Origin of the sequence: Paenibacillus sp. GCM10027628, from assembly GCF_042676385.1 — a bacterium.
GTDB lineage: Bacteria > Bacillota > Bacilli > Paenibacillales > NBRC-103111 > Paenibacillus_E.
In genome coordinates this window covers 1-57,671 of record NZ_JBHTHA010000033.1, presented here as the reverse complement: position 1 = coordinate 57,671, position 57,671 = coordinate 1, and the positions used below count along the sequence as shown (strand labels likewise).

The 57,671-nt window shown below is 48.5% G+C and carries 41 protein-coding genes (1 of these 41 running past the window's edge); 5 read left to right on the top strand and 36 right to left on the bottom strand.

Annotated features, from left to right (window positions below):
• A protein-coding gene (gene deoC / locus ACFQZT_RS21280; protein WP_379303197.1) for a deoxyribose-phosphate aldolase crosses the window boundary here: on the bottom strand, nucleotides 1-204 show its start. 465 nt of this gene lie to the left of the window's left edge; 204 of the gene's 669 nt are visible here — the first part of the coding sequence; the start codon lies at nucleotides 202-204; its stop codon lies beyond the left edge, outside the window.
• Between the two features lie 172 nt (nucleotides 205-376).
• Nucleotides 377-1,642: an aminopeptidase P family protein gene (locus tag ACFQZT_RS21275; protein WP_379302849.1), complete on the bottom strand. Its 1,266-nt coding sequence runs from the start codon at nucleotides 1,640-1,642 to the stop codon at nucleotides 377-379.
• A gap of 169 nt (nucleotides 1,643-1,811) precedes the next feature.
• Between ACFQZT_RS21275 and ACFQZT_RS21270 the strand changes: the two genes are divergently transcribed.
• Genes ACFQZT_RS21270 through ACFQZT_RS21260 form a run of 3 tightly spaced genes read left to right on the top strand, consistent with a single transcriptional unit; the run spans nucleotide 1,812 to nucleotide 5,358 of the window.
• On the top strand, nucleotides 1,812-3,170 hold the full coding sequence (locus ACFQZT_RS21270) for a spore germination protein (protein ID WP_379302848.1): 1,359 nt from the start codon (nucleotides 1,812-1,814) through the stop codon (nucleotides 3,168-3,170).
• A gap of 32 nt (nucleotides 3,171-3,202) precedes the next feature.
• Nucleotides 3,203-4,273 (top strand): GerAB/ArcD/ProY family transporter, encoded by a 1,071-nt coding sequence (locus ACFQZT_RS21265; RefSeq protein ID WP_379302847.1) that lies wholly within the window; start codon nucleotides 3,203-3,205, stop codon nucleotides 4,271-4,273.
• On the top strand, nucleotides 4,270-5,358 hold the full coding sequence (locus tag ACFQZT_RS21260; RefSeq protein ID WP_379302846.1) for a Ger(x)C family spore germination protein: 1,089 nt from the start codon (nucleotides 4,270-4,272) through the stop codon (nucleotides 5,356-5,358). Before ACFQZT_RS21265 ends, ACFQZT_RS21260 begins: the two co-directional genes overlap by 4 nt.
• Nucleotides 5,359-5,422: 64 nt before the next feature.
• Here ACFQZT_RS21260 and ACFQZT_RS21255 read toward each other — a convergent pair whose 3' ends face one another.
• The 16 genes from ACFQZT_RS21255 to ACFQZT_RS21180 form a co-directional block, all read right to left on the bottom strand.
• Nucleotides 5,423-6,289 (bottom strand): NAD-dependent epimerase/dehydratase family protein, encoded by an 867-nt coding sequence (locus ACFQZT_RS21255; protein ID WP_379302845.1) that lies wholly within the window; start codon nucleotides 6,287-6,289, stop codon nucleotides 5,423-5,425.
• Nucleotides 6,290-6,315: 26 nt separating this feature from the next.
• Nucleotides 6,316-7,077 (bottom strand): SDR family NAD(P)-dependent oxidoreductase, encoded by a 762-nt coding sequence (locus ACFQZT_RS21250; protein WP_379302844.1) that lies wholly within the window; start codon nucleotides 7,075-7,077, stop codon nucleotides 6,316-6,318.
• Nucleotides 7,078-7,365: 288 nt separating this feature from the next.
• On the bottom strand, nucleotides 7,366-7,896 hold the full coding sequence (locus tag ACFQZT_RS21245) for a DUF2179 domain-containing protein (protein WP_379302843.1): 531 nt from the start codon (nucleotides 7,894-7,896) through the stop codon (nucleotides 7,366-7,368).
• Nucleotides 7,893-9,062, bottom strand: a complete 1,170-nt coding sequence (locus ACFQZT_RS21240; protein ID WP_379302842.1) for an iron-containing alcohol dehydrogenase — start codon at nucleotides 9,060-9,062, stop codon at nucleotides 7,893-7,895. The genes ACFQZT_RS21245 and ACFQZT_RS21240 overlap by 4 nt, the downstream gene beginning before the upstream one ends.
• The gene (locus tag ACFQZT_RS21235) at nucleotides 9,059-10,183 is read right to left on the bottom strand and encodes a Zn-dependent alcohol dehydrogenase (RefSeq protein ID WP_379302841.1); all 1,125 of its coding nucleotides are present in this window, start codon (nucleotides 10,181-10,183) and stop codon (nucleotides 9,059-9,061) included. Before ACFQZT_RS21235 ends, ACFQZT_RS21240 begins: the two co-directional genes overlap by 4 nt.
• Before the next feature lie 25 nt (nucleotides 10,184-10,208).
• The gene (locus ACFQZT_RS21230) at nucleotides 10,209-11,705 is read right to left on the bottom strand and encodes an aldehyde dehydrogenase family protein (protein ID WP_379302840.1); all 1,497 of its coding nucleotides are present in this window, start codon (nucleotides 11,703-11,705) and stop codon (nucleotides 10,209-10,211) included.
• On the bottom strand, nucleotides 11,702-12,997 hold the full coding sequence (locus ACFQZT_RS21225) for a lyase family protein (protein WP_379302839.1): 1,296 nt from the start codon (nucleotides 12,995-12,997) through the stop codon (nucleotides 11,702-11,704). Before ACFQZT_RS21225 ends, ACFQZT_RS21230 begins: the two co-directional genes overlap by 4 nt.
• Nucleotides 12,984-13,967, bottom strand: a complete 984-nt coding sequence (locus ACFQZT_RS21220) for an ABC transporter ATP-binding protein (protein ID WP_379302838.1) — start codon at nucleotides 13,965-13,967, stop codon at nucleotides 12,984-12,986. Before ACFQZT_RS21220 ends, ACFQZT_RS21225 begins: the two co-directional genes overlap by 14 nt.
• A 15-nt stretch (nucleotides 13,968-13,982) precedes the next feature.
• A complete protein-coding gene (locus tag ACFQZT_RS21215) occupies nucleotides 13,983-15,428 on the bottom strand; it encodes an NAD-dependent succinate-semialdehyde dehydrogenase (RefSeq protein ID WP_379302837.1) in 1,446 nt (481 codons plus the stop codon).
• Nucleotides 15,429-15,441: 13 nt separating this feature from the next.
• Complete coding sequence (locus ACFQZT_RS21210) at nucleotides 15,442-16,386, bottom strand: ABC transporter substrate-binding protein (RefSeq protein WP_379302836.1); 945 nt, start codon at nucleotides 16,384-16,386, stop codon at nucleotides 15,442-15,444.
• 66 nt (nucleotides 16,387-16,452) lie between these two features.
• Nucleotides 16,453-17,094, bottom strand: coding sequence for an ABC transporter permease (locus ACFQZT_RS21205; protein ID WP_379302835.1), 642 nt, complete (start codon nucleotides 17,092-17,094; stop codon nucleotides 16,453-16,455).
• Between the two features lie 46 nt (nucleotides 17,095-17,140).
• Nucleotides 17,141-17,761 (bottom strand): ABC transporter permease, encoded by a 621-nt coding sequence (locus ACFQZT_RS21200; RefSeq protein WP_379302834.1) that lies wholly within the window; start codon nucleotides 17,759-17,761, stop codon nucleotides 17,141-17,143.
• Nucleotides 17,761-18,891, bottom strand: a complete 1,131-nt coding sequence (locus ACFQZT_RS21195; RefSeq protein ID WP_379302833.1) for a mandelate racemase/muconate lactonizing enzyme family protein — start codon at nucleotides 18,889-18,891, stop codon at nucleotides 17,761-17,763. The genes ACFQZT_RS21200 and ACFQZT_RS21195 overlap by 1 nt, the downstream gene beginning before the upstream one ends.
• 504 nt (nucleotides 18,892-19,395) lie before the next feature.
• Nucleotides 19,396-20,295 carry an ABC transporter substrate-binding protein gene (locus ACFQZT_RS21190; RefSeq protein ID WP_379302832.1) on the bottom strand — a complete coding sequence of 300 codons (900 nt, stop codon included), beginning with the start codon at nucleotides 20,293-20,295 and terminating at the stop codon, nucleotides 19,396-19,398.
• A 56-nt stretch (nucleotides 20,296-20,351) separates the two neighbouring features.
• Nucleotides 20,352-21,662, bottom strand: a complete 1,311-nt coding sequence (locus tag ACFQZT_RS21185) for a sigma-54-dependent transcriptional regulator (RefSeq protein WP_379302831.1) — start codon at nucleotides 21,660-21,662, stop codon at nucleotides 20,352-20,354.
• Nucleotides 21,663-21,673: 11 nt separating this feature from the next.
• Entirely contained in the window at nucleotides 21,674-23,737 is a 2,064-nt protein-coding gene (locus ACFQZT_RS21180; RefSeq protein WP_379302830.1) for an ATP-binding protein, read from the bottom strand.
• A 276-nt stretch (nucleotides 23,738-24,013) separates the two neighbouring features.
• Between ACFQZT_RS21180 and ACFQZT_RS21175 the strand changes: the two genes are divergently transcribed.
• Nucleotides 24,014-24,994, top strand: coding sequence for an AraC family transcriptional regulator (locus tag ACFQZT_RS21175; protein WP_379302829.1), 981 nt, complete (start codon nucleotides 24,014-24,016; stop codon nucleotides 24,992-24,994).
• 79 nt (nucleotides 24,995-25,073) lie between these two features.
• On the opposite strand, the gene ACFQZT_RS21170 is transcribed toward ACFQZT_RS21175, so the two are convergent.
• The 13 genes from ACFQZT_RS21170 to ACFQZT_RS21110 form a co-directional block, all read right to left on the bottom strand.
• On the bottom strand, nucleotides 25,074-26,171 hold the full coding sequence (locus ACFQZT_RS21170; protein WP_379302828.1) for a Gfo/Idh/MocA family protein: 1,098 nt from the start codon (nucleotides 26,169-26,171) through the stop codon (nucleotides 25,074-25,076).
• Nucleotides 26,172-26,200: 29 nt separating this feature from the next.
• The gene (locus ACFQZT_RS21165) at nucleotides 26,201-27,070 is read right to left on the bottom strand and encodes a sugar phosphate isomerase/epimerase family protein (protein ID WP_379302827.1); all 870 of its coding nucleotides are present in this window, start codon (nucleotides 27,068-27,070) and stop codon (nucleotides 26,201-26,203) included.
• A 13-nt stretch (nucleotides 27,071-27,083) separates the two neighbouring features.
• Nucleotides 27,084-28,652 (bottom strand): ABC transporter substrate-binding protein, encoded by a 1,569-nt coding sequence (locus tag ACFQZT_RS21160; RefSeq protein WP_379302826.1) that lies wholly within the window; start codon nucleotides 28,650-28,652, stop codon nucleotides 27,084-27,086.
• Between the two features lie 66 nt (nucleotides 28,653-28,718).
• A complete protein-coding gene (locus ACFQZT_RS21155; RefSeq protein WP_379303195.1) occupies nucleotides 28,719-29,564 on the bottom strand; it encodes a carbohydrate ABC transporter permease in 846 nt (281 codons plus the stop codon).
• A gap of 54 nt (nucleotides 29,565-29,618) precedes the next feature.
• Entirely contained in the window at nucleotides 29,619-30,524 is a 906-nt protein-coding gene (locus ACFQZT_RS21150) for an ABC transporter permease (RefSeq protein ID WP_379303193.1), read from the bottom strand.
• Between the two features lie 195 nt (nucleotides 30,525-30,719).
• Nucleotides 30,720-32,324, bottom strand: coding sequence for a response regulator transcription factor (locus ACFQZT_RS21145; RefSeq protein ID WP_379302825.1), 1,605 nt, complete (start codon nucleotides 32,322-32,324; stop codon nucleotides 30,720-30,722).
• On the bottom strand, nucleotides 32,309-34,084 hold the full coding sequence (locus ACFQZT_RS21140) for a sensor histidine kinase (RefSeq protein WP_379302824.1): 1,776 nt from the start codon (nucleotides 34,082-34,084) through the stop codon (nucleotides 32,309-32,311). The genes ACFQZT_RS21145 and ACFQZT_RS21140 overlap by 16 nt, the downstream gene beginning before the upstream one ends.
• Before the next feature lie 291 nt (nucleotides 34,085-34,375).
• Nucleotides 34,376-34,861, bottom strand: a complete 486-nt coding sequence (locus ACFQZT_RS21135) for a hypothetical protein (protein WP_379302823.1) — start codon at nucleotides 34,859-34,861, stop codon at nucleotides 34,376-34,378.
• 174 nt (nucleotides 34,862-35,035) lie between these two features.
• Nucleotides 35,036-35,974 (bottom strand): homocysteine S-methyltransferase, encoded by a 939-nt coding sequence (gene mmuM / locus ACFQZT_RS21130; protein ID WP_379303191.1) that lies wholly within the window; start codon nucleotides 35,972-35,974, stop codon nucleotides 35,036-35,038.
• A gap of 6 nt (nucleotides 35,975-35,980) precedes the next feature.
• Nucleotides 35,981-37,396 carry an amino acid permease gene (locus ACFQZT_RS21125; protein WP_379302822.1) on the bottom strand — a complete coding sequence of 472 codons (1,416 nt, stop codon included), beginning with the start codon at nucleotides 37,394-37,396 and terminating at the stop codon, nucleotides 35,981-35,983.
• A 99-nt stretch (nucleotides 37,397-37,495) separates the two neighbouring features.
• Nucleotides 37,496-38,935, bottom strand: coding sequence for an aldehyde dehydrogenase family protein (locus ACFQZT_RS21120; RefSeq protein WP_379302821.1), 1,440 nt, complete (start codon nucleotides 38,933-38,935; stop codon nucleotides 37,496-37,498).
• Between the two features lie 47 nt (nucleotides 38,936-38,982).
• Entirely contained in the window at nucleotides 38,983-40,023 is a 1,041-nt protein-coding gene (locus ACFQZT_RS21115) for a homoserine dehydrogenase (protein ID WP_379302820.1), read from the bottom strand.
• Between the two features lie 17 nt (nucleotides 40,024-40,040).
• Entirely contained in the window at nucleotides 40,041-41,261 is a 1,221-nt protein-coding gene (locus tag ACFQZT_RS21110; protein ID WP_379302819.1) for a cystathionine gamma-synthase family protein, read from the bottom strand.
• A gap of 323 nt (nucleotides 41,262-41,584) precedes the next feature.
• On the opposite strand from ACFQZT_RS21110, the gene ACFQZT_RS21105 reads away from it, so the two are divergent.
• Nucleotides 41,585-42,292: a GntR family transcriptional regulator gene (locus ACFQZT_RS21105; protein ID WP_379303189.1), complete on the top strand. Its 708-nt coding sequence runs from the start codon at nucleotides 41,585-41,587 to the stop codon at nucleotides 42,290-42,292.
• A 325-nt stretch (nucleotides 42,293-42,617) separates the two neighbouring features.
• Here the strand turns inward: ACFQZT_RS21105 and ectB are convergent, their stop codons facing one another.
• From ectB to ACFQZT_RS21080, 5 genes are read right to left on the bottom strand one after another with little or no spacing between them, the layout of a single operon-like run.
• Complete coding sequence (gene ectB, locus ACFQZT_RS21100) at nucleotides 42,618-43,901, bottom strand: diaminobutyrate--2-oxoglutarate transaminase (protein ID WP_379302818.1); 1,284 nt, start codon at nucleotides 43,899-43,901, stop codon at nucleotides 42,618-42,620.
• Between the two features lie 51 nt (nucleotides 43,902-43,952).
• Nucleotides 43,953-45,737, bottom strand: a complete 1,785-nt coding sequence (locus ACFQZT_RS21095) for an ABC transporter ATP-binding protein (protein WP_379302817.1) — start codon at nucleotides 45,735-45,737, stop codon at nucleotides 43,953-43,955.
• A gap of 4 nt (nucleotides 45,738-45,741) precedes the next feature.
• The gene (locus ACFQZT_RS21090; RefSeq protein ID WP_379302816.1) at nucleotides 45,742-47,523 is read right to left on the bottom strand and encodes an ABC transporter ATP-binding protein; all 1,782 of its coding nucleotides are present in this window, start codon (nucleotides 47,521-47,523) and stop codon (nucleotides 45,742-45,744) included.
• A gap of 24 nt (nucleotides 47,524-47,547) precedes the next feature.
• On the bottom strand, nucleotides 47,548-54,648 hold the full coding sequence (locus ACFQZT_RS21085; RefSeq protein ID WP_379303187.1) for an amino acid adenylation domain-containing protein: 7,101 nt from the start codon (nucleotides 54,646-54,648) through the stop codon (nucleotides 47,548-47,550).
• Nucleotides 54,649-54,653: 5 nt separating this feature from the next.
• Nucleotides 54,654-57,662, bottom strand: coding sequence for a non-ribosomal peptide synthetase (locus ACFQZT_RS21080; RefSeq protein WP_460872261.1), 3,009 nt, complete (start codon nucleotides 57,660-57,662; stop codon nucleotides 54,654-54,656).
• Nucleotides 57,663-57,671 lie beyond the last annotated feature (9 nt).

The following is a 57,671-nucleotide window of genomic DNA, read 5'->3' as shown; positions in this document are numbered from 1 at the left end:
AGCCCCAAGCGGGAATCCGATTACCGTACAAACTTTTACACGACTGTCAGCCAACTGTTCTGCCGCGTAGCGTACCCAGGTTGGATTCACACAAACAGATGCAAATTCATATTTCTTCGCTTCGTCCGTTAGTTTGGTGATCTCAGCTTTTGTTGCATCCGCACGTAAAAGCGTATGATCAATCATTCCAGACAAATTTATCATGCTCATTTCACCTTCCTTAAATACGATCCTTCTTACATGCTTATGGTAACACGGAAATAAACATTTGTAAAATCAACAATGTGACTTTATTTCATATTTTGTCCAAAAAGCAAAAAACAGACCTTGTCCATGGGAGAGCTCTCCCTCAAGCAACAAGGACTGTTTATTTATCTCACAGTGACTTTGTCGTTTTTGCTTTGGCCATGAAGGCTTCGATCTCGTCGACTGTCTTTAAGATATCTTTGGAGAGTACCTCACAACCGTCTGCCGTAACGAGTACGTCATCCTCAATGCGGACGCCGATGCCTTCTTCGGAGATGTACAAGCCTGGCTCCACAGTCAGCACCATACCCGGTTGCAAATCCAGCCCTCGGTAGTCGCCGACATCGTGCGTGTCAAGGCCAAGGCTGTGGCTAACCCCATGGTAGTAGACGTTGCTCAGCTCTTCATCGTTCTCGATCACGCCAAGCTCCTTGCACCCTTCGGCCAATACTTGCTTAGTGATCTCATTCAGCTTGGTGAACGGAACACCCGGTTTGATCGCCTTGATGACTTCAAGTTCAGCCTTCAGCACGAGGTTATATATCGCTTTCTGACGCTCGCTGAACGTGCCGCCAACCGGGAACGTGCGGGTGATGTCGGCATTGTATTGATCGTATTCCGCGCCGATGTCGACAAGCACCAGTTCGCCTTCTTGAACATCGTGGTCGTTTTCTTCGTAGTGAAGAACCGTCGCACGGGCACCGCCCGCCACAATCGGCTCAAAGGCATAATGTTTCGCACCGGAAGTTCGCAAGTTGTACGTAAAGTGTGCTTCCAGCTCCGCCTCATTGACGCCTGGACGCATGTGAGACACCATTCTCTCGATGCCTTCCTTCGTGATTTCGATGGCGCGCTTCATCTTGACGATCTCATCTTGTGACTTGAACAGTCGCATGTGGGCAATGAGTCGGTACAGATTCTGCACGACAAGTGCCGGATATTGCTCCCGTATTTTGCGTGCAAACAGTTCCTCCCGGCCCGGCAGGTCATGGAACCCGCGTCGTTCGAGGTCGAAGTACACGGTTTTGCAGTCATAGTTCGTTACGGCCGTTTGGAAGAAGCGTTCAAAGGCATCGCGATCTTGCACCTTCTCGATGCCGGTAATCCCTTTAGCTTCGTCCGCGGTCATCATCTTACCGGTCCATTTTTCCAATACCGGTTCAACTTTTTCAATAAACAGCGTCTCTTCGACTTGGGTGCCGCGCTTGGTAATGACCAGGATTGAGCCCGGTTTGGTCAGTCCAGTTAGGTAATAATAATGGCGGTTCGGCTTAAACGGATAATTCGCGTCCGCTGATTTATGGGGAGCTTCCCCAGCAAACAAAACGGCAATCGAATCGTCAGCCAAACCTTGAATCAACTTTTGACGGTTATTAACAAAAAAGGTCTGTTCCATTGATTGCACTCTCCCTATTACAAATCCTATAGCTATGCTGCTCTATTTTACCATAAAGTGGTTGTAAAAGTTGTAGATGCTAAAAGCATCGTCAGTAGTCTCGCTCCACGGTTTCTTTTTTCCATATCTGGGCACGATAACCTGTAAATTGGTTTGAGGAGTTATAGCAATGAGTGAACGAATCGACAGCTTGCTCGAAGCGTTAATCGGTATTTTATCGGCTTCGGATGACAATCAGAACCTGCAGCTGCAAAAAGAGGACGGGACTCTTCACCTGCTATATAACGTTTCCCTTTGCGATCCGAGCAAATTGTACGCATTCATTCGGGTTCCTTTTGCCAAAAATAAGAATATTGCCGAATTTGCAATCTATATGAAGGATTTGGCCGAAACAGTCGAACCATCCGATACGGGAAGCCTGCTGAAAATGCTCTACGAGGGATACGCCTTAATCTTCATGGAAGAGCAGATCCTGGCGTTTAAAGCGGTGAAAGATCTTGGTAATCAGCCAGTCCCGTCCCAAGTGGAAGGAACGCTGTACGGGCCCCAGAATGCATTATGTGAAGATAATGAAACCAATATCAGCATCATCCGCCAAAGATATCCATCCGTCAATCTGATCGTTGAGAACTTTACCGCGGGAACAATGACACAAACAAAGATTGCCTTACTATATGACTCGGCTGTAGTGAACCAGTCCGCCCTTAGCCATGTGAAGGAAAGACTCAAAGAATTGGATGCCACGGTTATACAGGCCTCTAATCAGTTGTATTTACTGCTGAATCGCCAAAAGTATTCCTTGTTCCCAACCATGCTTCATACCGATAGACCGGACCGCGCCGTGTTCAACCTGTCTCAGGGAAAGATCGTATTTTTGGTTCAGGGAACCCCGTTCGCCATGATCGGTCCAGCGGTTTTTTACGATTTTGTATCGGCTATGGACGATGTTTACACGAATTATTGGATTAACCGTTGTTCCGCTTTTTTGAGATATTTGTCCGTTTTCTTCACTCTGTTTCTGCCAGCCATCTACATTGCTGCCGTATCCTTCAATCCGGAAATGTTCCGTGTACAGCTTTCTCTTTCCATTGCCGGCAGCCGGGCCGCCGTCCCGTATCCTTCTTATATGGAAGTCCTAATCATGTCATTCATGATAGAAGCCCTTACGGAAGCCAGTATACGTCTGCCTAAATATATCGGCTCCACCGCGGCAACTGTGGGAGGGTTGATTCTCGGACAAGCCGCGCAGCAGGCAGGTCTCGTTAGCAGTGTCCTGATTATCGTAGTCTCGCTTGTCGCGATTTCCAGCTTTTTGATTCCCGTGAATCCAATGTTCTATACCATTAGGGTGATCCGCTACCCCTTGATTGTTCTGGCGAGTTTATTCGGGGTGACGGGTTTGGCCGGCGGTTTTTTTGTTCTCCTCATCTGGCTTGCAAATCTGCGCAGTTTCGAGCAGCCCTATTTCCGCATATTCGCTAATGAACGCTCTTCCAGCGGGATGAAAAAGGGAGGGAAAGTGTCATAAACCGCTATTTTTACTATAACGTGGCTATGAGCATGTTGATGAACCTGTTCTTTTATGTGCCCCACTTCCTCATAGAAGACCGGTTCAACGGGGCCGTCATGGCTTTGATACTGGGAGGAGCGATTGGCTCGTTGCTTGCTTATCTGTTCTCAGCAGCGATCCGCAAGTTCCCCGGGAAGGGATTACCCGAAATTTTTCAGGAGTCGCTGCCCACGTGGATTTGGAAGCCCGTGCTGCTCTATTTCGTTCTGTTTTGGTTTAGCCTTGGAGTCGCGATCGTGAATACGATTTCGATCATTATAGCCCGCTTCTTTAATCCTGAGATCAAGATAACGTTCCTCGTCCTCTTTTATGTTCTCATTTGCGTTTGGGCCGCATCCCGTCCCACCCGCACTTTGTTATTTGGCCAAGAGATCGCCATGATACTGACTCTTCCAGTGTTGTTTTTTATGCTTGCCAAAGCATATGGCAGCAGGCTGCTGGACTGGGACGCCATTCGAACCGTCGCGAATTATGTCGGTCGCCCGCCATCTATGACGGCGCTGTCTTCCACATCAATTATATTGATGGGCTACCTCAATTTTTGCATTTTTAACCGGAATTTCAAACAAGAGGAGGAGTTTCGTTATCGATGGATTTTACCGATCATGAGTTATTTAACGCTGGCCACCACTTTCTTTATTCCGATCGGCTTCCATGGAACCGTAGGTGTGGGGGAATACCTCCATGTTTGGGTATCCACTGCGGATTCTTTACGCATGAAGTACGGTTTCTTCGAGCGGGTTGTGTATCTTTTCGTTCTGGTGTATATACTGCTTTCGTTTGTATTCGTGTCCGTTATTTGGCATGTCGGGGCAGAGGCGTTCAAAGGCTGTTTATCTTCCAAAAAGCCCAATCTCGATCGGGTGGAAACCCCGGTTTTGAGCTGGTGCCTATGCGGCATCTTCGGTTTGTTGACGGTTGTCTATCAGCTTTTAGTTAAAGAAAAAATGGAGACTATAATTGCAGGTTATTTGGAAATCATCCGGTTTTTGAGCGAGATTGGACTGGTCGGTCTCTTATGCTTTGTCGCAGCAAGAAAACGAAAGAAGGTAAGGTCATGAAGATGACTGTCGTAGCTTTGTTGGTGACGCTGCTCCTAACCGGATGCGGCTTCAAGGATATCGATAAACGGTTCTTCATTACGGCAATCGGAATTGATGATAGCGGTAATCCCGATAAAAAGTATCGGGTTACGCTCAAGCTAGCCATACCTTCCCAAACCATTGTGCCCGGTCAATCCAAATTCCAGATCGTTCAAGAAGAGGCGAGCTCGGTAACGGAAGCCGTTCGCTTGATCAAAGCCAAGGTGGACAAAGAACTGGAATTCGGTCATGCCAAAGTAAGCATATTGGGAAAATCGCTTGCCGAGCACGGCATTGCCGAGCCATTGGACTGGTTGGTGCGGCGGCGCGACATTCAAATGATCGGATATATGGCTGTCGGGGAACCTACTGCGGAGGCGGTGTTAAAAGTGAAGCCAACTTCCGAGCAATTGTCTGGCAATGCCCTCTTTCTCAGCTTTGATCAGGAAGGTTCAGAATCGTCGTATACCATAACGGAGTATTTATTCGATTTCTATCGGCGGATCAAAGAAAAAGGCAAGGATCCTTACCTTCCCGTCATTCAAGCCGAAAAGGATTCCTATATAATTAATCGGGTCATGCTTCTGGATAAAGAACGGGGGGTGCTCACCCTGACGCCTGACCAGACACGTGTCTTCATCACACTGGTGCGAACATTCAGCAAAATTGAGATGGTAACAAATTCCAGTAAGGCCAACTTCATGCTTGCCGTCAGAGACCTCAAAGTGAAATACGATATACAGGACGGAGAAGGAAATCAACCTCCTACAGTCCATATGAAACTAAAAATTGAGGGAAGTGTGGAAGAGACAAATAAAGTGTTTTTTAATGAGAACTGGAGGGACTACGAGCGGGAAGCGGAAAAACAAGGGCAGGCACGAATTCAAAAACTATTGGAGCTGATTCAGCAAAAAGGTGTCGATCCCGTCGGCTTCGGTCTACGCTACCAAGCCACCCATCAAGCAGGAGATAAGGCTTGGCAAGATTGGCAAGCCTTTTATCCAAGTGTCCGTTTCGATGTTAAGGTTCGAGTAAAAATAGCAAGTACAGGGACCATCAAGTGATGGGATGACCCCAAATTGCATCAGCAATCGTTGTCATGGTTGCGATACAGATAACTACGGTTGTTTATTGTTCCATGAAGTAATGCTGCTGTTTCCATCCGAGAACTTCTTTGATCTTGGCATTTGATAGAAAGCTGGCTCGTCCAGGCAAATGTTGGGCGAATTCAGCAAGCTCAGGCATAAATCTACGGATCAGTTCTTCACTAGCAAGATCGGATGAAGTGTCGTCAGCCGCCAAAATAAGCGATTGTGCGCCAAGCCCATCTTTCTCAACAGCCAATCTACAGGCTACAGCCATATCCCTAACATCAATATAGCTCCAAAGAATGCGAATTCGTTCTTCTGGATTAGCGAAGATCATCTTTACTCGCGGATAATCCTTCGGTTCCAAAATATTCCCAAGACGGAAGGAAATAACCTGCATGCCTGTCCTTCGATGGAAAGCTTCCCCTGTCATTTCATTAACCATCTTGGATAATCCGTAACTGTCTTCCGACAATTGAGGGTGGCTTTCATCAATAGGAAGGAAATTCGGCGCGAAAAATTGATTTGCAAACACGATACCGTATGAGGATTCGCTGGATGCGAGTACCACCTTGCTGATACCAAGATTAGCTGCAGCCTCCAAGATGTTATACGTATTCATGACATTATTCCGATATGTCACGTCATTCGGATAAATAAACGCTTCCGGTATCGCAGCGAAGTGAATGACCGCTTCCACGGGTTGTCTATCTCTGATACTGTATGGCGATAAGGCATTGTGAACCTGACCCAAATCGTTCAAATCTACAATCTGTGTCCGGCACAAAGGTTCTTCCGGCAGCTTCCAATCCAAATTCAATACCTCATACCCCTGCTCAACCAACTCTTTGATAATCCATTTACCAGCTTTTCCACTTCCGCCTGTCACGATTATTCTCTTTTTCATCTATATCTCACTCCTACTCAGTAGATTCATATCGTCGGCATTATATTGCCGCCATTCACAGGAATAAATGCTCCCGTAATAAAACTCGCCAAATCCGATGCCAGAAACGCTACCACATTGGCGATTTCCTGATCGGTGCCGCGGCGTTTCATCGGCACATTGCTTTCATATGACGCTTGGCGTTCCGTTTGGTTTTCCCGATCCCTATCGCTGATTGTCCAGCCTGGCGCCACTTGGTTGACCGTCACCTGATGTTCGCCGACTTCCTTGGCAAGCACCCGATACAACCCGTCCATCCCTCGTTTCCCGCTCACATAAGCGGACTGGGAAGGGAAGTTTTGCATGGAGCATTCCGTATTTATACCTATAATCCTGCCCTTTTTTCGTTTGACCATGTCCGGTACAAATGCTTTTGCGAGCAGTACACTTTGTATCACGCACGATTCAAACTGGCTGATATAGTCTTCCGTCGGCTGATCGAGCACCGATGTCCAATTGTATTGAACAACGGCATTTGCAACGACAATATCTACAGCCCCCGTAAGTCCGAACGCTCGCTCCTTCATCGCCGTGACCTCATCCGCTTTGGTCACATCAGCTTGAACAGTCACAGCACGGCGCCCGATACCCTCGATCTCAGCCTGTAACTCGGCCGCCTTCAGCTCATTCTGAATGTAGTGAATGACAACATCCGCTCCACATTGAGCCAGAGTTCGAGCCATGACGCGGCCAAGCTGTCCCGAAGCCCCGGTAATAAGCGCTGTTTGACCTCTCAAATCAATGTTCATAAGGACTCTCCCCTTTTTTCCTCCATCATCTCGCATTTTCAATTATAGGTAATCACACGTGTCATGAGAAGAAGTGAATAAATTTAAACTAAGTTACTTGAAGTTAACTGTAGCTTGGAATGCGGACATTTCACCTTCTCTTACCCGCTACATATTTTATATTACAGAATAGAGGCATCAAGGAGGACCCTACTCAAAACCTGATTTAATATCCAAATGGAGTATGGAACAGCCTTTGTTCCACGGAGGAAAAGCCGGCGTTCCACGGAGGAACACCGGCTCTATTTTTTACATATGTCGATTGCGGCGCCAAGCCGACCTTTTCATTAAAAAACCGCCATGATATAAATTTGGCTCATACGAAACAACGAAAGCTTGTGGATCCAGATACAAAATTTCATGATAAAGCTGCTGCTGCTCTTTGCGATGAATGACAATGGACATGACCCAGCTTGATCCTTCTTTGCCTTCGGCCGGCCATACGGTCACTCCGAAACCTTTTGCCCTCAGTACTTCGGCCATATGACCGTATTCAGCTTTCGTTACCGCCTGTACCGTCACATACCCAAGCGCCAAACGTTCCTCAATTTTCGTCCCCATCAATACGCCAAGTCCATAACTTAAACAATAAACGATCAGATTGAGAGGCTCGTCTAGATGATCAAGTACGATTTTGAAGCCAATGACATAAATACCGATTTCGAACGCACTCATCAGAGCCGCAATGTAACGAAAGCCTTTAACCATGAGGATAAAGCGGGTTGTAAGCATCGAAACATAGACGACCTGCAAAGCGAGAATCACCAAGAGCGTTGTCATCGCGATAAAATCGTTAAAGCAAACTGCTGCAATTCTCCGATCGAGGAGCTGCGGCAGTTGTTATTCCGCATCGGCGCATTCTCTTCAGCCTGCATGATCTCAGCGAACCTCTCAGCATCCGCCGTGCTTAGGCCTTCGCCGCTCAGTGACAGCTTGATACCGCTTGCTTCCACAAGCTCCCGGAACTTGACAGCGCCGGCCTGAGCCAAGGCGAGGTCGCCCTGCCCTTGATCGATAACGCCGAGTGCTCGGGCAATGTCGGCATGGATAAGAACATTAGCTTCGATGTTCCATTCATATACGTCATACTGGGCGATGGCAACTGCCCGCCCATGGTGCACCCGGCCCAGCGTACCGAGCGCGTGGCCGATACAATGTGCAATGCCGGTGCCGCCTTGCTCGATCGCCATGCCGGCAAGCATCGCGCCCAGGCTGAGATCCCCACGGGCTTTCAAATCGCCCGGCTCCCTCACTGCGGCAAGAAGCGATTGGGCCGCCAAACGAATAGCTTCCAGGCTGAGCGCCCTGATCATTGCATTGCTGCGCTTGCCCGCCACCGCTTCTATCGCATGCACGATCGCATCGAGACCGGTAGCAGCCGTTAAGTGCGGCGGCAGCATGGCGGTCAGCATCGGGTCGAGCACAGCCAGATCAGGTGCCATATCGGCATCCCAGCCCCATACTTTACGCTTTTCCTTCGTAGAGAACACGACCGTGCTGGTCACTTCCGCCCCTGTGCCGGACGTTGTCGGAATCATGATCGACGCGATCCGCTTTGGCTGGAACGGATTCGCCATCAGTGCGTAGTGCTCGGCTGGATGCCCGGCGCCAGCGACAAGCGCAGCCATCTTAGCAACGTCCATAGCGGAGCCGCCGCCTAAGCCGACAACGCAGTCGGCTCCGGTTTCTCGGATTAACGCTGCCGCTTGATCGATGGAGATACTGGATGGGTCGCTCTGAACTTCACTAAACAGGTGAGCCTCAACTCCGCCGCTGCGCAATGTCTGCAGAATCGGTTCCGCTACCCCCAGCTGCACCAGTCCCGGGTCTGTAATGAGCACCGCCTTCGTAGCGCTGCACAATGCTTTCACATCTTCCGCGATTTGCCTGGAACGGTCAATGCCAAACACGACTTTTGTCTTCGCTTGAAATTCAAATCCACTCATGTTGATTTCCCTCCAAACTCAATGACGGTCCGCCCAACGTTAACGCAAGAATGATCATGGAAGCTGTCGAAAGCTTGATTAATTTCTTGCAATTGAATGCGTGATAGAACCAGTTCATCCAATTGGAATTTCCCTTCCAGATAGAGCTGCGCGATAATCGGGAAGTCACGGAACGGATGCACATCCCCGTAGAAGCTCCCTTTCAAAATTTTACCGACCCGATGGAACCCGCCTGCCGGCAGTGTCAGCTCCTTCTTCGGATTGAACGCACCGATCACAACCGTTACCCCGCCTTTACGGGTACCTTGCCACGCGGAAGATGCGGCATTCGTATTGCCGGTGCAATCAATGGCATAGTGAACACCGAAGCCGCCAGTCAGTTCCTTCAGTGCATCTGCAGCGTTAACCTGACCTACGTTGACAGTATGGGTGGCGCCAAATTTTTTGGCGATTTCTAGATTCTGATCTTTTAAGTCACACGCGATAATTTTGGAAGCGCCGGCTATGCGTGCTCCCTGAATCGCATTCACGCCAACGCCACCAATACCAAATACGGCAACCGTAGAGCCCGGCGTTACTTCCGCAGCGCGGACGGCAGCTCCATAACCCGTCGCTACACCGCAGCCGATCAAGGAAGCTTGTGCGAAGGGCATGTCATCGGGAAGCTTGATACAGCTCATTTCGGGAACAACGGCATATTCCGCAAAGGTAGATAAAAGCGAATTGTGATAAACCTTATTGCCATTCATGCTAAGACGCGTCGAGCCGTCCAGCAGCGTACCTGCGAACATGGGGCCGAAGGCGGACTCGCACAAATTCACCTTGCCCGTTTGGCAAAATTCACAGGTGCCGCAAAATGGAACCCAGCTCAAAGCTACTTTATCGCCGGGCTTCACCGTTTTAACATTCGGCCCTACGTCTACAACGATCCCCGCGCCTTCATGTCCCAGAATCGTCGGTATCGGTGTCGTTTCGTCGAAAAGCGCATTGTAATCGCTATGGCATACGCCTGTTGCTTCGATCTTGACCAGCACTTCATTCGCTTGAGGCGCGGCAAGATCGACTTCCCTAATGGCAAGCGGTTGGCCGATTTCGGTCATGACGGCTGCTTTCATTTTCATGATGCGTTGTCCTCCTAAGACTTTTTTAATGAGCGATCCAGATCGCTTTCGTTTTGGTATAAGAGCTTAAAGAATGAATGGCATACTCCTTGCCCCAACCGCTTTGTTTAAAGCCTCCGAAAGGGCTGGCGTAATCATAACAACCGTACCGATTAACAAATACTTGACCGGCTTCCAGCTTCTTAGCGACCCGATGGGCTCTGGCAACATCGTTCGTCCACAAACCGGCGGCCAAACCGTAAATCGAATCATTGGCAAGCCGTACGGCTTCTTCTTCCGTATCAAATGGAATGACAACGAGCACCGGTCCGAATATTTCCTCCTGTGCAACGATCATGTCATTCGTAACATCAGCCAGTATCGTGGGTCTTACGAAATAGCCTTCTTGATTGCTGCCTTCAACATCGCGATAGCCGCCTGCAGCAACGCGCGCACCCTGTTCGATACCTTTTTGAATGTAATCCAGAATGCTTTCCATATGCGCTTTGGATACTTGTGGACCTTGATTCACATCCGGATCGAACGGGTCACCGAGGCGGTAATCGTTCGCATATTCGGCTAGCCTGGAAACAACCTTTTCGTAAACCGGACGTTCTACGAACAGCCGGGTCGGCGCCGAGCACTTTTCCCCTTTATGCGTAAATAATCCATAGAAAGAACGCTCGATTGCCGCATCCATATTCGGCGCGTCGGCGAACAATATATTTGGCGATTTCCCGCCAAGCTCAAGTGTCACCGGCTTCAGATTTGAATCCGCCGAATCGTGAACGAGCTGCTTGCCAACTCCCGTACTGCCGGTGAATGAAACTTTGTCCACGCCCATATGGCGGGTGATATAGGATCCGATCCGGCCTTCACCGAGGATGAGATTGATCGTTCCCTTCGGCAACAGACCGGAATCGTGAATGATTTCGAATAAACGAATGATCGAGTAGCTCGTCGCGCTCGAAGGCTTGAAAACTACCGTATTCCCCATAGCAAGTGCAGGCGCCAGCTTCCAGACGCCCATGACGATTGGGAAATTCCAAGGAACGATTTGACCGCACACCCCGATCGGATCTTTCGTCGTAAAGCTCGTAAAATTGCCTTCCACCGGGTTCACTTCGCCGTAAAACTTATCTACCCAGCCCCCGTAATACTCAAAAAGCTCAGCTGCTTCGGTCACGTCATCCAAATAGGCTTCCTTGTAAAGCTTGCCGTTGTCCAAAGATTCTAGCGTCGCTAGCTCTGCTTGATGCTGGCGGATCAGTGCGGCAATTTGCCACATGGTGCGGCCTCGTTCTTTGCGGGACATCGACTTCCATTCGCCCTGTTCAAACGCTTGACGAGCGGCTGCAACCGCCTCATTCACATCTTCCTCATTCGCGCCCCGGAAATTACCAAGCGCCTGTCCGTTCGCCGGATTGATCGAGCTGATCAGCGAACCTCTGCCGGTTACCCATTCCCCGCCGATGTAAAGGGATTTCGTCGTCTCTAACCAATCTTGTGCCCATTCCAGTTGGGCAGGTTGAATGTTACTCATGCGTCTCTCTCCTCCCGAAACTTCTCTCTGATTTTTTCCGGTCCCCATTGCTTCAACCACTCTGAGACCTGTTGATACCCATATGTTTCCTTCAAATCAACAATCATCGGAATGAAACTGTCCGCATAGCGCCTGCACATTTCCTCGTTTATCGTGATGCCGGATAAGCATCGCGATTCAAATATCGCAACCGTCCGTGAAAGCATCTGCATATTATCCAGCAGCAGCGTGCCCATCAAACCGTCGGCCAAATTCAAATGCACCTCGCCCAGCTCTACGGCCGATTGGATGGTGTGGTCATTTCCATTGATCAATAATCCGCAATGAATAACGGTTTCGGGAATGACCGGATTCACTTTGCCTGGGAAAAAAGAAGAACCCGCCTGCACGGCAGGAAGCACCAGCTCCGTGAGTCCGCTTTCCGGTCCGGAGGAGAGCAGCCGCAAATCCTTGGCCAGCTTAACCAGCACGGCTGAGGTAAGGCGAATCTCCGAAGACAACCGCCCCAGATCGTCCGGATATTGCGCTGCATCAAAGAGGTCCGGCCTCGGCTGCAATGGAAGTCCGGCGATTTCCGCCAAAATGGGGACGATCGCTTCACGGTACACCGGGTTTGCTCCGACCCCGGAGCCGATTACTGTGCCGCCCAGATTGATCCGGTGTATGCTGTCCACAGCTTGATTCACTGCAACAAGACGACGCGACAGCGCAGATGCGGAAGCTTGAAACAATATACCGGCGGATACGCGCATACCGTCCTGCCAACATGTACGGGCGATTGTTAGTACGGGCTCAAACTCCGCAGCTTTGCGATTCAGCGTATCTATGACATGCGCGAGATTTTCCGCCAGTGGCCGGAACGACTGAATAAGCGCTATGCGGATCGCTGTATGGCAGACATCGGCTGTCGACTGGGATGCATTTACATGATCCGTCGGGTTCACATTCCCGCCAGCCAAGGCGGCAATTACCTCGTTCACGTTCATGTTGATGCCAATGCTGCCTCCTCCATGGAAGGCATCCACAGGAAACTGATGAAGATGTTTGCCTTCGATCAGTTGATTGCAGGCTTCGATGATCGCATCCCGGGTCGGTTCATCGATCTCGCCGGCACGAGCGTTTGCAACAGCTGCAGCTTTTTTTACCATCGCTAATGATCGAACGTATGACTGATATTGCGAAAGGCTGTGGCCGGAAAAGCTCATATTGTTTACGGTCCGTGCCGTCTGTACCCCGTATAACGCATCGTCTGGTATCGTCAGTCGCCCGAAAGTATCTTCAACTATTCGCATAAGTGCGTCCATGCGCTTCCATTTGGTCCAAAATCGTATCGATATCGATCGTTCCAACGCGGCAGTTCATGTGATTGACAACGGTTAATTCCTTAACTCTCGTCTCCACCAGACGGGTAAATACGTCCTTGACGCATTCCTCCAGTTGAACGACACCGTTCGTGCTTACGACCGGCCCTTTATCTTCTTCTTTCAATTTCAGGATGTCGCTTATTTTCAATAGATTCATCCGGCGGTAAATATCCCTGTCACCGACTAACTTTTTCACAAAATCGTTCGCCGGATTTGTAATGATGGCATAGGGAGTGTCAAATTGGACGATTTTCCCGCTTTGCATGACCACGATGCGGTCTGCCAATCGGAACGCTTCATCCACGTCATGCGTTACGAAAAGTATCGTCTTCTTGGTCCTGCGTTGAATTCGCCGCAATTCATCCTGTAAACTCAACCGTGTGATGGCATCAATGGCGCCGAACGGTTCATCCATAAGCAAAATATTCGGATCAGCTGCCATCGCGCGGGCTATGCCGACTCTTTGCTGCTGCCCCCCTGAGAGCTGGCTGGGAAGTCGTCTACGGAAAACTTTCGGATCCAGATGAACCATTTCCAGCAATTCGTCAATTCGCTCTGAAATAACCCTCTCATTCCAATTCAAGAGCCTTGGAACGACAGCAATGTTATCTTCAATCCGCATATGCGGAAAAAGACCGTTCTGCTGAATGACATAGCCGATCCGGCGGCGCAGCGTCTCCGGCTGCATCGTGCAAATATCCGTCCCGTCGATCTCAATCGTCCCTGAGGTTGGCTCATATAATCGGTTCGTCATCTTCAGCAGTGTGGTTTTCCCGCAGCCCGAAGGACCCAGGAAGACGATAAACTCGCCTTCCTGGACGGCTAAGTTCACATGGTCAACAGCTGGAGCCGGAGCACCAGAGTACTGTTTATGCACTTGCTTGTATGCTATGCTCATCAGCTTCTCACCTCATCAGAAATTCAGATTTACATATTTGTATTCCAGAAAATCGTCGACACCGTGTTGACCGCCCTCACGCCCCATCCCGCTTTGCTTGATGCCGCCGAATGGCGCTTGCACGTAACCAAGCGCAGATTCATTCACACCGATCATGCCATATTCCAGCGCATCACTGACGCGCATCGTCCGGGCGAGATTCGTGGAGTAAAAATAGGAGGCCAGGCCATACGGTGTATGATTGGCGAGACGAATCGCTTCCTCTTCCGTCTCGAACGTGATGAACGGCGCTACTGGACCGAACGTTTCTTCGTTGAAAATCTTCATTTCCGGTGTAACATCCGCCAGTATAGTCGGGGCAAAAAAGCTTCCTTCCGCATATTCCCCTTCTGTGAGCGCATGACCGCCGCAAACGAGTGTCGCTCCTTTATCCATCGCGTCTTGCACTTGTTCCTGCACTTTGACGACAGCCTGGGCATGAATAAGCGGTCCCATTTGCACGCCGGGCTTCATGCCATTGCCGACCCGCAGCTGTTTAATTTTAGAAAAGAACTTCTCGATAAAAGCTTCCTGCACCGATGCCTGGACAAGTATGCGGTTTGCACAAATACAGGTCTGTCCGCCATTTTGAAATTTGTTGTACATCAGCCCCTCAACTGCCGCATCCAGATCCGCATCTTCAAAAACAATGAACGGCGCATGGCCGCCGAGTTCAAGCGAAACCTTTTTGACCTGCTTGGCGGATTGCTCAAGCAAATATTTTCCCACCTGCGTAGAGCCGGTAAAGCTGATTTTACGGACTTTCTCGTTATCCAAAAACTCGCGACCGATCTGCTCCGCATCACCGAGAACCAAGTTGACAATGCCTTTTGGCAAACCGATTTGGTCAAAAATTTCAAATAAAGCGATTGCCGACAGCGGCGTGTCCGGAGCCGGTTTAATAACGGTTGTGCAGCCTGCGGCCAATGCCGGAGCAAGCTTGCGGGTAATCATCGATGTCGGGAAATTCCAAGGCGTGATCGCCGCTACAACACCGATCGGTTGCCGCTGCACCAGGATCTTCTGCGTTGTGCGCGACGGAGGGATGATTTCACCATTAATCCGTTTGGCTTCCTCGGAGTACCAGAGAAGGAATTCCGCGCCCCAAAGCACCTCACCCTTGGCTTCTTCCAGCGGTTTCCCTTGCTCCAAAGTCATGATTTCCGCTAACCGGTCGGCGCCATCGACGATGGCGTCGTACATCTTGCGCAGCCAAACGGATCGTTCTTCCGCCGCCGTGCCGGACCAGACCGGAAAGGCCCGGTGGGCAGCTTCAACGGCGAGTCGCGCCGCTTCTTTGCCTCCAGAAACGATCTCAGTAATCAGCTCCCCCGTTGCCGGGTTATTGACGGAAGAGCGAAGGCTGGATCCAGCCTCCGTCCACTCCCCATCAATGTAAAGTTTCGTTTGTATCGTCAGCATAAGAACCTCCGCGTTATTTGATGAGTTTGTTTTCCTTCAAGAATGCTTTGGCAACCGCTTCAATTTCTTTCTTCTCCGGTCCGTCGACCTGCCAGTTCAATTTTTGAATGGCTTTATCGTCAAGAAGCTTAGACAATTGATTCAATCGATCCTTGATCGCAGGCTCCGCATCCAGCTTCTCTTTGCGAATCAACGGCGCAACATGGTAAGCAGGGAAAAAGCCGACATCATCCTTTAATTGGCTCAAGCCAAGACCAGCGATCTGCCCATCCGTTCCGACAGATACGGTCACATCCGATTGACCGTCTTTCAGCGGGTTATAACGGAGACTGTAATCAATTTGGAATTGTTTCTTGAACTTGAATCCGCCTTTATCCTTAAATACTTTTTGCAAGCCCGGGAGCGCATCATCACGCACATCAAATTCCTGCGGATAGGACAGCGTCAATTCGCTGCTATGAGCGGCCAAATCGGATATCGTGAGGAGCTTGTATTTGTCAGCTGTCTCTTTCTTCACAGCAAAACCATACGTGGCATTTTCCTGCGCGGACTCCAGCCATTCGAGATTCCATTGTTTAAAGCCCTCGCTAAGCATCTGCTCCACTTTCTTCTGATCCTTCTCTACCGGTTGTTTGAGCATCACGGTCAGGCCTGTTCCCGTATACTCCGGGTAAATGTCCAGATCGCCTTTTTTCAATGCTTCGAAAGTCGGGGCTGTACCACCCAAGCTCAACTTTCTTGACACCTTAATACCCATGTCCTCGAAAATTTCAGCATACATTTCACCGATCAGATGGTTTTCCGTATTATCTTTGGAGCCGACCGTCAGCGCAATCGTCAATTTCTTCGCAGTAGATCCGCCGGCAGAGGCTTCTTTCGATCCTCCGTTGCCACAGCCTGCCAGAGCTGCAGCTGCAGCGAGCGTTAATACGGATAACACCATAATGCGTTTTTTCATGTGATAGGTCCCCTTTTCGTTAGATTCAAATTTATCAATCGCCATTAAGGCCGTATTGATCATTCATTAGTAATAACTTAAACGTTTTTGAATGTAAGCGAATACAAATTCACTAATAATGGCTAACAATGCAACAGGAACGGCTCCTATGAGCAAAAAACTTTTGGACATCATACTGACGCCATTGATTATGTAGCTGCCAAGCCCGTTTCCGCCGATCAGCACTGCGAGCGTAGCGCTGGCAATCACCTCTACAGATGCTGTTCGTACTCCTGCCAACATAACGGGGAGAGCCAGCGGAAACTCCACCTTGAGTACCGTCTGCAGAGCTGTCATTCCCATGCCTTTCGCCGCTTCCTTGATACCGGCATCGATCTCCCGAAATGCCACATAAGTGTTTATGATAATCGGTGGACAGGCCAGTACAGTTAAAGCAAGCAGAGCAGGAATAAATCCAACCCCAAGCAGAGGCATGGCCAATGCCAGGATGGCCAGGCTCGGTACAACACGAAACATGTTGATGCCATTGATGATGTAATCAGCGATTGAAAGCTTTCTGGAGATCCATATGCCGAGCGGCACGCATAGAATTAATGCGGCGCCGATGGCCGCGAGACTAAGCTGAATGTGGCTGAATAAGTTGCCCCAAAAAACGGATGCGTTTTCATGAAAATACGTTTGAATCTCTTCCCAAACCAATACGTTCACCTCCCCTAAACACTTTCCACAAGATGCATGCATTCATGAGCATCGACTATGCCATTTTCGGACGAAGCAGACGCTCAATCCAACGGAACAAAACATCCGCCGTGATGGCTAAAAAGGTGATCGCAATGGTGCCCGCAATGATCTTGCCGGTATGCTGATGGTTCAAGCCCTGAAAAATTAGCGTACCGAGTCCGCCGCCGCCGATCCATGCCGCAATCGTGCCGATCGAGATAATGGATACCGTTGCAATTCGAATGCCTGCCAGGATCACCGGAACGGATAACGGCAGCTCGATTTTCCAAACAATCTGCCATTTGCTCATCCCCATGCCCTTGGCAGCCTCCAGCATCAACGGATCGATGCCTTTAATGGCGGATACAATATTCCGCACCAAAATCATCTGTGCGTAAGCAACAAGACCGATCGTAGCCGTCTTGACGCCTAGCCCCGTATATGGAATCAGCGTCGCATAGAGCGCCATGCTGGGAATCGTATAGATAATTCCCAGCACACCTGTCACCGGTGTATACAGCTTCCGGTACTTGGCGACCAGAAATCCGATCGGCACTGCGAAAAGCAGGGCAATTCCGAGTGATGTAAACGTCAATAGCACGTGTTCTCCAAATAGCGCCCCTACCTTATCCAGATTGCTAAGCAAGTAGCTCATCAGCTTTCACCTACATACACGTGTTTATAAGCGTATCGCTCCAGCGCTTCTTCATCGAGCTCGATGCCGAGACCCGGTGCATCAGAGAGAGTCAGATACCCCTCGCTATCAACTTGCAGTTTATTCGCCATGACGAAGTCTCTGCGTTCGGCCGTCCAAGCTGGAGGGTCATACGGAAATTCGAAATACGGACACAGACTAACGGCAGCGGCCAAATGCAGATTGGCCAGTACGCCGATTCCGTTCGTCCACGTATGCGGAGTGAACCATGCGCCATCCGCCTGTACAAGATCGGCAATTTTCTTTGTGTACGTTATGCCTCCGGATAAAGCGACGTCCGGTTGATAAACATCAAGCGAACCCAAGCGATTCAGCTCGACGTAATCGTGCATGCGCCTGTTCATTTCTCCGCCCGCAATGCGGATTCCAGTCATCTCACGAAGCTTGGCGAGTCCGCGAAAGTCATAATGCGGCAGAGGCTCCTCCAGCCAAAATACGTTTAACTGCTCCAATTCTTTCGCCACTTGATACGCCTTTTTTAAATCCCACGTTGGCTCCGTATCCCACGGCATTTTCCATCCTTGGTTTGCATCAATCATGATTTCAATCCGATTGCCTACGGCTTTGCGCACTTCTTCAACGACCTTAATATCATCGCGAACGTCTGCATGGTGAAACCGAATCTTCATCGCCTTATAGCCTTGTTCGATAAACCTCTTCGCCCGTTCAGCCCGCTCGCTCGGTTCGACGATCTCTCCGTTGGAAGCGTATGCAAGAAGTTTATTGCTACGCCCGCCAAGCAGCTTGTAAACGGGTTGCCCGGAAGCTTTACCCATTAAATCCCATAGGGCAAGATCGAGGCTCCAACAACGTCCATAATGAAAATCGATATTGTATATGACTTGGGCATGCCGTTCAATTTCGAACGGGTCTTTGCCGATAAATAGATGCTCGTGTCCTTCAAAACCGGTCATTAAGTCTCCGGAACCGATTCCCGTAATCCCTGCGTCGGTATGAACCTTTACAATTGTGGAAGCAAATTTCTTTCTCGGATTCGGATCCCAAGCCGCTTTGAAAGGCGGGTCTAGCGGAAGCAGATAGTGTTTGATATCAATCGCTGTAATTTTCATCTCTTCACCTCATTTAGTCTTATGTCCTTAATACATAGCAAGAAGCGTGCCAATTGATAAAACCGTTACAAAATCCATAAAAGAAACGCGGAAGACACCAGGAATGTAAGCGATTGCACAAAAGTTTTACATCAAACTGTAAATATATTGCGCAATTTTGACTGTTCACAAGATGCGAAAAACCTGGTCTATGACCAGGTCCTTGTCTAAAGTCGTACGTATGGCAGCGAACTTGGCTTTGTCAATCCTCCATCCTCTCGTCTGTAAAGATGAAAAATATTGTTTCAGACACGATTGCAACATCGCCACATGTCTAGAACAATGAAAAACACTTTTCTAGCTTCGCTCAGCGTACACTACTGCTTTTTTTCTCGTCTGTAAGCATTCAAAACATCGTTAGAGACACGAAATCATCCCCCGATCGCCTCTGTAACGATGAAAGACACCTCTGCAGCCGTGCACTAAACCGACAAAAAAAAGAACACGGTTATCATCCGTGTTCTATCATGGCTTAAGAATATGATTTTGCAATAAAAATTCACGAGCGGTTTGCGTCACATCTTTGTGCAAAATATCGACTTGATACATCAATTCCATCATATTGTCATTATTGACGACTTTTGCAATCGGTTCAATGATTTCGCTAATCTCCGGATTTAGTTCGAGCGTCTTTCTAATGATGACCGGAGCCGCATGGTAGGGCGGAAATAAATGGCGGTCATCCTCAATGATCAACAGATGATGCTCTTTAATTCGGGGATCTGACGCAAGTCCCACCGCGACTTCTACACGCGATTCTTTTACAGCCTGAGGCAGCAGGCTTGTATCCATCGCAACGCTTTGACTTTTCGGAATGACCCAGTCATAGATCTCCTGAAGCCGTTTCATGCCGTCTTCCCTTTGTTGATATTCATCATTGGTGGCGAATTTCATAGACGGGCGTTTTTCCTTGAACACGCGTGCCAAATCCGAAATGGTGTGAATATCGAGCTGCTTAGCTACATCATCCCGCATGAACAGAGCCCAACTGCTATTAAAATTGCTTTTTGGAAGCCAGACAATACCCTTGCCAGCGTCTGCTTCCGAGACCGCCCGGTAAACTTCATCAGGAACATACAATGGCGGCTGTTTTTGATAATATTGCCTTGCCGTTGTTGTATATTCCCAATACAAGTCAATAACCCCGGCTTCCATTGCGGAGCGAACCGCATCGCTATCCAGCGTAACCATCTCATTCACCGGATAGCCGTGCTCCCGCAATACAAGCGATGTCATTTTCATCAATAAATATTGCTCCGTCATCGATTTGGATCCGACCGTTATTTTCGTTTTGTTCAGCGGAAGCGGTTTATTGAGCTCACTTGGCTTTTCCAAACTTCCCTGGTTGTAACAAGCTGATAACAAAAGTAGACAACCTATCGATATAAGCGATATCCAGGAAAAGGACCGATCTCGTCTCATCATCGTTTGATCTTCTTCATCTTGTGAATTAACGTATTGCGGGAGATACCAAGGAGGTCTGCAGCTTTTGTCTGGTTGCCCTTGGCGCGAAGCAGCGCATCCTCGATCATTTTCTCCTCAACCTCCTCAAGCACATCTTGCAGCTTGCCTGCTGGCGATTCGTTCAATTTGCTTTCCGATTGTACGGACAAATTCGCCGGGAGTTCTCCGAGATGCAGCTGTCCGCTAGCTTTGAGGATATGCATCCGCTCGAGGACATTGAACAATTCCCGAACGTTCCCGGACCACGTCAGGGATTCGAACGCTTTCCTGAGCTCTTCAGTGATTGTGACGGATTTACCGTATTTCGTATTCAATTCATGCAGCTTTTGCTGGACAAGCACTGCGATGTCCTCTTTGCGTTCGCGCAGCGGGGGAATTGTTATTTCCACCAAATTTAAGCGGTAGTATAAGTCCTCGCGAAACTTTCCGTCACGGACGAATTCTTGTATATTCCGGTTAGTTGCAGCAATGATGCGAACATCCACTTGACGTTCCTGGTGGCTTCCGAGCCGTATAATTCGTTTTTCTTCAATCACATGCAGCAGTTTCGCCTGTGTGGCAAGTGACATTTCACCGATTTCATCAAGAAAAATGGTTCCTTGGTTCGCTGCTTCGAATTTGCCGATGCGCATATCTACGGCACCGGTAAAAGCGCCCTTTTCATAACCAAACAATTCGCTTTCCAGCAGATTATCCGGGATGGCGGCACAATTCAGCGAGATGAATGGATGATTATGCCGCCGGCTTTCCTGATGAATCCACTTTGCGAGCGCCGTTTTGCCGACGCCGCTTTCCCCAAGCAGCAAGATGCTTGCATCCGTTTGGTTCACCCGCTCCAGCATCTCGCGGATCCGCTTCATAGGTTCGCTGGCAAAAGCCATTGCGCCCGCCATCTCTTCGGCACCGTTCAAAGGCAGCACGGCCTCGATTTTCGAAGCCAGCAGCTTCAGTTCAATCGGCTTATTGAAGTAGTCTGTCGCTCCAAGCTTCATAACCATCACAGCATTCTCCACATTCCCGTAAGCCGTAAGCATGAATACAAGGAGGTAAGGATGCTTCTGCTTAATTGCCTGAAGCACATCCAACCCGGTCATATCCGTCAGCATATAGTCCAAAATGACCGCGCCATAGGTAAACCGTTCAATCAAACCGATGGCTGTTTTCCCATCGTAGACAGTATCTACTTGATAGCCGATGCGCTCTAATTTTATCGCAATGTTGCGACATAACTTCACCTCATCGTCTACGACTAAGATTCGATGTGTCATACTGTTACCTCCTATCTATGGATTGGAAATTTACAAATTACGCTTGTCCCCTCATGAAGCACGCTTTCGATCTGGATTTCTCCCCCGTGCTCCCGAATAATTTCACTAGCGATCGTCAAACCGATCCCCGTTCCCTGCTCTTTGGTAGAAAAGAACGGATTAAACAACCACTGCATATCGCTCTGGGAAATTCCTTCTCCGGAATCTTCAATTTTCACTTCAAGGTAAGGATCGCTTGTTTGAATGCTAAGCATCAATGTACCGCCGTTCGGCATGGCATCAATACTGTTCAAAAACAGATTGAGAAAGAGTTGGATCAACTTATTGTACCTCCCTGCTATCGGAGGCAGTTCCAACGCATATCTCTTGTTCACAATGACCTGCGATTCGTTAAATTTGATTCGCAGCAAGTGTAGAACACGATCGACGAGTTGGTCGATTTCGATCAAGCTTTCATGCTCGTTCTTCGTTTTGGCAAACGATAGAAATTGATTAACGATGCCGCTCATACGCGTAATCACTTCGTCGATATCCATCACAAGCGTACGGATCAATTCAGGATCTTGACGTTCTTCCATCATTTCATCTTTTAATAATTCGGAGCTGCTGGCCAGTACGGCAAGCGGATTTTTAAGCTCGTGTGCCACCCCGGCCGTTATTTGGCCCATCTGAGCCAGCTTTTCGCTCTGATTGACCTGCTCTTCCAACAGCTTGATTTGCGTAATATCCTGAAGTACGGCAAGCACGCCATTTTGGAAAGGCGCCGTAACAATACGTACAATAATCCGTTCCCCCCGCGATCCCGGAATCGCCAATTCCCTTTCTCCATGAAGCGAAGGGATGATCGACAACTCCGGAATAACCGACAGATGCCGTTTGGCCGGATCCGGCCATTGGATTTGAAACAATTGGGAAAATTTTTCGTTGGCATGTGTGACTATGCCCTCATGATTTACGGTTACAACCGCGTATGGAATGCCCTCGATAATATCTCGAAGAAAACGCTCCTTAAAATCAAGCTCTCTTGTCAGTGCTTTCATCGTTCCGGTCAACTCGCTCAGCTCGTCCTTCGCATCCACCCGACCTGATTGCAGCGTGTCCAACGCATGTTCTTGTCTGTATTTTTTTGCAAACCGGGTCAAATGAATGATCGGATAGAGCAACTGTCTCATGCCGAGCAAAATATGAAAGAGCGAAAGCACAATAATTGCGAAAAAACTGACCGTTAACGCCTGGGCTAATGTCTTTACTGGTTGAAATGCGATATCCTTCGGTATACCGAGCGCAAGCCCCCAGTTATCGCGGATTTGCTGAAAAGCGACAATACTTTCTTTGCCTTGATATAAGCTTGAAACGAGGCCCGAATCGCCTACCATCAATCGCTCTCCGATCGGATCGTGCCCGAAGTCCATTCCAAGTATCGCTTCATCCGAAGATGCAATGACACGGCCATTCAGATCGAGCAAATAGCTGAATCCCTCCCGGCTCGCGCTCATTGTACGTAGCATCTCGGACAAGTAGTCCCGGCTCAGCTCTGCAACGAGCGCACCGTGAAACGTCCGGTCTTTATAATAGACAGGAACAGCAATCGTGACTGCTGTTTCATTTCGATAGTTCGGGATAAGACCGGATACCATATAGGTGTAGCTCCATCGAACATGCTCAAGTCCAGGATAGGCATAAGAAACCGCTTGCATAACTGGAGAAAAAGGTGCTTCGAAGCGCAGCTGCGATTCGTTGTCGACATAGTAGATCGAATGTATCATTGAACTTTTAGCAATCGTTTGCTTTGCATTCTCGTACATGGTTTGTTCATCTGAATGAACCGCGAGATTCTGGCCTGCAATAAGCTGCAGTTGCAGCACGACATCCGTAATTTCAGCATTCAATCGCTTGACGATCGCATCAGCACCGATCAAATTATCGCGGGAGATATGCTCTTCCATGACATGATGCGCGTAGCTTACAATAACCCGGTAAATAACGATCGTCGGTATGATCAATACGAACGAAAAGATCAATAAGTATTTCCGGGTCAGCCGGCTAGCAAAGGCTTGAAGGAAAAATGCCATCATCGCTCTCCCCTCATCTTTTGACAGACCCATCATATTCTAAGCACGATGAATCAGTCAACATTGTCTTGAATTGTTCTAACCCTGAGATGACACCATTATGGTACGATATGAATATGGATGCATCTTTTTTAAAGGGGCGGAAAATTCATGGAATGTAGGGACTGGATCGGCCTAGAAAAAATAGAGTCTGTTTGTCAATTGATGCACGACAATTTCAAACTCCCAGTTTGTTACATCGATTGTAAAAGCGAAATTGTCTTCGCGTGCAGTCCAAATATGCCGAGTCGTTGGTTTAACGATCTTTCTCTCTCTGAGCTGCCTGGTGATTTTCCGGTCCTGATTGCGATTACTGAATTCGAACATTATGTAGCCATTCAATTATTACATGGAAACCAATATGATGGGAGCATCCTATTAGGGCCCTATGCTTATTGCGACAATAAATTACTTCATATGAGCGCATTGCTTTACTTCATGATTTACGAAAAAAAACTCGACATAACGGAGATTTCTCAAAAAAACGGCATACAACAGACGTCGTCCGAAGCTCCGATCGAGAATATCGATTTAAATCTATCCAATCGCAGATTGAACGTCGCTTTTCACCATACGCCCATAGAAGAGAAACGGATTTTTCAATGCATTAGAGAAGGGCGCACGGAAGATTTGCTCCGACTTATCGACAAAGTCCCTGAAGAGCAGGTTGGCATCCTGTCCAAGAAAAGCCGATTAAGGAGCAAAAAAAATTTAGCCATCGCCTCCATCACACTTGCAACGCGTGCAGCCATGGATGGCGGGCTGTTTCCGGAAGTTGCCTATACGATGAGCGATCTTTATATTCAGCACATTGAAGAGCTAGCGGATGTCAAAGACGTCATACGAGTTAGAACGGAGGCCCTTTGCGATTTCGCAAACCGGGTGCTGCTAGGTAAGGAGCGGCACTATTCCAAGCCGATTGCACTCTGCATCAACACGGTTTTCAACCATCTTTACGAGGAATTGACATTGAATCGAATATCTCAAATCGTGGGTTTGAGCGCAGGCTACCTCTCCCAATTATTTCGTAAAGAAGTTGGCATGACGATTAGCGAATACATCCAAGGAGAAAAAATAGAAGAAGCCAAAAAGTTATTGGCGCTGACCAACTATTCAATATCGGAGATCTGTACGCGATTAAATTTTCATGATCAAAGCTACTTCACCAAAGTTTTCAAAAAGAAAACTGGGGTTACTCCCAGGCAATATCGGATTCATTGAGAAAAAGGCCTCAAAAAGTGAAAAACGCTGTCCGGTCACATGTTTCGTGATCCGAACAACGTTGATTCGCAGAGTGATTTTAGAATACGACTTCTTTGCCGGTTTCGGCCGACTGATAAATGGCTTCAAGGATTTGCGTGACAACAAACGCCTGTTCCGGCTTAACAAGAGGTTCCGTATCATGAAGGATGCTCTCCAGCCATTGCCGTGCTTCTTTGATGCCCGGATCCGAAGAATTCGGTCCGAAATAGGCTATGCCCGGGCCGGACATCGGTTTGCTTTCGACAAGTTTACCAAACTGCACATGGTTAAAAACAAGCTCGCCTTTGAAATCGCTCGTTTGCTTCATCTCTGCGCCGCCATCCGTCCCGAACAACGACGCTTTCGCTTCCTTGACATCGGTTGTGTTCAGCGCCCAGGAGCTCTCGAGGAATATGGTCGCTCCATTTTCCATTTTGATAAGCCCAAAGGCCGAATCTTCGACGTTAAATGTCTCAGGATTCCAAGGACCCAATAGATTCCCTTCCGGCTTATCCTTCAATTTGTAGAAGACGGAGCCTGTCACCGATACAGGTTTATAGTTATCCATAAACCACAACGCCAAGTCCAGCGCATGCGTGCCAATGTCGATCAAACAACCGCCGCCTTGCTGCTCTTTATCTGCGAATACTCCCCAAGTAGGTACCATACGGCGACGAACAGCATGCGCTTTTGCCATATAAATTTCTCCCAGGGCGCCTTCACGGCATGCCCGGTACAGCGTTTGGGAATCGTCATTCCAACGATTTTGATAGCCGATCGTCAGTTTCTTGCCGGTTCTCTTTGCCGCATCCAGCATTTTCCTTGCCTCTGCGGAATTGATCGCCATCGGCTTCTCGCACATGACATGTTTACCTGCTTCCAGTGCATCAACCGTGATGAACGAGTGCTGCAAGTTAGGGGTCAGCACATGGACGACATCAATCGAGTCATCCTTCAACAACTCTCTGTAATCCGTAAACACTCGCGCATGACCGTCGCCAAACTCTTTCGCCGCTTTCTCCGCTTTCTCTTGGACGATATCGCAAAAGGCGACCATCTCCGCCAAATCCCCGGTTTTGGCCAAAGAAGGCATATGCTTTTGGAAGGCAATCCCTCCGCATCCGATAATTCCGACCTTTAGTTTCTTATTGGACATCTTCTACCACTCCTCTGATCTGATTCTTATCACAAGTACGGCTTCAGCACGTTCAAATCGTTCCGGATACTCAGAAATTTGTCGGCTGATTCGCCCTCATTCTCAACAAGCGCGTAGCGAACATGACCCATTTCTTTGATCTGCGCATAGATGGACGGAAGATCGACTCTGCCGGTGCCAAGATCTACGAAATCGCTGGGACTTACGTATTTTCTATAGACTTGCATTAAATCTTGCTCTTCAGCTCCACCCTGCTTAATAGCTTCGAATAAGTTGACGGGATGAGCGAGATTTTTGCTCAAGTCCTTTTGATGGATGATGTCGCAACGATCTCCCAATTTCGTCAATACATCTACCGGATCAAGACCCGCGCGAATGACCCAAACCAAGTCCAGCTCGAATTTGACATAAGACGGATCGGTATTCTCCATGAACAGATCGAACAGCGTCCGGTCCCCGTCTTGTTTAAATTCGTGCGCGTGGTTGTGCAGATAAAAGCGAAACCCGTTTTCCTTCAACTTTTTCCCGACTTCATTCATTTGCTCCGCTGTTTTCAACGTTTCCTCACGGGTTTGGATCCAAACGGACGGCAGCACAATATTCTCGCATTCGAGCCCTCCATAATAGGCCATGACCTGATCCCAATCATGCGCGATCAGCTCTTGTCCGGGCATCGTGCCCTCATGGGCCGCAATCGCCTTTAGTCCTAATTCCTTAAATTTCGATCTGACGGATTCCACAGGAAATTCATCCATCAGCCGTGTCCGTTTCTGCATATTAAAGCCGATCATCTCGATGTTTTCGTACCCTGCGGATGCCACCTTCTCTAATGTGCCATAGTAATCTTCACCCAATTCTTTAGCTACGGAGAAAATATTAATACCTGCAAAAATGCTCATTGGATTACCACCTTTACTTATTAGTTTTAGCCCATTCATCCAGCTGCTTCTGTTTCTCGGCAATGATCTTGTCGATGCCCGCCGCCTTCAGTTGTTTGTTGAATTCCGGCAATTTCGTCACAGGGTCCACGGTACCTGTTTCAAGTGCTTTCTGATATTGATCCACCACGTTTCTCACCGCTGCAACTTCTGTTTTTACCGGTTCCGCGCTGTAGGTAAAGCCTAGTGCCTTGCTTTTCTTTGAATTTTTATTGAAGTCAGCCAGTTCTTTCCAGAGCGTCGGGCTATCTCCTTTGAAAATGTAGGATAAGAACTGATTTCCGAACATCCAGCCCATATTCAGGTTATAGCCGTGGGTTTTCGGATCGACGCCTTGCGGGTACTCGATGATGTTGTCTGTTGATGTTTTCACATAATGCTTGCCTTCAATTCCCCAGTCAAACAGATTCACCAGATCTTTGTCGGTGTATAACAGATTGAGCAGCATCATTGCTCTTTCCGGATTTTTGGAGTTCTTGGTAATGCTCCACATAATGGATGTAATATTGCCGGTTGCCGTTGTAGCAGGCACGAAATGGGCAGAAACCATTTCAACGCCTGAAATTCTGGATTCCTGTTCCGCAATGCCCGGCTTCATATGAGACATGAAGGAGAACGCTTTGCCGGCCTTGACCATGTTATATTGGGTTTCCGTGCTGGTTGCGGCATCCTTGGCAATGTACCCGGCCACAAACCATCTTCTGACCATATCCAGCATTTTGGCGTATTCGGGAGTTTCGTACCAGTTCACGACTTTCAGCCCGTTATCCAGACCCGGCAGTACGCCAAAGCCATCCGACAGCGAATCCATATAGGCATTGAAATGTGTATCGATAATGGAATTGGTTGAATATTTGACCGTCGGAATCATATTCGGTTCATTTTCTTTCACGATTTTGAAAATCGGATCGAGATCGTCATACGATTTGATTTTGCTGATGTCAATCTTGTATTTGTCCACGATATCTTTGCGCATAGTGATCCCATAATCGGCAGCCAAATCTCGGATGCTAGGTACCGCATAGATTTTGCCTTTAATTTTGGTGGCATTCAGGAAAGCGGGATCCAAATCATCCAGTGCTTTCTTGACGCCTTGCCCCTGCTTGGCCAGCAAATCATCGAGTGCTATATATTGTCCCCTTGCAACCGTCTGACTGTAGGTGCCGAGTCCGCTTAGCATCAAATCAACTTTCTCGTTGCCCGAAAGCATGAGCGTAGATTGCTGCTGCCAGGCTGCCCAGCCGATCATCGTCAGTTTGACGGTCGCATTGATTTTTTCTTTGGTTACTTTGTTGATGGCTTCTTGCACAACCTGCATATCTTTAGGTTCTCCCGGCCCTGCGTAAACCATCACGAGTTCTACAGGATCGAGCTTCGCGCCGCTGCTCCCGGCGTCTTTCGTCGTGCTTTGGCCGGTAGCCTTAGGGGTCTCCGCTGCTTTGTCACCACCGGAACTGCTGGGGCTGCTGCAGCCCGCGAACACCATCGTCATGGCCGTAACAAGCGCTAACGTTGCAGTTACCCTTTTCTTCTCCTTCTTCATTTAACAACCTCCCCTTCAATGATTGTGGTTTTTTATATCGCTAACCGGTTGTTGCCGGAGGTAGCCTTAGCCTTTGACTGCGCCGATCGTCAGACCTTTCACGAAATACTTTTGGAAAAACGGATACGCGCAGAGCAGCGGTATGATGCCGATGACGGCCATCGCCATGCGCATCGCATCCAGCGGTAATTTGGCCACCAATTCAGCGCCTTTTCCTACTTGTTGCGTGTTGGACTGTAGAAATTGGAGATCAAGCAAGATGCGGTTCAACAGATTTTGAATGCTGAAAAATTTCTTGTCCGTCACATAAATCAATCCGTTAAACCAATCATTCCAGTACAATATGGCATAAAATAAACCAACAGTAGCCAGAACAGGGGTAGATAGCGGCAAAATAATGTTGGTAAATATTTTCCAATCCTTGGCCCCGTCGATATAAGCGGATTCAATAATGGCCGCCGGGATGGTGGTGGCAAAAAAAGTGCGCATCAGAATAACGAAGAATCCGTTCAATAACAGCCCTGGCAGGATCAAGGCTAAGATCGTATTTTTGAAATCGAAGAAGTTGGTGTAAAGCAGATAAGTCGGCACCAATCCGCCATTAAACAGCATGGTAAAAAATACATAGAAAGCCAGGAAATTACGAAACGGCAATTCTTGCCGGGATAGCGGATAAGCAATCATGGCGCAAATGCTAAGTCCTACAGTCGTTCCGACCAATGTAATTAAAATCGTGATGCCATAGGACCGAATAATATCGGCCGAATTGTCCCAAAGATACTGGTAAGCCGCTGTGCTAAACTGTTCGGGGAATAGCTTGTAGCCGCTCCTGACAATTTCCATATCGTCGGTGAATGAGGCTGAAACGAGCAGCACGAACGGAAATATGCAGAAAATCGTAAATACAAGCATGATCGTATTTAAGGAAAACTGGTACAGCCTGCTTGTTTTCACTCCGTATCCCCCCTAGAATAAGGCGTTATCTTTGTTTATTTTTTTAACCACAAAGTTGGAAACGATGACCAGAATAAACCCGAGTGTCGCTTGGTATAAGCCGGCGGCGGAAGACATCCCGATATCCCCAAGATTGATCAATGCGCGATATACATAGGTATCTATGGTATTGGTGACAGGCATCAACAGCCCGGTGTTGAGAGGTACTTGATAAAACAAGCCGAAGTCGGAGTAGAAAATACGGCCGATTGCCAGTAAGGTCATCATCGTAATGACAGGCGTAATTAATGGAATCGTGATACGTGTTATTTGCTGCCATTTGCTGGCTCCGTCAATCGTTGCGGCCTCGTAATATTCATGGTCGATACCGATGATAGAGGCCAAATAGACGATACATAGGTTTCCAACGCCTTTCCAGACGCTCACGATGGTCAAGATATAAGGCCAATATTTCGTCTCGCTGTACCAGGGGATTTCCCCCAATCCGAGAAAGGGAAGAACCGTTTTGTTCATATATCCTTTCTCGACATCCAGCATGGCAAGCACCAAATACCCGACAATGACCATAGAGATTAGGTAAGGAAGGAGAATTAGACTCTGATAGGTGCGGGAGAGAATCCGATTTTTAATTTCGTTTAACATAATGGCAAGCGCGATGGCGATAACCGTGTTCAATACGATAAAGACGATGTTGTACAATAGCGTGTTTCGGGTGATGATAAAAGCGTCTTGCGTCTTAAACAGATACTCGAAGTTTTTGAATCCGATCCATTCGCTTCCCCAGATGCCGTCTGTGAAATTAATGTTTTTGAAAGCGATAACAACACCGAACATGGGAACATAATTGTTAATCAGAAAATACAATACGCCGGGCAATGTCATAAGCAAAAGCACTTTGTACTTCTTCACCCTCTTCATGACCAAGCGAAGTTTGGCAGAAGATTCCGTTACCGCCCGCGTTTGCGTCTGCACTTGCGTTTGTACGCCAGCCTCCGTACTCAATTTCATCCCCCCAATAACTGTCTCGTGCAAATATGTTTGGCTTGTTTTGATCATAGAAGAAATTGAATTCCTTCACTACCGCGAAACCGTCATTTCATTATCGAATTTCCGCTATTGAGCATATCTCCGGTAATCTTGGGGGGTCATCGACGTTTCTTTCTTGAATAGCGATGAAAAATAGGAGAAATTCGAATAGCCGACGGATAAGGCGATATAGCTGATCGGTATTTCCGATTTCACGAGCAAATCTTTTGCCATCCGGATTCGCTCTTGAACGATGTAATCGGAAACGGACTGCCCCGTTTCTTTTTTGAATAATTTCACCGTGTAGTCCGGACTTAAACCAATATGATCCGCAATGCATTGTCTGGATAAAGGCTCATCCAAGTGCTGAGCGATGTATCGTTTGATTTTTTCGGTCATGTTCTGACTGGAATCAACAGCTTGCATATGCGCGAACGCTTTCTCCAGCACATCTTTCGCCCATTTCTGAAGGTCACGGACGTTGCGGGTAACTGAAAACAGCTGCTCCGGCGATAAATGATCCGAAAAAATTTGGTCCGCCTGAAGCCCTTTCTGCTGAATCGCATAGAGAATCATTTGCAAGAAGTTCTGATAAAATTTCTGCAGCAGCTTGGAATCAAGTCCATCCTCCTTTTTCCATGATTCCAAAGTAGCGCAAACCTCTTCAAGCAGCTTGCTTTTGTCCCCCCATTTCAGCATCTCCGACCATCCCTTCATTGACGGCAGCTGTGCATGGCATTTGCACTTCTTTTGCTCATTGTGAACAAACACCTTATTAATCAGGGCGACATTACTGCTTTGCAACTTGAGTAACGCTTCATACATATCAAGCACCTCGTGTATATAAACAGGCTTACCGATATAGCAAGAAAGCTGGCAATAAAAATACCGGTTGCAAGCTTCGATAAATGAATAACAATAGGTCCTCATTTCCTCCTCATTCACGGCTTTCGGGACTTCGATGGGAACAACAAGCAACAAACTGCCCTTTTTTTCCTGAACGATTTGCGCCTTGCCGACATAGGAAATAACGAGCTCCTCCAGCACATTCCGAAGCGCATATTCCATGATCTTCTCGTCCCGGACCGTCAGTTCTTTGTCCCAATGCTGAACGCTGACCAAGATCGGCAGAAACTGCGACGTTTCCTTGTATGGAAGATTTTGCTTTGCGACGCTATCCATTATTTTTGTTAATTGAGAGGGGATCGTTTGATTGAGCAAATCGAGCCAGAAACGTTCGATGACGAGCGGTTGATGAGTCTCCCAAAGACTTTGGTAATGCTTGTAAATGTCATTAAATGCCGCAGCTTCTCTTTCCTTGCGGATTCTCTCGATCGCCTTCGAGACGATGCCTACTAATTCCTCATGGGAAACAGGCTTTAGTAGATAGTCTAAGCTTCCGAGCTGCATCGCTTTCTTGGCGTATGTAAAATCTACATGACACGTGACAATAACAGACTCCGTTTGTGGATAGTTCACCCTTACCCATGCGAGAAGTTCTAGGCCGCTGCCTTGCGGCATCTCGATATCGCAAATCATCATATCCACATGGTGATTGGCGAATACGTCCATCGCCTGACGAATGCTGTAAGCGACATGAACTTCGGAAATACCGAAAAGGTCCCACTCTACACTCGACTTAATTCCATTGGCGATAATCACTTCATCATCAATGATTAGCAGTTGATACATTCTACAGTCCCCCTATCCCGACTATTAGGAATTCGAATCTCGACAACAGCGCCATGATCGTTGATAAACGTAAGGTTCGCTTGTTCCCGATATAACAAACGCAATCTGCGTTTTACATTCCAAATTCCTACATGTTCTCCCGCATCATTTAAAGGATTTATCTCTTCTTGCAGCTGGTGTAGGATGTGGTCGGAAAAACCTTTTCCGGTATCCTGTATGCGGATTTTTATCCCTTCTCCCCGATTCGAATCCTCGTTTTCGATCAAAATATCAATATGAACATGAGCGTCCATGCTTACTGCATGTTTGATAGCGTTTTCAACAAACGTTTGAATACATAATGGCGGGATCAGGCAAGCCTGCAGTGAATCCACAGCTGTGATCTTATAGCTTAAATGACCGGGAAATCTAAACTCCTGGATACGCAAATAATTTTGGATATGCTTGAGCTCGTCTTGAAGGAGCACGAAATCCGAATGGCTTCGGAACATAAACCGGAAATAACGAATAAGGGAAAGGGAGAGTTCTTGAATCAAAGCAAAATTTCGGTCTTGCGCGAGGTAGTAGACCATATTCAAGGAATTCAAAAAGAAATGAGGATTGATCTGGAGCTGTAGTTGTTTAAGTTCGGCTTTCTGATGATTTAATTGTTCTTCATAGATATCGATTTTTAGCTGTTGAATTTGGGAAGCCATTGAATTAAAGGTTTCATTCATCAGCTCAAACTCGTTCGAGGCGGGTTGGCCCGCGATTCTGGCCTCCAGGTAACCCTCTTTAATTTTTCTCATCGCAAATACAATGCGATTGATGGGCAGCAAAACGACCCTTCGTAACATGTATACCGCCACGGCCAGATATAAGAGTAAACCGCAGGCAATGAACAAAATGATCCGCTGAAGGTAAGGAAGCTTTTCCAGTATATGACCGTCCGGTATGAGAGCAATTAGGCTAAAGTTCCCTTTGCTGGATTTTTCACCAACCACCAAATATTGTTGAGCGGTGCCCGTGAGCATATAAGTCGTACCTTTATATTGAAGATTGATCCGATTTTCCTTAATAAAAGCGAGATCATTCATAGGTTCATAGTTTTCGTTAGCAAGCAGCGATTTTCCGCTCGTACCCATATCCATAAAGTTTAAGGGAACCATGATATTCTCTTCTTTCACGATCGCCCCTAAATAAACCTTGCCGATCCTTACGATTCGAACGAGGTAATATTGATCGTTAATAGAAAAACTCGACCATATCTCGTTGGGGTAGTCTTGCAGCTTCGCCTCATCTTGCAGAAGCTCGTTCATATAACCTTTTATGAGCTGTGTTTCCTTAAAATCCGAATAGGCTGCGTCCACACTGCGAGGGACAAGTAATAGGTCTTGGTTGGTCGCCGAGTATAAAAAGAAATCTTGCAGCGATTTAAAACGAATGCTATCTGCTAACAACTTCTTAAATAGCCCGACCTTTACCATCGTGTAGTAGTCGGGATCCTGCTGATTGGAGCGCTCCATCGTAAGCAATCCGGGTTCCTGCGCGATGAGTTCGAACAAATAATTATCGATGTCCTCCAAACTTCGGTCGATCTGCCCCATATACAGACTTAACAAATGGCTGTTCGATTGGGCCACCTGATTGCGTACTACGCTCATCGAGTAAAAATTACTATAAATGAGCAAAGAAATAATCGGCACCATCACGACCAACAAACCAAACATTAACTTGAAACGAATGGAATGAAACATACTCGATTTGCTCAGCCGCACCATATTGGGTTCCTCCTTTTGGTAAAACCCATTATATTACAATTGCTATTTTAATTATGGTATTATTGTTATGAAAATTGTATTTTTTTTATCTCCAGGACATGGGTTAACCATGTATGAAGAAAAGCCTGGCCCGATGGCCAGGTCCCTTGTCTAGAGCCGTACGTTTGGGAACGAACTTGTCTTTGTCAATCCGTCATCATCTCGAATGTAAAGATGAAAAATAACGTTAGAGACACGACTGAAACCTCCCCACACGTCTGAAACGATGAAAAACACCTCTACGGCTGCGCATTAAATCATGCTGGCAGAGAGGGGAACTTGTTTATTGATTTTTATAAAGTGGATCTGTAGCGAACCAAAAAATAATTTTCCTTGGTTGTATTGTAGTTCACATTTATACCCATACGAACATGATATGGATTGCAGCGCTTTATAACCTGGTAGAACTCTGACCAAAGATGTAATCTGTTGAATGACATGGTTTGGCAATTTAGAAAACGTCTTCGCATTAATGCCATCGACGACGGATATAAAATTGGGTAACGAAGATTTATTGAAATGTGAAAGATCGGCAAAGTCTTGGGCAATTTCTAATATCTCTTTGTTCAGACGGTTTAAATTAATGGTGATATTTTTGTAAAAGTAAATACCAAATCCGATTTTGTTCGTGAATGGATTTAACCGTTTTTTCCATTTCAACACTTTTGCTTCCAAATAAGTTTCCAACTGCTCGCTAAACTTGTTCCAGTGAAATACTGATCTGAAATTTTTTTTCATGATATTGCTCCTTCGTATAACTTAGTTAACCTAAATTCGACGTTGAAACAATGATCATTGTTCATCGAAAAAATTGGTATTATAAGGAAGCGTCGTCTTCAACACAGAATAGCAGTAAAGGAGCTTGCCGCGGCAAGCTCCTTCGTAATTTTTCGTTTAAATATGAACGCGGCTTTATGTGTTTCTGGCCCAAGCTTCTACGGATTTGATATCGGCTGGGTTAGTACGACAGCAACCGCCTACGAGCCGGGCACCAAGCTCATACCAGCCTCGGGCACTGCATCCAAAGCTTTCCTCTGATGAATTCCCCCGCCAGCTGCGTGTAGCTGCTTCATATTGCTCGCCGGAATTCGGATAGACGACAATAGGTTTCTTCGTCTGTCTGCGAATTTCACCAATCAACGATGGAATATGCTGCGGAGGCGTGCAATTAACACCAACAGCCGCCACCTGATCATGCGTGTCCAACCATTTGGCACAGTCGGAGATGAGATCCCCGTTGCTAATATGCAGGTCATCTTTTGCACTGAAACTCATCCATGCATAGCACCCGGGAAATTCCTCCAGCAACCGGACGATTGCTCTAGCTTCCATTAGACACGGTATGGTTTCGCAGGCAAGCAGATCTGCACCGGCTTCGATCAGAGCTTTCATCCTTGGTCGATGAAAATCAATGAGCTCGTCTTCAGTTAGCTTATAGTCGCCGCGGTATTCAGACCCGTTAGCCAGATAAGCTCCATATGGGCCGACAGAAGCGGCAACAAGGGGATGCGGTCTTTTGGTTTTATCCGCCAATTGATTCCAAAATAGATCTCTGGCTTTTACGGCAATTTGAACAGATGCTTGTATGAGCCTAAGTGCTTCGGTTTCGCTTAGACCTCTTTTTGCAAAGCCTCCGACGGTTGCCTGGTAACTTGCGGTAATCGCGCAATCGGCCCCGGCAGCAAAATAATCCATATGCACCTGAGCAATCAAATCAGGGTTTTCCATCAGCATTTTGGCGGACCAAAGTGAGTCGTTTATATCGCACCCACGGCGTTCCATCTCCGTTGATAAGGCGCCATCCAGAATCAGGACAGGGAAATCTTTAAGGATGTTTTCTATAGGATTCATCATAGTCTATTCTATGGGCTGAACCAAAGGTTCGGCAGCCTTGCTTTTGCTTTTATTTTTCAAATAATAGTACAAATAGCATAATGCGACAAATGGTATGCCGTAATATAGAGCTGCTCGTTGACTGGGGTCAAAATACAGCCCGATACAAGAAATCAAACATAAAATGAACGCTGCAATCGGCACAATCGGATATAGCGGCGTTCTGAATTTCAATTCTTCCATACGTCCGCCCTCTTTAAGATAATGTCTTCTGAACATGAACTGTGATGCTGCAATGGCCATCCACACAGCCACGACGGCGAATCCCGAAATCGCTATGAGCATTAAGTAAACGGTATCCGCTGCAATCACACTGGAGAGTAGAGATAAACAGGCAACCAACATACTAACGATTAACGCATTAAGCGGTACGCCTCTGGCTGTCACTTTCCCCAGTGACGGGCCGATCATATTTTCTTTCGAGAGAGCCCATAGCATACGAGTGGAAGCATATAGACCTGAATTTCCGACGGACAATAACGCAGTTAAAATAACAAAGTTCATAATATCGGCCGCATACGGAATACCAATCTTGTCAAAAACCAGGACAAACGGACTTTCAATTACGCCCGCTTCTTTCCAAGGGATTAAGCCGGCCAGGACGAATATCGCCCCGATGTAAAAGATCATCGTACGCCAAATCACGTTTTTAATGGATTTGGGGATGTCCCGATTCGGATTCTCACTTTCTCCGGCGGTCACACCGATCAATTCCGTACCGGAGAACGCGAAGTTCACCGAAATCATCACGAACAATACGGGAAGAAAACCATTTGGAAACAGGCCGCCCTGATTGAAAATATTGGTCAAGCCCGGTACGGGATCATTGCCTTGCATATGGATGCCCCCGAACATCGCTGCCCCGCCAAGAATGATGAACAAAATGATAATAATGACTTTAACACCGGCAAACCAAAATTCGGATTCCGCAAAAAAACGGGCTGAAAGTGCGTTTAAAGAGAATAACAAAACTGCAAATACCGCACTCCAAATCCAAACGGACACATCCGGAAACCACCGTTGCATCAAAAGTCCTGCCGCCGTAAATTCCGACCCTACAGTAACAACCCATGTAAGCCAATACAGCCACCCAACGGTAAAGCCGGTTGCCGGCCCGATATATTTCGTTGCATAGGATTGAAACGAACCCGTCACAGGCATGGCTACGCTCAGTTCACCCAGACAAAGCATGACAAGATACATAATAAGTCCGCCGATTAAATAGGCAAGAACAGCCCCTCCGGGTCCGGCCTGGTTAAGTGTATATCCGGTACTTAAAAAAAGCCCCGTACCAATAACCCCTCCGAGTGAAATCATAAACAAATGTCTGCTCTTCATGGAGCGTTTCAATTCAGATTGCTGGTTGCCGTCATTTCTCATTCTGATCTCTCCTTAAGAGAAGGAATTTTGCGGAAATAACCGGGATCCCGGATATTCCGTTCATTCGAGTGGCTTACTTATTGATTCCGCTGTCCCCTTCTAATTGGATAACTTTACACATACCACTTTCGGTTCGGTCATTTCTTGAATTGTGAATTTAACGCCTTCTCTCCCTAATCCCGAACCTTTCACGCCGCCGAAAGGCATAGCATCAATGCGATAGTCAGAACTGTCGTTGATCATCACACCTCCGACATCCAGTTTCCGAACAGCGATAAATGCCTGTTCTAAATCCTTTGTGAAAATGCCCGCTTGCAAGCCAAAATCCACACTGTTTGCCTGTTGGATAGCGCTTTCAAGATCAGCAACCGGATACATGCTGACTACGGGACCGAAGATTTCTTCTTTCGCTATTTTACAATCTGCCGGAACATTATCCAAGACGGTAGGCGCATAGAAGGCGCCATCGCGAATGCCTCCGCACAGCAATTTTCCGCCTTGTTCCAGCGCTTCAGTGACCCAGCTTTCGACCCGTTTGGCTTCCCTTTCATTAATAAGCGGCCCCATGTCAGTTTGCTCCGAAAGTTTATCGCCGATCCGATATTTTTGGGTTTCGTTAATAAATTCAGAGACAAATTTTTGATAAATGCCTTCCTGTACGTAAATTCGTTGTACGCCAAGACAGTTCTGGCCTGCAGCCCAGAATGCTCCGGATACTGTAGAGGCGACAGCATGAGAGATATCTGCATCATTCAGAACAATGGCCGGTGAGTTCGAACCCAGCTCCATGCTCATCTTTTTCAGACCGGCTTTTTGCATAATGGATTTGCCTGTCGCAAGCCCGCCTGTAAAGGAAATCATGCGCACATCTGGATGTGTTACCAGTACATCGCCGATTTCACGATCTTCTCCCGTAATCACCGATAACACCTTGCGAGGAAGCCCCGCCTTATCCAAAGCTTCGGCTAACAAAAAAGCGCTTAGAGGGGTTGCCAGTGATGGCTTAACGATAATGGCATTACCCGCTGCGATAGCTGGTCCTACCTTATGCGCGACCAAGTTAAGCGGATCGTTAAAAGGCGTTATCGCCGCAATTACGCCTATGGGGAATCGGTAATAGTAACCTATTCGATTTTCACTGCCTGGCATTTGGTCGAATGGAATGGTTTCTCCATGAATCCGTCTTGCCTCCTCGGCACTGATTCGGAGTGTTTCCACACAGCGCCTTACTTCTTTTCTCGCTTCTCGAATCGTCTTACTGCCTTCCCGGGCTATGGTCCTTGCATACTCTTCCATGTGTCCTTCAATCCAAGCAGCCGTCCGGTTTAAAACGGCAATTCGTTCATGCACAGGCATAGCCGATGCAAGACGAAAACCCTCTTTCGCCTGTTCAATGGCATACAGCATATCTTCCGCGGACGCAGAAGGAACCGTTGCGATCAGGGTATTATCCTGCGGATCGAACACATCAATGGTTTTCTCCCGGAACACCCATTCACCGGCCAAAAGCATTTGTTTTCTCTTTGTCAACGTTTCCATAATCATCCCAGTCACCTCAAATGGTTTATTTTGATTAAGGTCGCCTTTTAAAGCTGGTCGCGGCTGATATTGATCAAATCAATTAAAATGGAAAAGCCTGTTTCCTTACGCCCCGCGCCCGCTCCGATAAGCGTGATGGGTCCGGCCAAATCGCAATTGTACGTGACTGCATTAACCGCTCCTCCAACGGCTGCCAATGGATCACTGAGCGGAAGGGCTTCCGGACCTACTTTTGCGATGATCCGATCGCCATCTCTTCGGCAGGTAGCAATAAGTTTCCAACGTTTCCCTTGCGCCCTGGCCATTTGAATGTCCTCAGGCGTCAGATGGCTGATACCTTGACATGCCACGTCTTCCCTATTGATCGAACCGTTCATCACGATATTGGTAAGAATCGTAATTTTATACTGCGCGTCGTAACCTTCTACATCGTTAGTCGGGTCTGCCTCGGCATAACCTAATGCTTGGGCTTCAGCAAGAGCTTCCTGATAGCTCATCCCATCTTCCATCTTGGTCAACATAAAATTAGTTGTACCGTTCAATATTCCCTTGATTTCGTAAATCGTATTGCCTGCGAGTGAAACAAGCGGCAGGCGTATGGCAGGCGTTCCACTCATAACAGTCCCTTCGTAACCCCATCGAACGCCATTCTTTTCGGCCAATGCAGCTAGTTCTTGATAGGCCAGTGCGACCGGTCCTTTATTGCTCATCACCACGTTTTTGCCGCTCGCAAATGCCGCCTTGCAGTGATCAATAGCTGGTTGGCCCGTTTTCACATCCGTGTAGGTTAATTCCACAATGGTATCCGCATTGGTTTCCTGTATCGTCTTAAAACTATCCAGTCCCCTGATCAGCCCGGGTTCGTCGGGATAATCATCGAGTTTGCCCGTTTCTTTGACTACATGAAGTACTTGTGAAAGATTCAATCCTTCCGGATGGTAGATAGAACCCTTCATAAGATCCGAAACAGCAACGACTTTTGCTCGAAAACCGATATCTTGAGACAAAGTCTGTGCCTTCTCCATAAGAATTTCCGCCAGCCCTTGGCCGACTACGCCAAAACCAAGCAATGCAATTTTATGATCCATAGTAACACCTCTTATGCTTAGTTAATTTTCATACATTCGGGAAGCTTCGATTTCAAATATTCCAAGGCTTGCCGCAAGTCATCAATCAGATCTTCCGTGTCCTCGATCCCTACCGAGATCCGAAGAAGACCTTCCGATATTCCGAGCGATTTCCGTTCTTCCGGCGTACATTCCACATGACTGGTCGTTCTTGCTGGCCCGTAAATCGTTTCGACAGCCCCTAAATTCCCTGCCCGGTTTGCATATTTCAGCTTGGGTAGCAAGATCTTGATAGCTTCCATTCCATCTTTTAGGACAATACTCAGAATACCGCCATAACCTCTCATTTGCATTTTGGCAATTTCATGACCTGTATGCGCTTCCAATCCGGGATAATAAACAGCTTCCACAGGACTTTGCATTTGTAAAAATGTTGCGATCTCCATAGCGCTCTTCGCTTGCTGTTGGACTCGCAGCTTCAGCGTTTTCATACCTCTTAGAATGAGATAAGCCGACCATGGATCCATCGTAGCCCCATTGATCTCACGATAATGGTACACTTGTTCCATCCGTTCCTTGGTGCCGCAGACTACCCCGCCTAAAACATCCGCATGTCCGCTTAAAAACTTCGTAGCGCTGTGTATCACGATGTCAGCCCCCAAATTCAACGGGTTTTGATTGATCGGTGTTGCGAACGTATTATCAACCAACACCATGGCACCCACTGCTTTTGCAGCTTTAGCCAATCGCTTAATGTCCGTAATCTTAAGCGTCGGATTTGTCGGCGTTTCTAAATACAAAATCTTACAGCCTTTGGCTAATTCACGCTCTATTTCGGCATGATCGCCTGTCGTGCATAATTCAACATGCACTTGGATATTAGGCAGAAATTCAGTGAATATTTTATTCGTTCCACCGTAAGTGTCTTTAACCGATATAACGCGGTCTCCAGGTCTTAAAAATGTATACAGCGCACTGCTGATAGCTGCCATCCCCGATGAGAAACAGACAGCCGCTTCCGCATCCTCAAGAATTCTTACCTTTTCTTCCAACGCCTGTACTGTGGGATTCGTCATCCGGTTATAAATGTAACCCGGCCGATTTCCGAGCGCTGTTTCATACCATTCATCCACGTCGTCATAATCGTAAGCTACACTCAACACGACGGGCACTTGCGTCGCCCCGAAAACCCTGAATTCTTTTTCCCCTGCCCAGACCACTTTTGTGCCTACATGTGCACGATCGATATCTTGATTCATGTTTTCTCACCTTTCTTTCGATTCCATGATGCAGTAGAAAATGAAGAACGAAATTAACTTTTTCCACCGACATTTGCATATTGTATATTGTATACAATATGCTGCGTGCTTTGACCTCAAATATTTCTTCACACCTCCTATTCATTGGAATAGGGTGGATTCCGAACAAATTTGTATTTTGTATATTGTATACAATTTTATCTTAGCACCGCTAATGTTTTTTATCAATATGTATTTTTATCACATTTATTACTTGCTCCCTTCAATCGATGACAGAGGCAGAATTGCTTGAATAAGCCACTTTTCAATGATAAAATCAAAATATCCAATATATAGTATATTGTATTTTTATCTTCAAATCATTTAGGGAGAAGGTATACGTCATTATTAAAAATAAATATCAGTCACTAAAAGACCACGTCTATAATTACATTGCCGAGCGTATTCAAAATGGAACTTTACTTCCCAACCAAAAGCTAAGCGAGAACTCCATTTGCGAGAAGCTTGAAGTTAGCAGGACGCCTGTAAGAGAAGCACTTATTCAATTAGCCTCCGAAAACTATTTGGAATATTTCCCTCGCCGAGGTTTCGTTGTAAAAGAACTTGATACGAAGAAAAAACTTGATGTTTTCCAGCTCATCGGTACTTTAGACGCTATGGCAGCCACTTTATCCATCGATCATATCTCAGATGAAGATATATCGAAAATGGAGGCGATCGCCATCAAAATCGATATCTCCATCCAAGAAGAGAGCTATTCCGATTATCAATTCTACCAAAATGAATTTCATAACGTATACCAACAAAAATGCGATAATAGTACTTTAATTGATTTGCTGAAAACCCTGCAAAATAGTTTTGTCAGACAGATATATCTTAGCGACGATAAACCCAGATTGTTTTCGGTGCTTGAGCAAATGAACATCGAACATAAGCAAATCATCCAAATGTTTAAAGAAAAGGACAAAGAGGGCTTGGAACATTTCGTAAAAAATGTTCACTGGAAAATTAGTTACTTGGATATGATCTAGTTCCTTGCTTTCCAAAGAAAATACGCCTATTCAGCAGTTGCAAACTAAACTGAATAGGCTTATTTCCGTTAGAAGCGGCATGTTTCTCAGTTAATTAAATGCTTATTAACGGAGGAAAATGAAACCAACGTCCACAAGATTAAAGCGATCAATATGACTGCTAAGCTCATCATCAGGATTTCATTCGGTAAAACAATTTTGAACTTAAGACTCAGAACTGTACACAGAACCATTGCAAGTATGCCTAAACCCAAATAACCGATCAGGATGCCACTGTTCATATTTCTCATCTGAATCTCCATAGGCTGCTTCCGCAAATCGAGTGTCAGATGACAGCGTGTTCCCTTAACCCGTATTTCTCAAAGCATTCCTGAACCGCCTGTCTCAACATGCCGCAGCCCTGCTCAAGCTCCTCCATCGAAATGGTTAACGGGGGCATCAGCTTGATGACATTATCTTGACGGCCTACCCTTTCCAAAATGAGTCCAAGCTCATAACAGCGAACCGCAATTTCTTTGGAGATGTTCGCATGCTTGCATGCGGATACGTCAACCCCCCAAAGCAAACCCATTCCCCGAATCTGAATGTCCTCGCTTAACGGCGCGATTTCCTCCTGCAAAAACCGGCTGACGAATTGTCCTTTCCTGTAAACTTCTGCCTCTAAATGAATCAGTTCTCTGTACTCCAGTGCTGCTGCCGCACCTACGAACGCAAGCTGGTTTCCACGGAAAGTTCCCGTATGCTCCCCGGGGTTCCATATATCCAATTCCGGTTTTAATAAGGTGATGGCCATCGGGAGACCGTAGCCGCTGATCGATTTGGATAACACGACGATATCCGGAACGATGTCCGCCCGTTCAAAGGAGAAAAACGGTCCCGTGCGGCCGCAGCCAACTTGGATTTCATCGCAAATGAGCAGAATATCATGTCGCGTACACAGATCGCGAAGCCTTTGCATCCACTCGATCGGCGCTTCATTCAGGCCTCCCTCCGCCTGCACGGTTTCAAATATGATGGCCGCCGGCTTGTCAATGCCGGAATGATCATCGTTCAGTACGGCTTCTATATACTGGATCGTATCAAATGAATCCATGTAACCGCACGGAAACGGCATAAAGGAAACATGGTGTAAATCCGTACCGGCCGCTAATCGGTGGTACAGATTGCTGGTCACCGACAAGCTCCCAAGCGACATGCCATGAAAGGCTCCCATAAAAGAGAAAATACCTGAGCGCCCTTTGACTCTGCGGGCCAGCTTTAAAGCCGCTTCCACCGCATTCGTTCCCGTCGGACCGCAAAATTGAACCTTATAATCAAGCTCTCTCGGTTTCAAAATGAGCTCTGAAAATGTACGCAAAAACGATGCTTTGGCTGAGGTATACATATCGAGACCATGCGATAAACCGTCTGACTCCAAATACGCGATCAGCTTTTCTTTGATGTAATCGTTATTGTGCCCGTAATTCAAAGCGCCCGCTCCGGCAAAAAAGTCGATAAATGTGCTTCCGGATTCGGCATACAGCGTAGAACCTTTCGCTTTCGTGAACACATCGGGAAAAGATCTGCAGTAAGAACGTACATTCGATTCCATTTTTTCAAAAATAGACATGAATTCCACTCCTCTTATCTTTCGATTGATTTCATGAAAGCAATAATTCCGTTAAGCAGTGATCGTTTCCGTTTTTTGCTCTTTGTGCGATTGCTGCCGATACAAATTGGCATATAACCCTTGGCCGGATAAAAGCTGTTCGTGACTTCCCATTTCCTTAACGACACCTTGATCCATTACATAAATGATGTCCGCCTGTTCGACCGTAGACAGCCGGTGCGCGATCATCAGTGTCGTCCTGTCCTTCATCAATGTTTGTAAAGCCCTTTGTACCCAAAACTCGGATTCGGCATCCAGCGCGGAGGTAGCCTCATCGAGCAGGAGAATTGGCGCGTCTTTGAGCAGCGCCCGGGCAATGGCAATACGCTGACGTTGTCCTCCGGACAACGAGGAGCCCCGCTCGCCAACCATCGTTGCGTAGCCGTCCGGCAGTTCCATAATGAAATCATGGGCATATGCCGCTTTTGCCGCCTCTTGCAATTGCTGATCCGTGGCATCGGGTCGGCCGAAACGTATGTTATCGCCAATCGTGCCGTGAAACAAATACGGATCCTGAGGTACATATGCGGTTAGCTCCCTTAACTCGGAAAGCGTATAATGGCCTAGCGGCTTACCCAAGATGCGGATCGTGCCCTCTATAGGCGGATAAAAGCCGAGAAAAAGCTTCATCACCGTGCTCTTGCCGCTGCCGCTGGCGCCGACGAGGGCAGCCACCTGCCCTTTCTGCACGGTGAGATGACTTCCGTTTAATACGCCGGCTGCCGTACCGTAATTGAAGGTGACGCCCTTCATTTCCAAATCTGCGTCCGCTATCGCCTCATGATTACCGCCGCCCGAGGAGCCTGCAATCGAGTAGCGATCAGGTTCCAGTGATTCATCCAGCAGCTCGAATACGCGAGCGGCTCCGGCGAAGGAATGCTGCACAAGCGAAACCATGCTGCCAATCTGCAGAAACACCATGGAAACGCCCGTTTGCAGCTGGATGATTTGCCCCAAAACGCCGAGTTCGATCAAATGTTGCGAATACATGATGATCCCGATAACGAGCATCCCGCCAAGGCTCAAGAAATTAATGAGGAAATTAGCGGCCTCCAGCAGACCCGTCCCATGCCCCTGTTTCATCGCCGAGGCCGTGACCTCCCCGTTCTTATCATAGAAACGCTTCGTAACCGCGCGGTGCAGCGAGAACATCTTAATGACTTGCAGACCGGCAAGCAGATCGGCCAGCCGTTCGGTCAAGCCGCCGGTCTGCTCTTGAAACCGGTCGCTAATATTTCGCAAAGGCTGGGCGAACCGGGTGTTGATCAAGACGGATAGTAGACCCAAGGCGACCAAAACCAAGGCGAGCCGCCAATCCAGTATAAACATAACGGTCAGGGAGCCGACCAATGTCAAACACTCTGTCATGATTGATTTCATATGTTCGGTGTATGTTTGCTCCATCAGCTGCATATCGTTCGTCATCCGCGATACGATATCCCCTGAATGATGGGATTCATAGTAGCTCTGCGGCAGCCGTCCGAGCCGTTCGAATACACGCAGCCGGATTTCCGCCATCGTTTGCTTGACATGCCGGTGATACATGTAGCTGAATAACGGTGAGAGCACACTGAGCATGATGAACGTACCGCCGACGATCCAAATTGCCTTCATGAGGACGGCCTTATTATGGTGAACGGAATAATCGAGTAAATATTGGATGACAAAAGAGAGCAGGATGGCGATGCTGGCATTGCTGATGCTGTCTCCGATTAATCCGATGAAATACCCTTTGCGCCGCAGCTTCATGAAAGACATGAGCCGTTTGAATTCCTTATAGGACTGCCTCAGGAACATGATCTTAAGCCCCCTCTCTGTCCGCGCTGCCGGTGCCCTCTTGGAGCAGGAATTGTTTCAAATACAGCTTCTTGTACGGGCCATTGACTCGGAGTAACTGGTCGTGCGTATTGCTTTCCACAATTTTTCCTTCGCTCATAAAGATGACCCAGTCGGCTTTATCGATGGCTGCCAGACGATGGGTGATCATGAGAACTGTGCGGTCCTTCATCACCTTTTCTATCGCTTCCTGCACGATGGCTTCCGAATGCGTGTCGAGGGCGGACGTCGGCTCATCCAGCAGCAGAATCGGCGCATTTTTCAAGAGCGCGCGTGCGATGGCGATACGCTGCTTTTGACCTCCGGACAAGGAACCCCGTTCGCCGATGACGGTGTTGTACCCATCAGGCTGCTGAATGATAAATTCATGCGCATTCGCCTCTTTGGCTGCCCGCACGATATCGTCCAACGTGGCATGAAGGTTCCCGAAGCCGATATTCTCCGCAATCGTGCCGGGAAACAGATAAGTATCCTGAGAAACGAGCGATATTTGACTGCGAAGCTGCTTTAGACTCCATTCATGCAGCGGCCTGCCGAACACGTTAATACGTCCGGAACCATGCGGCAGTTCGTAAAAGCCGCATAGCAGTTTAAACAGCGTGCTTTTCCCGCAGCCGCTTGAGCCTATGAGGACGATTGTCTGCTGCTTTTGCAGCCAGAAGCTTACCCCGTCCACCACATTCGTTTGCCCGTCATAGGAGAATGTCACGTTGTCAAATTCAATCGGTACCGCTGTGAGATCCACAACCTCGGACGAACGAACTTCCGGCTCCACCGGCATATCCAGCACATCAAATAATCGCCTGGCTGCGCCGGATACTTCCTGCACTTGCGCGGACAACACGGGTATCATCGAGATAGGCTGCAAAACGAACGAAAACATGTACAAAAAAATGATGATGTTACCGGATGTCAATTCCCCTTTATCGATCAAGTAGCCGCCGACGCCGACCATCAAGATCAGCGGTGTCGATAACAGAAGAATACTGATTGGTGACATCAGCGCGCGGCGTTTTTCGAGCAGCAGGCTTTTAGACAAAACCTGCTGCATCACGTTGCTGTATTTTTCGTACATCGTACCTTGTCTGTTAAACGCTTTGACCATGGGGATTCCGCCGATCATGTCTTGGGCCACGGCATTCGCATGCCCTAATTGTTCCTGCAGCTGCTCGGAAATTTGGCTGATCGGCCTGCTCAAGACAGCGGTGACGACAATTCCGACAGGCAGCAGGATGAGACTAAAAAGGATCAGTTTCCAGCTGGTCAGCAGCAGAATCGTTAATGCGCAAACAAATACAACCGGCATATAAAATACATTGGCAAAATGGTGAATAAAAAAGTTTTGCAGCACCGTCGTGTCGTTCGTCAAACGGGATACGAGGTCGCCGGATTGCTGCTTTTCTACCGTGGAAATCGGCAGATTCTCCAGATGATGGGCGACCGAATTGCGTAAATCACGCAGCGCATAGCTGCTAAACCGGGTTGAAGCATACTTGATCAAATACTTCGAAACAACGCCGGTAAGCGCCAAAATGGCAATGAACCCGGCAGAGTACAGCAATGTTCGCGAAGAGGTGTCTATCATTTGCTCGATCAGCTTACCCATCGCGATATCGACGGCGGCGACAATAAGCGAGGCCACAATCGTTAGAAGGACCCATAGGCTGTAGGGCTTGATGTAGGCCATTAACCGAAAGAAAATCGGTTTCGGGTTGTGTGCTTGCGGCTTGCTTTTTCGACTGGCCAAAGTATCGCTCCTCTTCATCGCATGTTAAATGGACAAGATTTCCTTAACGATCTCCGCGTTGCGTACGGCAAATGGCATATCCAGCATAACTTCGTGAAGGCCTGCGCCATGATAACTGCGGTATTCCGCCGATGTCGATTGGTTCCACCATGTGCTGCGGCTTAGGATGCTGCCGCCCGGGCTGATTTCATTGTGAACCAAATGGATGTTTGCGCGAACGGTGCCGCTATTTTGCAAAGCATTCAAGTAGACCATGTAGCTTTTCATTTTTTGAATGACGCTGTTCCTGATCCGTTCGTTATGGACATACGGCTCGTATTTGGCGTCGGACGCCGCTTCTTTCAGCAAAGCATCGATCTCATCCGCGACTTGGCGGTCGGATTGCTTGATGACTTTGCTTTTCCGGGACGCATCCAGCATGATCAGCTCCGATACGACCAACCCTCTGTTCTCCATGGCTTGCGTCAGTTCGAACATCAGATTGCCCCCCGCGGAATAGCCCATAAAGATATACGGTCCTTCCTCCTGAACGCTAGTTATAAGCTCGATGTATCGTTCTAACCGGTCATCGCTTTCGATAAAATCAAGCCCATACAGGGCATGCGTATCGATCCGATCCGCGAGCTCTTTAAACACAAAGCCGAATCCGCCGACCGGCGGGAAACAGAAGACGCTGCGTTCCGCTCTACGGTTCAACAAAGCAATGGGCTTGTTGAAATCGATCCTCCGTTCTTTAGAATCGATGTATTGCGCCGTTTTTTCGATAGTCGGATGCTGGAACAAGTAGTGAAGCGGAAGCTCCGTCTGCATCGTCTCATAGATTCGCGCCGCAAGCATCGTAGCTTTCAACGAATGTCCGCCGATCTCAAAGAAGTTGTCGTGAACGCCGACTTGCTGCAGCCCAAGAATGTCTTGCCAGATGCCGGCGAGCTGCTCCTCGGTCTCGTTGCGCGGAGCGACATATGCGGCACGGGCCAATGCGCTTTCATCCGGCTTCGGCAGCGCTTTTTTATCCAGCTTGCCATTCGGCGTGAGCGGCATCTCATCCATGTGGATGAAATAGCTTGGGATCATGTAGGACGGCAGCTCGGAGGAAAGATAGGTTCTCAGCTCTGCCATATCTTGAACGCCGGCTGCGACAATGTATGCGCAAAGCGCATGATCACCGTTCGTTTGCTCCGCAGTTACAACGACAGCTTCCTGTACCTGGTCATGACGAAGCAGCACAGCCTCAATTTCTTCCAGTTCGATCCGGTAGCCCCGGATTTTCACTTGTTCATCGAGACGTCCGATGTAAGCAATCGTACCGCCCGGCAGCCATCTGCCCAGATCTCCTGTCCTGTACATCCGGTCGCTCCCGCTTTCGCTGAATGTGAACGGATTGGCAATAAATTTCTCGCGGGTCAGATCATCGCGGTTCAAATAACCTCGAGCCAAGCCGTCCCCGGCTATGCATAACTCGCCAATGATGCCGATCGGCTGCAGCTTGCGGCAGCTCTCATTCACAATGTAGACTTGCGTATTTGCAATCGGCTGCCCGATTGTAATTTCTTTATCCGGCGCCAGGCCGCGCTCGAATGTGGCAACTACGCTGCTTTCCGTTGGGCCGTACTCATTCACAAGCTCAATATGCGGGAACAGCTGCTTGCTGCGTTCGATCACGTGTTTACCCACCTTTTCACCGGCAACCGTTATGATGCGAAGCGATTCAGCTTCTTCGGCGTTCATGCATTCAAGCAGCGCTGCATATAAGCTGGGCACACTGATGAAATGTGTAATGCGATGCTGCGCGATTTGCTTTTTGATCGCAATAGGATCTTTTGCTTCTTCATCCTGCAGTAGAACGACAGTGGCTCCTGCCAGTATCGGTGTGAAAAAACTGGTCACAAAGCCATCGAATGCAAATGAGAATAGCTGCAGTACATTGTCGCTCGTGCTCAGCGCATATTCCGACTTTCTCCATGCTAGATTGCCGGCAATGCTTTGGTGCTCGATCATGACGCCTTTCGGTTTCCCCGTCGTACCTGAGGTATATATGATATAAGCCAAATCCGTCATCGCATTGACCTGCTCCAGGTTGGAGCCGTCGGCAGCAAAATTCAGATCGTCGTTCAGATCCAGCCATTCCCCGGCAAAAGCGGACTTGATTTCATCGCTCATGTCCATCAAAAGCTTCGTCTGGGTCAACACGATAGAGGTTCCGCTATCCTCCAGCATGTAGCGAATCCGCTCTTGCGGATACTGCGGATCCATCGGCACGTAAGCCCCGCCGGCCTTCAATATCGCCATAATGCCGACGATCAACTCGAGCGAGCGGTCCGCTATGATGCCGACCCGCGAATCCGGACGAACCCCCTTCTCCCTTAGCGTTCTGGCCAAACGGTTGGCCGCCGCATTCAGCTCCGAATAAGTCAGCTGCCGGTTTGCGAAGACAACCGCCGGCTGCCAAGGAGTAAGCCCCGCCTGCTCTTCAAAGAGCCCGTGCAGCGTTCGATTACGAATCACACCACGCTGCGTTGCGTTGAAAAGGGCCAATTGCGCATGCTCTTCTTCCGTCATCATATCGAGCTCGGCAAGCAGGGTATCCGGACGATCCAATAGGCTATCGATCAGGGTTAACAAATGGCGACCCATACGCTCTACAGTTGCCTTGTTAAACAATTTCGTGCTGTACGCCAGATTAAATCCGATCTCGCCCTCGGTCTCAACGGCTGTCAATGCAAGATCAAATTTGGCAATCTTATGCTCGAGCGGGAACGGTTTGAACTGCAGTTCGTTAAGTTCGATTTCCGCATCATCCGTATTTTGGAAAATAAAGATCGTATCGAACAGCGGATTTCGGCTTAAATCCCGTTGTAATCCCAAACGCTCTACCAGCAGCTCGAACGGGTAATCCTGATGCTCGTAGGCCTGCAGCGAGGTTTCCTTGACTTGCTGCAGGAAAGCCTGAAACGTCAATCCGGCTTCAGGTCGGCTCCGCAGAGCCAATGTATTAACGAACATCCCGACGACGTTGTTCACGTCCGCATGCGGTCTGCCGGCAATCGGCGTTCCGACCACAAGATCATCCTGACCGGAATACTTAGCAAGCAGCACGTTAAATGCGGCGAGCAGCACCATATACAGCGTCGTTCCTTGCGAAGCGGCGAACCGGTTCAACAGCTCCATCCTTTTGGGGCCGGAGCCGAATGTGATCGAATCCCCTTCGAAGCTTTTCACTTGCGGCCTAGGGAAATCCGTTGCGAGATTAAGCAGCGGCACTTCGCCTGCAAACTTGTTTAGCCAGTATTGCTCGTGCGTTTGCATCATTCCGCTGTTGAACTGCTCATTTTGCCATACCGCAAAATCTTTGTACTGAATGTTCAGCTTCGGCAGCTGAGCGCCGGTATACAAGGCGGCGAAATCGCTCACGATAATACCGCCTGACACGCCGTCGGAAATTATATGATGCATGTCATAGACGAATACGTGCTTATCGGCCGCTCTTCGAATTAATGCAGCACGAATCAACGGAGCTTCGCTTAGTCTGAAAGGACGAATGAAGGACTGGACGAACTGAATGGTATCCTCATCCGAACCGGACTGATAAACCTCGAATTGAACTTGTAGTTCGGCATCCGCATGCACCTTCTGTTTCGGTTCGCCGTCAACGGTATGGAATGAGGTCCGGAGCGCTTCATGCCGGCCAATGAGTGCACGGTAAGCCTGCTCAAACCGGTCCAGATCCAGCTCGCCTTCAATGAGCATCACATCCGGCATGTTATAACCGACACTTTCAGCCTCAAACTGCTGTAGAATGAACATCCGTTTTTGAGCGGATGAGAGCGGGTAGTACGGCTGCAATTCGGCAGGCTGAATCGAAACATAATTACGCGATGCAGCGTGATCGATAAATTTGCCGATCTGCTGCACGGTAGGCATCTCGAACAGCGTCCGCAGCGGCACTTCCACGCCCGTTTCACGGTGAATCTGCGCGAGAAGCATCATCGCTTTGAGGGAATGACCGCCCAACTCGAAAAAGTTGTCATGAATGCCGATCCGGCCGATTCCCAGCATTTGCTGCCAGATAACGCAAAGCGTCCGTTCTGTAGCATTTGACGGTGCCGTATAGTCGTGCGCCCCTTCACCATCCGGTTCCGGTAGCGCTTTACGGTTGATTTTACCGTTCGGTGTCAAAGGAAGCTGATCCATTTGGACAAAATAAGACGGCACCATATAGCCTGGAAGCTCCTTGCTTAAGCTGTCCTTTAGCTCCGAAGCCGGAATCGTTTCGTCAGAGGTAATGTACGCGCATAAATATTTTTGATTATGGGTATCCGTCCGATCGATAGCTACAGCTTCTTTTACATTTGCCTGCCCTAGCAAAACCGCCTCGATTTCGCCGAGCTCGATCCGGTAGCCTCTGATTTTGACCTGGTGGTCGACCCTGCCGACATACTCCAGATTGCCATCCGGCAAAAAGCGGGCCAAGTCGCCTGTTTTATACATGCGGATTCCTGCTTCGCCCCTGAACGGATCCTCCATAAACGCTTTCTGCGTCTTCTCCGGATCATTCCAATAGCCGCGTCCGACCCCGATGCCCGACACGCATAATTCTCCCTGAACGCCGACCGGAACAAGCTTCATATAAGGGTCAACGATATAAACATGCATGTTTTGCACCGGCTTGCCGATCGGCACGGTTTCCAGCTCCGGCGCCTTTTCCATGACATATAAAGTAATGTCGTCCGACGCTTCGGTCGGCCCGTATGCGTTGACCAGCTTGATGTGCGGATAGCTCTCGAACCACTTTCGCGCCAGCGGCGGTTTGATCGATTCCCCGGTTACCAGCACATACTGCAAGTCGGGAAGCGGTACGGGGTCCGGCAAATCCAGCATCGCGGCCATATAGGAAACGACCACCTCCAGCACGGTCGCCTTGTCTACCGCCACTTGTTTCATAAATTCACGCACGTTGAGCACAAGCTCATTGCTGTACATCGCCGTCCGCCCGCCAAGCACCAAGGCGGTCACCAACTGCCAGACGGAAATATCGAAGCAGTGCGGGGCATTTTGAACGATGACGCTTTGTTCGTCCAGACGGAAGGCGTTGATCATTGCATCCATATGATTCAGCATACCTGCATGCTCCAGCATGGCGCCCTTCGGCTTTCCTGTAGAACCTGAAGTATAAATGACGTAAGCAAGGTGATTGGATACAGGGATCGGAAGCTTTACATTGCTTTCCTCAACCTGACGGATGACTTCATCGTCCGCGTCGATCGGAATAATCACCCCGTTATAGCCTTCCTTGATCTCTTGCGATACATAAGGCATTTCGGTCAGGAGGCATACCGCACCGGAATCAGCGAGCAGCTCGCGTATTCTTTGCTGCGGATAGTCGGGATCAATCGGCACATAAGCGCCGCCAGCCTTCCAAATCGCAAGAATACACACAATCATTCGCGGTGAACGATGCATCAAGATGGCCGCCAAATCTTCCTGACGCAGTCCGGTTAAAAGCAAGTAACGCGCCAAGCGGTTCGCCCGCTCATTGAGCTCGCGGTAAGTCCACTGCGTTCCTTCGAAGCTGACCGCAATGCGATCAGGCGCCTGCGCAGCCATTTGTTCAAATAGCTGAGGCATCGTTACATCCAAGCTGAACGTAACATGGGTATCGTTGAAACGATCGATAATCTCGTGCCTCTCAGCAGCACTCAACATGTCGATCTCAGACAGCGGCATATCGGGGTTCTTGACAATTTGTTCAAGCGTCCGAATGTAATGGCCGGCTAACCTTTCCATCGTCTCCCGGGTAAACAACCGCGTACTGAATTCCAAATGGAAACGAATTTGTTCCTCTTCTTCCGTCGCTTCCATCGAAAGATCGAATTTGGCAATTCGGTTCTCTGTTTCATAAGGCGTAAATTGGAGCTCTTCCATTTGCGCTGCCCCGATAGATATGTTCTGCATGCTGAACATAGTGTCGAACAGCGGATTGCGGCTTAAATCGCGAGCAATTCTCAGCTTTTCGACAATAGCTTCGAAAGGATAGTCTTGGTGCTCAAATGCGCTGAGCGTCGTGTCCTTTACAGATGCCAAAAATTGCTTGAACGTTTGCACGCCCGCCGATCGGTTGCGCAGAGCCAGTGTGTTGACGAACATACCGATAACCGGATCGAGCTCCGCTCTCGGTCTGCCGGCGATTGGCGTGCCGATGACGATATCTTCCTGCCCGCTGTATTTGGACAACAGCACATGATAGGCTGCTAGCAGCACCATGTACAGCGTTGTGCCGGTTTCGGCTGCAAGCCGTTTAAGGCCGTCGGCCAGCGCTTGACCGGAGAGGGCGGTCGTATAATCTCCTTCAAAGCTTTGAATGGAAGGCCTGGAGAAGTCCGTCGGCAAATCAAGCACCGGAAGGTCCCCTTCAAATTGAGACAACCAGTAGGTCTCCTGCTCCTGCATCCGACCCGATTGGAAAAACTCGTTCTGCCAAACAGCAAAATCTTTATATTGGATCGACAATTCAGGCAGCTGCTCGCCTTGATACAAACGGACGAACTCGTCAACGAGGATCGCCATCGAAACACCGTCGGATATAATATGGTGCATATCGAAAAGGAACAAATGACGCCCGGGCTGCAAATAGATCAGGCCAACGTGAAGAAGAGGAGCCTTCGATAAATCGAACGGCCTGACGAATTGATCGACCAACCGGTCAACCTCAATTCCGTCCTGAACGAAATCTATATATTCAATCTCAAACTGCAAATTCCGGTGTACGATTTGAACCGGTTCGCCGTCTACGACAGTGAACGAAGTTCTCAGCGATTCGTGCCGTTCAACCAAACGAATGAATGATTGCTTGAATCTATCGAGGTTTAGTTCACCTTCGATAAACATGACACCGGGCATATTATAAGCCGTCCCAGAGCCTTCGAATTGCCCAAGAATAAACATCCTCTTCTGCGCGGAAGAAAGCGGGTAATTGTCCCGTGGCTCCACCGGCTTGATCGCCGCATATGCTTCCCTGCCAGCCTCTGCGATTTGCAGCGCCAGCGACTCGATCGTCGGCGACTCGAACAGCACCCGCAACGGCACGTTCACTTGAAGCTGCTGCTTGATCCGCGCCAGCAGCGTCATCGCCTTCAGCGAGTGGCCGCCGAGCAGGAAGAAGTCGTCTNGCTTGTCAGTGGCAGCTTCTCCATCTGCACCATGTACGACGGCACCATGTACGACGGCAGCTCCTGCGCCAGAAATGCCTTTACTTCCGGCGCGCTCAGCGCCTGTTCCGCTACGATGTAGGCGCACAGGAACTTCTGCCCGTTCGCATCCTCGCGGGCGATCACAACGGCATCCTTCATGGCAGGATGCTTCATCAGCTCCGCTTCGATCTCGCCCAGCTCGATCCGGTACCCCCGGATCTTCACCTGCTGATCGATGCGGCCGCGATATTCGATCGTCCCGTCCGGCAGCCATCTCGCCAGGTCGCCTGTCCGGTACATCCGTTCTCCCGGGGCGAACGGATTCGGTACGAATTTCTCGGCCGTCAGCTCCGGCCGGTTCGCGTAACCTCGCGCCACCCCGTCGCCGCCGACGCACAGCTCGCCCGGCACGCCCACCGGCTGCAGTTGGTTATACTTGTTCACGATGTACGCGGTGGAATTGCCGATCGGCCGCCCGATCGGGATGCTGCCCTCGTAATCGCGCTCGATCGGGAACGTCGTGGAGAACGTCGTGTTCTCCGTCGGTCCGTAGCCGTTGATCAGCCGCAGGCCCTGACATTTGCTACGCACGTGGTTAATGTGGCTCGGAGATAACGCATCGCCGCCGACCAGCAACTGGCGCAGACCGGCGAACATTTCCGCATGCTCCTGCGAAAGCTGGTTGAACAGCGGAGAAGTGAGCCACATGGTCGTGATGCGGTGTTCGGCAATAAACGCGCCGAGCTTTTCGCTATCCAGAATTACGCTCTTATCGGTCAGGTACAGCGTGCCTCCATTCAGCAGCGCGCCGAAGAACTCGAACGTAACGGCATCGAAGCCAAGCGCACCCGTTTGCAGGATGCGTTCATCCGCACTCCACTGCACGTAGTTCGTATCTTTAACCAGCCGCACGACGCTGCGCTGCTCTATAAGTACGCCTTTCGGCTTGCCCGTGGATCCGGACGTATAAATCACATATGCCAGATCGCGCGGTCCGCTCTGCAGCTCTAAGTCGGAACCGTTTGTATCGTTCTGATCCACAATATCTTCAAGTACGATCACTTGAGCGGAGGTCAATGTCGCTGTCTTTTGACGCAAACGCCGCTCTGTCAGCACGATACGGGCACCGCTGTCTTCGAGCATGTACTTCATGCGTTCTTCTGGAACATCGAGATCGAGCAGCAGGAAGGCTCCGCCGGCTTTCAGGATGCCGAGCAGCCCGACGATCAGTTCCATGTTACGGTCTGCCAGCAGACCGACGGCTTGGTCGGGTGCTACGCCTTGTGCGATGAGCGTCCGGGCTAGACGGTTCGCTTGTTCATTGAGCTGACGGTAGGTCAACTGCTCTCCTTGCCAAACTAAGGCAGGATGATCCGGCGTCAGCTTTGCTTGCCGCTCAAACAAAGCAGCAATGGACATTTCGCTTGGGTAGTCCGTTTTCGTATCGTTGATATGTGTCAGAATGAACTGCTTTTCTTCCTTGGAGAGCATATCGAGCTCCGCCAGCTTCCGCTCCGGTTCCTGCACGATGGACGCAAGCAGGTTGAGGTAATGGCGACCCAGCCGCTCCACAGTTTCCCGTGCGAAAAGGTTTGTACTGTATTCAAAATGAACGCTCAGCCCATCCGCCGTTTCCTTCGCTTCGAGGGACAGGTCGAACTTGGAGATGTAATTCTCCACAGCGTACGGCTCAATTTGCAGCTCTGCGAACCCAGCTTCTTGCACGTCGATATTTTGAACCATGAACATCGTGTCAAACAGCGGATTACGGCTAATATCGCGCACAATGTTCAGCTTTTCCAGCATCGTTTCAAACGGGTAGTCCTGATGGGTATATGCCTTCATCGCGTTCGATCTGACTTCAGCTAAAAACTGCTTGAACGTTTTATGACCCTCAGGCTTATTTCTCATGGCCAATGTACCGACAAACATGCCGATCAGGCCTTCTACATCGGAGTGGGATCTTCCGGCTGTCGGCGTGCCGACGATGACGTCTTCTTGCCCGGCATATTTGGCCAGCAAGACGTTATAGGCGGCAAGCAGCACCATATAGAGCGTTGTTCCCGTTTCCGCTGCGATGCGTTTTACGCCTTCCAAAACCCGGTAGCTCGCCAGCAGCGTCAAGTGATCGCCTTCAAAGCTTTGCACGGCAGGCCTCGCATAATCGGTCGGCAGCTCCAGCTGCGGCAGCTCCCCTTGAAACACGTCAAGCCAATAGGCTTCCTGTTGTTTCAGCTTTTCGCTTTGCAAGCCGTCATGCTGCCAAACGGCAAAATCTTTATATTGAACGGATAGCTCTGGCAATGTTTCCCCATGGTACAAGGCGGTAAATTCTTTGACGAGAATCGACATGGAAACCCCGTCCGAAATAATATGGTGCATATCGCACATGAACATATGGTGATCATCGGCAACCCGAATCAACCCTACGCGAAGCAGCGGGGCCGACTGCAGATCAAACGGCTGTATAAATGCACGGATCAACCGCTCGAGCTCGACATGTGATGCTTCTGTCCCTGCTGTCTCCATATATCGAATATCAAAAGGAACAGATGCGTGCACGATTTGAACAGGCTCTCCATTTACCGTCCCAAACGTAGTTCGCAGCGTCTCATGTCGCTCGATCAGTTGGCGGAAAGCCTGTTCCAAACGGCTTCTATCCAGCTTCCCATGCAAATGGAACACGCCGGGCATATTATAGCCCGTACCCGCACCTTCAAATTGATTGATGATATACATGCGCTTCTGCGCGGATGAAACCGGGTATACCTCCTGCTTGGGCGTTGGGGGAATTGCCCAATATCCTCGACTTTCTACGCCGGCAGCTTCTATATAACGTGCCAGCGCCTCTATATTCGGCGTTTCGAACATCAGGCTTAACGGCACTTCAACTTCGTAAACTTTGTGCATCGCGGTGATGAGCGACATCGCCTTCAGCGAATGCCCGCCCAGCGCGAAGAA

Excerpts from the sequence above, each read along its gene's own strand:
- ACFQZT_RS21140 (WP_379302824.1), bottom strand. The coding sequence starts at position 34,084 with ATGGTGCGGCTGAGCAAATCGAGTATGTTTCATTCCATTCGTTTCAAG.
- ACFQZT_RS21115 (WP_379302820.1), bottom strand. The coding sequence starts at position 40,023 with ATGGATCATAAAATTGCATTGCTTGGTTTTGGCGTAGTCGGCCAAGGG.
- ACFQZT_RS21185 (WP_379302831.1), bottom strand. The coding sequence starts at position 21,662 with ATGACACATCGAATCTTAGTCGTAGACGATGAGGTGAAGTTATGTCGC.
- ACFQZT_RS21125 (WP_379302822.1), bottom strand. The coding sequence starts at position 37,396 with ATGAGAAATGACGGCAACCAGCAATCTGAATTGAAACGCTCCATGAAG.
- ACFQZT_RS21165 (WP_379302827.1), bottom strand. The coding sequence starts at position 27,070 with ATGAGCATTTTTGCAGGTATTAATATTTTCTCCGTAGCTAAAGAATTG.
- ACFQZT_RS21265 (WP_379302847.1), top strand. The coding sequence starts at position 3,203 with ATGTTGATGAACCTGTTCTTTTATGTGCCCCACTTCCTCATAGAAGAC.
- ACFQZT_RS21220 (WP_379302838.1), bottom strand. The coding sequence starts at position 13,967 with ATGAGCATAGCATACAAGCAAGTGCATAAACAGTACTCTGGTGCTCCG.
- ACFQZT_RS21180 (WP_379302830.1), bottom strand. The coding sequence starts at position 23,737 with ATGATGGCATTTTTCCTTCAAGCCTTTGCTAGCCGGCTGACCCGGAAA.
- ACFQZT_RS21275 (WP_379302849.1), bottom strand. The coding sequence starts at position 1,642 with ATGGAACAGACCTTTTTTGTTAATAACCGTCAAAAGTTGATTCAAGGT.
- ACFQZT_RS21200 (WP_379302834.1), bottom strand. The coding sequence starts at position 17,761 with ATGAGCTACTTGCTTAGCAATCTGGATAAGGTAGGGGCGCTATTTGGA.
- ACFQZT_RS21255 (WP_379302845.1), bottom strand. The coding sequence starts at position 6,289 with ATGAAAAAGAGAATAATCGTGACAGGCGGAAGTGGAAAAGCTGGTAAA.
- ACFQZT_RS21145 (WP_379302825.1), bottom strand. The coding sequence starts at position 32,324 with ATGTATCAACTGCTAATCATTGATGATGAAGTGATTATCGCCAATGGA.
- ACFQZT_RS21250 (WP_379302844.1), bottom strand. The coding sequence starts at position 7,077 with ATGAACATTGATTTGAGAGGTCAAACAGCGCTTATTACCGGGGCTTCG.
- ACFQZT_RS21245 (WP_379302843.1), bottom strand. The coding sequence starts at position 7,896 with ATGACAACGCTCTTGGTGATTCTCGCTTTGCAGGTCGTCTATGTTTCG.
- mmuM (WP_379303191.1), bottom strand. The coding sequence starts at position 35,974 with ATGAATCCTATAGAAAACATCCTTAAAGATTTCCCTGTCCTGATTCTG.
- ACFQZT_RS21225 (WP_379302839.1), bottom strand. The coding sequence starts at position 12,997 with ATGCGAATAGTTGAAGATACTTTCGGGCGACTGACGATACCAGACGAT.
- ACFQZT_RS21110 (WP_379302819.1), bottom strand. The coding sequence starts at position 41,261 with ATGAATCAAGATATCGATCGTGCACATGTAGGCACAAAAGTGGTCTGG.
- ACFQZT_RS21215 (WP_379302837.1), bottom strand. The coding sequence starts at position 15,428 with ATGCTGACGATACAAACGAAACTTTACATTGATGGGGAGTGGACGGAG.
- ACFQZT_RS21235 (WP_379302841.1), bottom strand. The coding sequence starts at position 10,183 with ATGAAAATGAAAGCAGCCGTCATGACCGAAATCGGCCAACCGCTTGCC.
- ACFQZT_RS21260 (WP_379302846.1), top strand. The coding sequence starts at position 4,270 with ATGAAGATGACTGTCGTAGCTTTGTTGGTGACGCTGCTCCTAACCGGA.
- ACFQZT_RS21085 (WP_379303187.1), bottom strand. The coding sequence starts at position 54,648 with ATGACGCTGCTGGCGCGGATCAAGCAGCAGCTTCAAGTGAACGTGCCG.
- ACFQZT_RS21210 (WP_379302836.1), bottom strand. The coding sequence starts at position 16,386 with ATGAAAAAACGCATTATGGTGTTATCCGTATTAACGCTCGCTGCAGCT.
- ACFQZT_RS21195 (WP_379302833.1), bottom strand. The coding sequence starts at position 18,891 with ATGAAAATTACAGCGATTGATATCAAACACTATCTGCTTCCGCTAGAC.
- ectB (WP_379302818.1), bottom strand. The coding sequence starts at position 43,901 with ATGTCTATTTTTGAAAAAATGGAATCGAATGTACGTTCTTACTGCAGA.
- ACFQZT_RS21240 (WP_379302842.1), bottom strand. The coding sequence starts at position 9,062 with ATGAGTGGATTTGAATTTCAAGCGAAGACAAAAGTCGTGTTTGGCATT.
- ACFQZT_RS21150 (WP_379303193.1), bottom strand. The coding sequence starts at position 30,524 with ATGAAGAGGGTGAAGAAGTACAAAGTGCTTTTGCTTATGACATTGCCC.
- ACFQZT_RS21270 (WP_379302848.1), top strand. The coding sequence starts at position 1,812 with ATGAGTGAACGAATCGACAGCTTGCTCGAAGCGTTAATCGGTATTTTA.
- ACFQZT_RS21155 (WP_379303195.1), bottom strand. The coding sequence starts at position 29,564 with ATGCTTGTATTTACGATTTTCTGCATATTTCCGTTCGTGCTGCTCGTT.
- ACFQZT_RS21230 (WP_379302840.1), bottom strand. The coding sequence starts at position 11,705 with ATGAGTAACATTCAACCTGCCCAACTGGAATGGGCACAAGATTGGTTA.
- ACFQZT_RS21170 (WP_379302828.1), bottom strand. The coding sequence starts at position 26,171 with ATGTCCAATAAGAAACTAAAGGTCGGAATTATCGGATGCGGAGGGATT.
- ACFQZT_RS21120 (WP_379302821.1), bottom strand. The coding sequence starts at position 38,935 with ATGGAAACGTTGACAAAGAGAAAACAAATGCTTTTGGCCGGTGAATGG.
- ACFQZT_RS21095 (WP_379302817.1), bottom strand. The coding sequence starts at position 45,737 with ATGTTCCTGAGGCAGTCCTATAAGGAATTCAAACGGCTCATGTCTTTC.
- ACFQZT_RS21135 (WP_379302823.1), bottom strand. The coding sequence starts at position 34,861 with ATGAAAAAAAATTTCAGATCAGTATTTCACTGGAACAAGTTTAGCGAG.
- ACFQZT_RS21160 (WP_379302826.1), bottom strand. The coding sequence starts at position 28,652 with ATGAAGAAGGAGAAGAAAAGGGTAACTGCAACGTTAGCGCTTGTTACG.
- ACFQZT_RS21175 (WP_379302829.1), top strand. The coding sequence starts at position 24,014 with ATGCCGAGTCGTTGGTTTAACGATCTTTCTCTCTCTGAGCTGCCTGGT.